General features: G+C 44.7%; 50 protein-coding genes (2 of these 50 cut by a window edge). 6 read left to right on the top strand and 44 right to left on the bottom strand.

Annotation, left to right across the window (positions count from 1 at the left end; all coding sequences use genetic code 11):
- The 9 genes from GPK88_RS05430 to GPK88_RS05390 form a co-directional block, all read right to left on the bottom strand.
- Nucleotides 1–1248: the beginning of a glycosyltransferase gene (locus tag GPK88_RS05430; RefSeq protein ID WP_173761781.1), read on the bottom strand. The gene continues 4392 nt to the left of window position 1, outside the view; only the first 1248 of its 5640 coding nucleotides appear in the window; its start codon is at nt 1246–1248; its stop codon lies beyond the left edge, outside the window.
- A gap of 14 nt (nt 1249–1262) precedes the next feature.
- Complete coding sequence (locus tag GPK88_RS05425) at nt 1263–2591, bottom strand: ABC transporter ATP-binding protein (protein WP_021976722.1); 1329 nt, start codon at nt 2589–2591, stop codon at nt 1263–1265.
- Nucleotides 2592–2696: 105 nt separating this feature from the next.
- Nucleotides 2697–3503, bottom strand: a complete 807-nt coding sequence (locus GPK88_RS05420; protein WP_021976723.1) for an ABC transporter permease — start codon at nt 3501–3503, stop codon at nt 2697–2699.
- Nucleotides 3504–3514: 11 nt separating this feature from the next.
- Nucleotides 3515–4072, bottom strand: a complete 558-nt coding sequence (gene rfbC / locus GPK88_RS05415; protein WP_148445023.1) for a dTDP-4-dehydrorhamnose 3,5-epimerase — start codon at nt 4070–4072, stop codon at nt 3515–3517.
- Nucleotides 4073–4088: 16 nt separating this feature from the next.
- Nucleotides 4089–5399: a D-alanyl-D-alanine carboxypeptidase family protein gene (locus GPK88_RS05410; protein WP_148445024.1), complete on the bottom strand. Its 1311-nt coding sequence runs from the start codon at nt 5397–5399 to the stop codon at nt 4089–4091.
- Nucleotides 5400–5417: 18 nt separating this feature from the next.
- Nucleotides 5418–6548 (bottom strand): dTDP-4-amino-4,6-dideoxygalactose transaminase, encoded by a 1131-nt coding sequence (rffA, locus tag GPK88_RS05405; RefSeq protein WP_148445025.1) that lies wholly within the window; start codon nt 6546–6548, stop codon nt 5418–5420.
- Nucleotides 6549–6626: 78 nt separating this feature from the next.
- Nucleotides 6627–7919, bottom strand: coding sequence for an ATP-grasp domain-containing protein (locus tag GPK88_RS05400; protein WP_173771119.1), 1293 nt, complete (start codon nt 7917–7919; stop codon nt 6627–6629).
- Nucleotides 7916–8887, bottom strand: coding sequence for a hypothetical protein (locus GPK88_RS05395; protein WP_173771117.1), 972 nt, complete (start codon nt 8885–8887; stop codon nt 7916–7918). The genes GPK88_RS05400 and GPK88_RS05395 overlap by 4 nt, the downstream gene beginning before the upstream one ends.
- The gene (locus tag GPK88_RS05390) at nt 8887–9819 is read right to left on the bottom strand and encodes a glycosyltransferase family 2 protein (RefSeq protein WP_148445027.1); all 933 of its coding nucleotides are present in this window, start codon (nt 9817–9819) and stop codon (nt 8887–8889) included. The genes GPK88_RS05395 and GPK88_RS05390 overlap by 1 nt, the downstream gene beginning before the upstream one ends.
- Nucleotides 9820–9990: 171 nt before the next feature.
- On the opposite strand from GPK88_RS05390, the gene GPK88_RS05385 reads away from it, so the two are divergent.
- Together GPK88_RS05385 and GPK88_RS05380 are read left to right on the top strand one after the other, a co-directional pair.
- On the top strand, nt 9991–10341 hold the full coding sequence (locus tag GPK88_RS05385; RefSeq protein ID WP_148445028.1) for an EamA-like transporter family protein: 351 nt from the start codon (nt 9991–9993) through the stop codon (nt 10339–10341).
- Nucleotides 10334–10672, top strand: a complete 339-nt coding sequence (locus GPK88_RS05380; protein WP_173771115.1) for an EamA family transporter — start codon at nt 10334–10336, stop codon at nt 10670–10672. Before GPK88_RS05385 ends, GPK88_RS05380 begins: the two co-directional genes overlap by 8 nt.
- Nucleotides 10673–10737: 65 nt before the next feature.
- Here GPK88_RS05380 and GPK88_RS05375 read toward each other — a convergent pair whose 3' ends face one another.
- The 16 genes from GPK88_RS05375 to gpr all read right to left on the bottom strand — a co-directional run bounded on the left by GPK88_RS05375 (nt 10738) and on the right by gpr (nt 32230).
- Nucleotides 10738–12231 (bottom strand): GH25 family lysozyme, encoded by a 1494-nt coding sequence (locus GPK88_RS05375; RefSeq protein ID WP_252197686.1) that lies wholly within the window; start codon nt 12229–12231, stop codon nt 10738–10740.
- A gap of 207 nt (nt 12232–12438) precedes the next feature.
- Nucleotides 12439–15216 carry a L,D-transpeptidase family protein gene (locus GPK88_RS19325; RefSeq protein WP_173771110.1) on the bottom strand — a complete coding sequence of 926 codons (2778 nt, stop codon included), beginning with the start codon at nt 15214–15216 and terminating at the stop codon, nt 12439–12441.
- A gap of 50 nt (nt 15217–15266) precedes the next feature.
- The gene (locus tag GPK88_RS05365) at nt 15267–15530 is read right to left on the bottom strand and encodes an HPr family phosphocarrier protein (protein WP_148445032.1); all 264 of its coding nucleotides are present in this window, start codon (nt 15528–15530) and stop codon (nt 15267–15269) included.
- A 35-nt stretch (nt 15531–15565) separates the two neighbouring features.
- Nucleotides 15566–16870, bottom strand: a complete 1305-nt coding sequence (locus GPK88_RS05360; RefSeq protein WP_148445033.1) for a CdaR family protein — start codon at nt 16868–16870, stop codon at nt 15566–15568.
- The gene (cdaA, locus tag GPK88_RS05355; protein WP_148445034.1) at nt 16851–17735 is read right to left on the bottom strand and encodes a diadenylate cyclase CdaA; all 885 of its coding nucleotides are present in this window, start codon (nt 17733–17735) and stop codon (nt 16851–16853) included. Before cdaA ends, GPK88_RS05360 begins: the two co-directional genes overlap by 20 nt.
- A gap of 36 nt (nt 17736–17771) precedes the next feature.
- The gene (locus GPK88_RS05350; protein WP_173771106.1) at nt 17772–18878 is read right to left on the bottom strand and encodes a hypothetical protein; all 1107 of its coding nucleotides are present in this window, start codon (nt 18876–18878) and stop codon (nt 17772–17774) included.
- Nucleotides 18875–19309: a 6TM ABC transporter family protein gene (locus GPK88_RS05345; protein ID WP_173771104.1), complete on the bottom strand. Its 435-nt coding sequence runs from the start codon at nt 19307–19309 to the stop codon at nt 18875–18877. Before GPK88_RS05345 ends, GPK88_RS05350 begins: the two co-directional genes overlap by 4 nt.
- Before the next feature lie 90 nt (nt 19310–19399).
- Nucleotides 19400–20107, bottom strand: a complete 708-nt coding sequence (locus GPK88_RS05340; protein ID WP_244092610.1) for a ComF family protein — start codon at nt 20105–20107, stop codon at nt 19400–19402.
- A gap of 33 nt (nt 20108–20140) precedes the next feature.
- Nucleotides 20141–22381 (bottom strand): SF1B family DNA helicase RecD2, encoded by a 2241-nt coding sequence (recD2, locus tag GPK88_RS05335; RefSeq protein ID WP_173771103.1) that lies wholly within the window; start codon nt 22379–22381, stop codon nt 20141–20143.
- Nucleotides 22382–22431: 50 nt separating this feature from the next.
- Nucleotides 22432–23415 (bottom strand): rod shape-determining protein, encoded by a 984-nt coding sequence (locus GPK88_RS05330; protein WP_148445038.1) that lies wholly within the window; start codon nt 23413–23415, stop codon nt 22432–22434.
- Nucleotides 23416–23589: 174 nt separating this feature from the next.
- Entirely contained in the window at nt 23590–26439 is a 2850-nt protein-coding gene (uvrA, locus tag GPK88_RS05325) for an excinuclease ABC subunit UvrA (RefSeq protein WP_173771102.1), read from the bottom strand.
- A 157-nt stretch (nt 26440–26596) separates the two neighbouring features.
- Nucleotides 26597–27733 (bottom strand): radical SAM family heme chaperone HemW, encoded by a 1137-nt coding sequence (gene hemW, locus GPK88_RS05320; protein ID WP_148445040.1) that lies wholly within the window; start codon nt 27731–27733, stop codon nt 26597–26599.
- Complete coding sequence (locus GPK88_RS05315; protein ID WP_148445041.1) at nt 27723–28079, bottom strand: hypothetical protein; 357 nt, start codon at nt 28077–28079, stop codon at nt 27723–27725. Before GPK88_RS05315 ends, hemW begins: the two co-directional genes overlap by 11 nt.
- A gap of 11 nt (nt 28080–28090) precedes the next feature.
- Nucleotides 28091–29899 carry a translation elongation factor 4 gene (gene lepA, locus GPK88_RS05310; protein WP_173761770.1) on the bottom strand — a complete coding sequence of 603 codons (1809 nt, stop codon included), beginning with the start codon at nt 29897–29899 and terminating at the stop codon, nt 28091–28093.
- An 82-nt stretch (nt 29900–29981) separates the two neighbouring features.
- Complete coding sequence (locus GPK88_RS05305) at nt 29982–31277, bottom strand: stage II sporulation protein P (RefSeq protein ID WP_303009270.1); 1296 nt, start codon at nt 31275–31277, stop codon at nt 29982–29984.
- Between the two features lie 23 nt (nt 31278–31300).
- On the bottom strand, nt 31301–32230 hold the full coding sequence (gene gpr, locus GPK88_RS05300; protein ID WP_148445043.1) for a GPR endopeptidase: 930 nt from the start codon (nt 32228–32230) through the stop codon (nt 31301–31303).
- Nucleotides 32231–32529: 299 nt separating this feature from the next.
- Here gpr and rpsT point away from each other — a divergent pair, with 299 nt between their 5' ends.
- Nucleotides 32530–32793 (top strand): 30S ribosomal protein S20, encoded by a 264-nt coding sequence (gene rpsT / locus GPK88_RS05295; RefSeq protein WP_022426951.1) that lies wholly within the window; start codon nt 32530–32532, stop codon nt 32791–32793.
- Nucleotides 32794–32907: 114 nt separating this feature from the next.
- On the top strand, nt 32908–33474 hold the full coding sequence (locus tag GPK88_RS05290) for a M48 family metallopeptidase (protein ID WP_148445044.1): 567 nt from the start codon (nt 32908–32910) through the stop codon (nt 33472–33474).
- Nucleotides 33475–33512: 38 nt separating this feature from the next.
- Here the strand turns inward: GPK88_RS05290 and holA are convergent, their stop codons facing one another.
- Nucleotides 33513–34508, bottom strand: coding sequence for a DNA polymerase III subunit delta (gene holA, locus GPK88_RS05285; protein WP_148445045.1), 996 nt, complete (start codon nt 34506–34508; stop codon nt 33513–33515).
- A gap of 201 nt (nt 34509–34709) precedes the next feature.
- Here holA and GPK88_RS05280 point away from each other — a divergent pair, with 201 nt between their 5' ends.
- Nucleotides 34710–35120: a DUF6465 family protein gene (locus GPK88_RS05280; RefSeq protein ID WP_148445046.1), complete on the top strand. Its 411-nt coding sequence runs from the start codon at nt 34710–34712 to the stop codon at nt 35118–35120.
- A gap of 129 nt (nt 35121–35249) precedes the next feature.
- Here the strand turns inward: GPK88_RS05280 and glpK are convergent, their stop codons facing one another.
- The 14 genes from glpK to GPK88_RS05210 form a co-directional block, all read right to left on the bottom strand.
- Entirely contained in the window at nt 35250–36749 is a 1500-nt protein-coding gene (glpK, locus tag GPK88_RS05275) for a glycerol kinase GlpK (protein WP_148445047.1), read from the bottom strand.
- Nucleotides 36750–36800: 51 nt separating this feature from the next.
- Nucleotides 36801–37376, bottom strand: a complete 576-nt coding sequence (locus tag GPK88_RS05270) for a glycerol-3-phosphate responsive antiterminator (RefSeq protein WP_148445048.1) — start codon at nt 37374–37376, stop codon at nt 36801–36803.
- Nucleotides 37377–37548: 172 nt separating this feature from the next.
- Entirely contained in the window at nt 37549–38667 is a 1119-nt protein-coding gene (locus GPK88_RS05265; RefSeq protein WP_021976754.1) for an Ldh family oxidoreductase, read from the bottom strand.
- A 142-nt stretch (nt 38668–38809) separates the two neighbouring features.
- The gene (locus GPK88_RS05260) at nt 38810–39541 is read right to left on the bottom strand and encodes a glycerophosphodiester phosphodiesterase (protein WP_148445049.1); all 732 of its coding nucleotides are present in this window, start codon (nt 39539–39541) and stop codon (nt 38810–38812) included.
- A 298-nt stretch (nt 39542–39839) separates the two neighbouring features.
- Nucleotides 39840–40211, bottom strand: coding sequence for a DUF1667 domain-containing protein (locus tag GPK88_RS05255; protein ID WP_021976756.1), 372 nt, complete (start codon nt 40209–40211; stop codon nt 39840–39842).
- A gap of 5 nt (nt 40212–40216) precedes the next feature.
- A complete protein-coding gene (locus tag GPK88_RS05250) occupies nt 40217–41503 on the bottom strand; it encodes an NAD(P)/FAD-dependent oxidoreductase (protein ID WP_119248200.1) in 1287 nt (428 codons plus the stop codon).
- Between the two features lie 7 nt (nt 41504–41510).
- Nucleotides 41511–42968, bottom strand: a complete 1458-nt coding sequence (locus GPK88_RS05245) for an NAD(P)/FAD-dependent oxidoreductase (RefSeq protein ID WP_174087577.1) — start codon at nt 42966–42968, stop codon at nt 41511–41513.
- A gap of 465 nt (nt 42969–43433) precedes the next feature.
- Nucleotides 43434–44150 (bottom strand): MgtC/SapB family protein, encoded by a 717-nt coding sequence (locus tag GPK88_RS05240; protein ID WP_022426944.1) that lies wholly within the window; start codon nt 44148–44150, stop codon nt 43434–43436.
- Between the two features lie 289 nt (nt 44151–44439).
- Nucleotides 44440–45762: an ABC transporter substrate-binding protein gene (locus GPK88_RS05235; RefSeq protein ID WP_118062035.1), complete on the bottom strand. Its 1323-nt coding sequence runs from the start codon at nt 45760–45762 to the stop codon at nt 44440–44442.
- 89 nt (nt 45763–45851) lie between these two features.
- Entirely contained in the window at nt 45852–46670 is an 819-nt protein-coding gene (locus GPK88_RS05230; RefSeq protein WP_021976760.1) for a carbohydrate ABC transporter permease, read from the bottom strand.
- Nucleotides 46670–47536, bottom strand: a complete 867-nt coding sequence (locus GPK88_RS05225; protein ID WP_244832698.1) for a carbohydrate ABC transporter permease — start codon at nt 47534–47536, stop codon at nt 46670–46672. Before GPK88_RS05225 ends, GPK88_RS05230 begins: the two co-directional genes overlap by 1 nt.
- Before the next feature lie 671 nt (nt 47537–48207).
- A complete protein-coding gene (locus GPK88_RS05220) occupies nt 48208–48672 on the bottom strand; it encodes a DUF1700 domain-containing protein (protein WP_148445054.1) in 465 nt (154 codons plus the stop codon).
- A 283-nt stretch (nt 48673–48955) separates the two neighbouring features.
- Entirely contained in the window at nt 48956–50191 is a 1236-nt protein-coding gene (locus GPK88_RS05215) for a galactokinase (protein ID WP_432364241.1), read from the bottom strand.
- 125 nt (nt 50192–50316) lie between these two features.
- Nucleotides 50317–52278, bottom strand: a complete 1962-nt coding sequence (locus GPK88_RS05210; protein WP_174095530.1) for an alpha-L-rhamnosidase-related protein — start codon at nt 52276–52278, stop codon at nt 50317–50319.
- A 164-nt stretch (nt 52279–52442) separates the two neighbouring features.
- On the opposite strand from GPK88_RS05210, the gene GPK88_RS05205 reads away from it, so the two are divergent.
- A complete protein-coding gene (locus GPK88_RS05205; RefSeq protein WP_173762705.1) occupies nt 52443–53333 on the top strand; it encodes a helix-turn-helix domain-containing protein in 891 nt (296 codons plus the stop codon).
- A 49-nt stretch (nt 53334–53382) separates the two neighbouring features.
- On the opposite strand, the gene xylB is transcribed toward GPK88_RS05205, so the two are convergent.
- From xylB to GPK88_RS05185, 4 genes are all read right to left on the bottom strand, one after another.
- Complete coding sequence (xylB, locus tag GPK88_RS05200) at nt 53383–54840, bottom strand: xylulokinase (protein ID WP_215707579.1); 1458 nt, start codon at nt 54838–54840, stop codon at nt 53383–53385.
- Nucleotides 54841–54956: 116 nt separating this feature from the next.
- Nucleotides 54957–56441 (bottom strand): L-fucose/L-arabinose isomerase family protein, encoded by a 1485-nt coding sequence (locus GPK88_RS05195; protein WP_148445058.1) that lies wholly within the window; start codon nt 56439–56441, stop codon nt 54957–54959.
- Nucleotides 56442–56533: 92 nt separating this feature from the next.
- A complete protein-coding gene (locus GPK88_RS05190; RefSeq protein WP_215707578.1) occupies nt 56534–57151 on the bottom strand; it encodes a DUF4867 family protein in 618 nt (205 codons plus the stop codon).
- A 133-nt stretch (nt 57152–57284) separates the two neighbouring features.
- Nucleotides 57285–57671: the end of an AraC family transcriptional regulator gene (locus GPK88_RS05185; RefSeq protein ID WP_173762702.1), read on the bottom strand. The gene runs 480 nt beyond the window's last position; only the last 387 of its 867 coding nucleotides appear in the window; the start codon falls outside the window, past its right edge — the gene reads right to left on this strand; its stop codon occupies nt 57285–57287.

Here is a 57671-nt window from a genome sequence, read left to right as displayed (position 1 = left end):
CATGATCCTGCGGGACTGGAAAAAATCCCGATGGAAATTCTTAAGAAGTCCTTTGAGCTCCCCGGTTTTTCCTTCATGAGCAAGTTCAGCGATTTCCTGATGAAGAGTTTTTCCGGTAAGAAGCGGATAGCTGACTTTTCCGTTTTCTGCCTTGCATGGAAGATTTTTATATTTATCAGAGCCTGTTTTTTCCGCTCCAAGCTTTTCCAGGGTCTTCAGGAACCACTCTGCCTCAGGCACCATGGCCTCTTTTTCTGCACGGACCTCTCCGTTCTCACGAACGATCTTTGTCAGAAGCCGAAACTTTTCCTTTCGTTCCTGATTCAGTTTTACATAGAGAATTTCTTCCTTCTCCTGTCTTTCTGTTCTTCCGGCCTCCACAAGGAAAGAATTCACAAAACTGCTCAGGATCTTCTCTTTTTCAAAAGCTTTTACCCCTGCATGTTCTGAGAAAAGATCCGCTGTCTTATCTGTGTACACCGGATAGTTTCTTCCATAGGAATTGGTATAAAGGCTCTCATCTGTAAAAATTTCTGTAGGAAATTTGTAATCCGGGTACGGGTAATAAAAGTGCAGAAAAGGAAAGCCGCTGTTTTCCAGCAGCTCTCCCAGTTCATTCTTGGAAAAGGTGCGCACAGACTGATTTCCCGGATATCCGTTGATTCCGAAAAAGTGAAGATCTGTGTGATCCTCCGGTGCTCCGGCAAAGTACTTCAGTCCCAGTCGGTTCTCGATGGCGATCAGAAGTCTTCCCTCCGGTTTCAGGTATGCACCCATACGCTGAAGAAATGTCTCGTAAGGAGTTTTTCCTTCCGTAAAACTCATGGCATACTCCAGAACACCGTTTACTACCACATAGTCGAATTTCTCCGGAAAAGTCATGTCGTTGAGATTTCCAACCATGATCGTGAGATTTTCTTTATCATTGTTTCTTGCATAATTTATGTCTGCACGACGCTTGGAAAGCTCCACTGAAGTCACATGCCCGGCCTTGCGGCAAAGCATTCCGGTAATAGCTCCGCATCCGGCTCCGATCTCAAGAACGGAATCCGTCTCTTTCAGAGGGTACCAGCTTAAAATATTCTCCCGCAGTCCGGAAAAATGATAGACAATGGGAAAACTCACTTCATCCTCCGGCAGGTCCTCAAACGATTTCCCTTCCTGTGCCATTTTCAGAAGTGTTTCCTCGATATCCCCATCGGAATAATGATCCTTCGCCGTATAATAATCTAAATTCAACTCCGCCATAGTAGTTCCTCCACTTATTTCACAGATACTTTGGAAAACATGTCAAAATATCCCACTGCTTTTTTATCTGTGATCACCGTCAGATTGCACACATCATAAAGCCGGTGAAATACGGTAAAATCGCCGTCTTTATATCCTGTGCAGCCCAGACAAAGCATATATTCTCCTGCCTCCAGCGGCATTATCTGTTTAAAAGTAATCTCCCGCACATCACCGGCTTTCTGCGGTTTCACAGGAGTGTGTTCATACATGGTGTTTGTTCCTGTGATTTCCGTACCTTTCAGATCTTTCAGTGTGAATGCAAAAATCGGGTCATTGACATCTGCCTGAAAGCGTACCTTCATCTGAACAGAAAATTCTTTACCTTTTTCGATCACATTTGTAATCATTCCGGTATCATCCCGGATCGCAAAATCCACGATCTCTCCAAGCTTACTGCCATACTCAAGAACCTTCGGATTCAGATTCAGGCTGTCTTTCATAGCCCTGCCGCCTCCGGCATGCTCTTTTTTCGACACATTTTCTCCAGCTGTGCCATCTGTCAGCTGACCATCCTGCCCTGCTTCTGCATTCTCTGCACCTTCCTCCAGATCTGCATCATCATACTGATTCACCAGCACACGACGGTAGAGATTGACCATCTCCTTGGCGCCACCTTCCGCAAGCTTTTCTCCTTTGTTGAGAAGAACAACCCGATCGCAGTATTTTCCGATACTGCTCAGGTCGTGGCTTACGAACAAAATGGTCTTACCCATTTCCTTGAACTCCTCGAATTTCCGGTAACATTTTGCCTGGAAAAATACATCACCTACGGAAAGCGCCTCATCAACGATCAGGATCTCCGGATCGATATTGATGGCCACCGCAAAAGCCAGACGCACGAACATACCACTGGAGTATGTTTTTACCGGCTGATGGATAAACTCTCCAATATCTGCAAAATCCAGGATAGACTGCAGCTTGGCATCAATCTCCTCTCTGGAAAAACCGATCATACTTCCGTTGAGATATACATTCTCAAGTCCGGAATATTCTCCGTTAAATCCTGCTCCAAGCTCCAGAAGAGCGGAAATCCTTCCATTTACGGAAACTTCTCCACCTGTAGGAGAAAGTACGCCTGTGATGATCTTCAGGATCGTAGATTTACCAGATCCATTGGTTCCGATGATTCCTACTGTTTCCCCTTTATGCACCTGAAAAGATACGTGGTTCAGAGCATAGTGCTCTTTATATTTCTTTTTTCTGGATAATCCCAGAGACTCTTTAAGACGGTCCATGGGATTATCGTAAAGTTTATACATTTTACTGACATCATTTACTGAAATCGCAATATCTTCTGCCATTTTTAACCTCACTTTTGTGTAAATCGTTCACTCTCACAATCTGTCGCCGTTTTGCTGTTTTTCTGCGTACTGAGCAAGTTTCCGCAGGAGACTTCCCTGATTCGATCAAAGAACGTCTGCAAAATGCGGTTTCAGACGTTTGAATATTACAGATCCCAGTCCGAAAAGCAGGATCGTAACCACCCAGAAATAGATCGTCCATGAAGCATGGTTCCAGATTCCGACATGACCAAGCATGGAATCACGATAACCCGTAACTACATAGTACATCGGATTCAGCTTGAACAGCTTGATCAGCCATGGATGTGAAGACAGCATATTGATATCCCACATGATCGGTGTAAGCCATACGCCAACCTGGAGAAAAATGCTGATGATCTGGGTCAGGTCACGGAAAAAAATGACGATTGCACTTGTGGCATACACAAGCCCCAGTACCAAAAGGAAGGTACAGATGGAATAATAAATGATCTGCAGTGTATATAAACTTGGTGTATATCCATAACATGCGCACAAAATAAGTGCGAACACTACAAAAAACACATGCACAAAAAGTGCGGAAATGATCTTCACGATGGGAAGAATACTGATCTTAAATACAACCTTTTTTACAAGGTAATTATACTCAATCAGTGCATTGGTTCCACCGTTTAACGCATCCTGGAAGAAAAACCACGGCACGATACCGGATACCAGATAGAGTACAAAAGGATAATCCGATACAGTTCCGGCTTTCAGTCCCACGGAAAATACAAACCAGTAGACCAGGATCGTCACGATAGGCTGGATGAATGCCCAGACAATGCCAAGATAGGATCCTGCATATTTTGTTTTGAAATCATTTTTTGCAAGGCTTAAAACCAGCTTTCGATTCTGGTACAGCTCTGCCGGCAAAGCTAATATTTTCTTCATTCTGTAATTCCTTATCGATTCTTATATTCCTGGAAGCTTCCCCACTTCTGATCCTTGTCGGAGAAAATAAGCTCCATGCCTTCCGGGATCGGCCACTCTACATTGATGTCCTTGTCATTCCAGATCAGTCCGCCCTCATCGTTTGGATGATAGAAATCAGAGCATTTGTAGGTGAACTCCGCATTCTCAGAAAGTACCAGGAATCCATGAGCAAATCCCTTCGGGATAAAGAACTGTTTCTTGTTCTCAGCAGAAAGAACAACGCCGTACCATTTTCCGAAAGTCTTGGAACCCTCACGAAGGTCAACTGCAACGTCAAACACTTCTCCGTTTACCACACGTACCAGTTTGTCCTGCGGATAGTTGATCTGGAAATGAAGTCCGCGGAGAACACCGTAACGGGAGCTGGACTGGTTATCCTGAACAAACTCCACATCAATTCCGGCTTCCTTGAAATCGTTGTAATTGTAAGTTTCCATGAAATATCCTCTGGAATCCCCAAAAACAGTTGGCTCGATCACTTTCAGTCCTTCAATATCTCCGCACTGTGTTACTTTTATTTTTCCCATTTTTCTTTCTCCTTTTCTATTTATGTTTGTTTTTGTGTTTCTTTTTATGTTTCTTTTCTTTCACTCCGAGAGCCGCAAGAAGGGCTATCAGAATCAGAATCATAGCACCCATAATCATAAGAAGGATTTTACGCATGGCAGGCACGCTTTTTTTTTCCGTCGTATTCTCTGCTTCCGTCTGTCCGCTTTCATCCTCTGTCGAAATATCTGTTCCGGTACTGTCGGCTTCTGTACTGTCTTCTGCCTCAGTAGTCGGCTCCGGTGTTGGTGACGGTGTCGCCTGCGCCACACTGGCACTTCCAATCAGATAATCTCCAAAATAATAACTGGTTTCTGTTTTTCCGTCAATATTCTCCGCCTTCGTGGTCAGGGAAGCAAGTTCTGTTCCCTTTGGAAGAAGTACACTTCCGCCATCCACTTCTGTTTTTGTAAAGTTCTCAAAACCGTAGTTAAACATGGCCGTAGTATCCATACAGGAATTCGCCAGATCTGCGGCACGCATGGTTACCGCAATATACGTGGTATTGTCTTTTTTTGCCGCAGTGACAAGTGTATGTCCGGCCGCAACCGTAGTTCCCGTCTTTCCTCCGATACAGCCATCATAATAAAATCCGCTTTCCGGAGCAAACATCGGATGATGGGTATGCAGAATTCTCTGCTGGGTATTCATATTGGTGGGTTCGATAACATAATCTGCAGTGCCGATTACCGTACGGAAATCCTCATTTTTGAGGCCTTCTCGCATAATCAGTGCCATATCCTTTGCGGAAGAATAATGGTTGTCATCCGGAAGTCCGCTGGAGTTGGCAAAATGCGTATTGGTACATCCGATCTCCTGTGCGCGCTGATTCATCATATCAATAAACGCCTGCTCTGTGCCGCCGATATGTTCCGCAATCTGTGCGGCAACATCATTGGCAGACTGGATAATCAGTGCATACAGACAATCCTTCATGGAAAGAATCTCTCCCACCTGCGTACCGATATTGCTGGAATCCGCATTTACGTTACGCACTCCGGTTTCTGTAAAGGTCACCTGCTCGTCCATGGTGGAATTCTCTACTGCCACCAGCAATGTCATAATCTTGGTAATACTTGCCGGATATCTCTGCTCATCCGCACCTTTGTTGTAAAGAACCACTCCGGTATCTGCATCCATCAGAATACCGGTATCTGAAATAATTTCCGGTCCTGCAGGCCATCCCTGAATCTGGTTGGTACTGATCTCATATTTTGCATTGAGATCTACCGCAGCCATGGCCTGTACCGGCAGCATCAACGCCATCCCTGCTGCCAGAACCACAAACAGTTTTTTTATTTTTTTCATAATTTATCCCTTCTCTTATCAGAAGCCATCAAAAGAAGCAATGGCATCAACGACTTTCTTCGCATCCTCCATATCCAGGTTATAGAACATGGGAAGGCGCATCAGACGTTCACTTTCTTTTGTTGTATAAACATCCTCCCCGGAAAATCTTCCAAATTTTTTTCCCGCAGGTGCGGAATGAAGGGGCACATAATGGAACACGCTGCAGATTTCTTTTTCACGGAGATATTTCAGAAGTCTGGTACGCACCTTGATATCATGAACTTTAATATAATACATATGTGCATTGTGCGTGCATTCTTCCGGAACGTAGGGCTGTTCGATCTTGCCTTCTTCCGCAAGAAATTTCAGATTTTCATTATAGAAGTTATAAATCTGCATTCTCTTGTCACTGATTTTTTTGTGCTGTTCCAGCTGAGCATAAAGATATGCAGCATTCAGTTCACTGGGCAGATACGAAGACCCATAATCCATCCAGCGGTATTTATCCACCTGCCCGCGGAAAAATTTGCTGCGGTCTGTTCCTTTTTCTCTGAGAATCTCAGCTTTTTCCTGATACTGATCCCCATTGAACAGAATTGCGCCACCCTCTCCCATTGTGTAATTCTTCGTTTCATGGAAACTGTAGCAGCCAAAATCTCCGATGGTTCCCAGTGCTTTTCCTTTATAGTAGGCATCCACACCCTGAGCTGCATCTTCCACAACTTTCAGATTATGCCGTCTGGCAATATCCATAATTGTATCCATTTCACAGGCAACTCCCGCATAGTGAACCGGAACAATTGCCCTGGTTTTTTCTGTGATCGCCTGTTCGATCAGTTTTTCATCAATGTTCATAGTATCCGGACGGATATCCACAAACACAATCTTCGCTCCGCGCAGTACAAAAGCATCTGCTGTTGACACAAAAGTGTAAGACGGCATGATTACTTCATCTCCCGGATGGATGTCCGCAAGAAACGCCGCCATTTCCAGTGCATGGGTACAGGAGGTCGTAAGCATCACATGACCCACATGAAAACGTTCTTCCATCCATGCGGAACATTTCTTGGTATAGATTCCGTCACCGCAGAGCATTCCTCGGTTCACCGCATCCTGGATATACTCGAATTCCTTGCCTGTAAACGCAGGTCTGTTAAAATCAATCATGTATTTCCTCTTTATTTTCTATTTTTCTACATTAACTGTACATTCCATTTTCTCACACTCATGTTGCAAATTCAATGCCTATTTTTCTGCCGGTGTATAATCGGGAATCTGGTTCTGATATGCAACTTCTTTTCCGTAAGAATCCAAAATATGCATATCCCGGTAAAATTCCTGTGTCAGACGGTCCATTTCCTGTCTGTTTTCTGTTTTTACATAGTACAGAGCCAGATATGGGTTGGGGCCATGCTCAATCACGGTTTCCCCTTCTTCATAAAAAATCCACGGCTTCTGTACTTCTTTTTTCTGGCCGAGCCGGACAGCCGCAGACTGATCTGCGATTGTCAGCAGCCTTCCCTGAAAATAGATCACAGCGCCACAGCATTGCGGCTTATGAATATCATGTTCTGCCAGTATACGGTCAAGTTTTTCCTGGTCATACAGCGAAGCCAGAAGAAATTCTTCCATATTAAATCCGTATACCATATCAGTAAGTTCATGTTCGTATCCGAAAAAACGGGCCGCAATCTCACAGACCTGAATCCCCTCTCCCAGTTTCCAGAAAAACTGCATGGAAAGTGCGCCTTCTTTCTGGCCTGTTTTTTTCACATATGCCTGAAGAAGTTCCGTTGCAGGTTTTTCCACTTCTGACATCAGTCTGGACGGATAAACGTTTCTTGTACTGACAGGAATTTCCCCTTTTGCGACAGATGTTTTTTCGCGGTCTGCAATGCTGATTACATGCACCTTTCCATTTCTGACCCAGGTCATCATATTAAATTCATAACCATCATTATATTCTTCCACAAGAATCTCCGGCATATCAGAAAATTCCGCTGTTTTTTCTGCTGCTTTTATAAGTTCTTCCAGATTTTCAGATATATAGATTCCACGGGAACCGTATTTATCAAGAGGCTTGCTGACTACCGGGTAGCGAAGCCCCTTAAGCAGCTCCTTAAGCCTTAACTTTCTATCCGGATCTTTCAGCACTGCTGTGGGGATTTTCTGAAATCCGGGGGTTGGCAGTCCCAGTTCCTGAAGAAGTTCCCTTGTCCGGGATTTATCACGGTACCATGGAAGCTGTTCCGGTTTCAGATAGCAGGGAATCCCTGCCCTGTCTGCAATTTTTACCATACATTCCAGAAGCAGGTCAGAAAAAGACGTAATGATCCCGTCAATCTTTTTTTCCCGGCAAAGTTCTGCAATTTTTTCCGTGTCTGTTACCGGAATCTGATACGCTTCGTCCGCAAATTCTCTTGCCGGGCCATCCGGATATCCATCACAGACAATGGTGTAGTATCCTTTTTCCCTGGCTTTACATACAAGCTGTACAAACTCACCCAGAGTTCCCAGTATCAGCAGTCGGTGTTTCATGCTTTTGTTTCCTCCCATTCTCTTATGGAATCTGCAATGTAACGCATTTCTTCCTCTCCGTATCTCTGGTCGCAGGGCAGCGGAAGGACATTGGCGGCCCAGTCATATTCCATGGTATCTTCACCAAAATGATCAATAATATTCCGCCAGTAAGTCGGCACAAAAATCTTCCGGCCGGCCAGCCATTTTCGAAGTGCCAGTCCGTCCTTATGATAATAGGGATAGGCAAAAGGCCCTTCCGGAACCACTTCATTAAAAATACTTTCTGACGGAAGAAGTTCTGCCAGCAAATGATAATTTTCTTCTCTTTTTGCTTTTATATAAGGATAATCCATGGAATGGAGAAGATTTCCGGTCAGTCGTGACATGCGGCGGATTTCCATTTCATGATAGTCTGCCGCATTGTCCAGCATCTTCTGGTAAAAAGTACCGGCATCATATTCATATCGGCCCAGAATGTGCTCAAGCCTTCCCATGGAATGATCCAGCGGTTTCGCTTCCGGATTCAGTCTTGCATCTGTTGACAGATACGCCCCGTCACTGACACCCAGAAATTTCCGGCAGGAATACAAAGTATCCACGCCAGGCAGCGGTCTCTGAAAAAACGCATGGGTATGATCCACAATAATGTTTCCGTAAATCCCCTTATATTCCAGGATTCTGTCATCAGTCAGCTGTCCGTAGTAATTTACAAGGTAGAGATATTCGCCCTCCGGAAGCTTCTTTTCTGGAAAAAGCGGACGTAATTTTTCATCCATATGATAAAATTCAATTTCCGCTTCTGTTTTCTCACAGGCTCCGGTTACAGAATCACAAAGATACGTGGGAAGATAAATTTTTTTGCAGTTTCGGGCTTCCATCAGCCAGAGAAGTGCGGTTCTTCCAAGGTTTACCCCAAAAAGTTCCGGATAATATCCCCGGCCTGTGGATTCCTCCAGCTCCAGGTAACCGCCGATTTCTTTTTTCATCAGTCTGTTTCCTCCTGACGGATCACATAATGTGGCATCTTCTTCGCCTCATTGAGGATATTCATAAGATAAATTCCGATAATTCCAATGGAAAGCAGCGTCAGCCCAAAGAATGCCAGCATTACCAGCATCAGGGATGTCCATCCTTCCACAGAGATTCCGAACATAAAATAGCGGACCAGATAGTAAATCGCCAGGCAAAGGCTTACCAGAAAACTTGCGATTCCGATATTCCGCACCATAAGAAGCGGAAATGCCGTATGTGCTGTGATATCATAGATCAGGTCTTTCACAAGACGGCGAAAAGAATATCCGCTTTTTCCATAGGCACGGGCTGCATGCTGTACCGGCACATTGATAATTCGATTGGAACTTAAAACCAGAAGATTGCCGATCTGCGGAAGATATGTATTGGTCTTCAGCATGGCTTCTACCAGAAAGCGGCGGATCAGACGGTAACTGGTGATCTGAAGATCCGGGTCTTTTCCAAGCATTTTGGAAGTAGCCCAGACAGATAATTTGGTTCCCAGCTTACGAATCAGGTTATGTTTCCGGCCTTCATAACTTGCAATAATCACATCCACATCATCCCGCTCGTTCATGACATTGATCATCTTCGGAAGTTCTTCCGGCTGATGCTGAAGGTCATCATCCATGGTCACAATGAATTCCCCTTTTGCATGAGCAAATCCGCACAGAAGCGCCGGATGCTGGCCGAAATTTCTTGCCATCTGGATGATTTTCACACGGGAATCCTTATCACGAAGTTCTTTCATCACCTCAAAAGAACGGTCCTTTGATCCGTCATCTACCAGAATCAGTTCAAATTCTTCTTTTATTGTTTCCCGGAAAACTTTTTCCAGGCGAGTGTACAGTTCCTGCAGCGTATGTTCTGAATTGTATACAGGAACAACCACTGAATATAGACACATAGTTTTTTCCCTCTCTTTTGTATCAGTTGACACTTATCGTTTAATCTTATCATTTTCAATTCCTGTTGTAAACCGTTACATTGCTCAAACATTTTCTTGCATAAAGCAGACGAATGCGCTATATTGATTATCAGCTATCGCATTCCAAAACTTATTTTATATGGAGGAAACATGACAAAACTCAAAGATTACATTCAGCTTCATCTGAATATCCTGCTGTTTTCTCTTACCAGCGTTTTTTCCAAATTTGCATCGGTTTATTATAATAAAGAAGGGCTTACCAGCCCACTTCTCTATGTATTTCTTTTTCTTATGATCGCAAACTGTGGAATTTACGCCATTGCATGGCAGCAGGTAATCAAAAAATTTTCCCTTTCCACAGCCTACGCAAACAAAAGCGTCTATCTTCTGTGGTCCCAGGTATGGGCTGTGATCATTTTTCACGAAAATCTGTCGATTCAGAACATTATCGGTATCCTGATTGTTCTAATCGGAGTCTGGACGGTGCAGAAATATGAATAGAACTTTTATGCTGATTATGTTGGCAGGAACCTTTTTTTCCGCAATTTCACAGGTTCTTCTGAAACAGAGCGCCAATATCACTTACAAAAATCCTCTCAGGGAATACCTGAACTGGAGAGTCATCCTGGCCTATGGTATCTTTTTCGGAGTCCTTCTCTTAAATACCTGGTGTTATACCAGAGTCGATATGAAGTTCGGGCCTGTGATTGATACGGCCACTTATGTCTTTGTACTGATTTTTTCCTGGAGCATCCTGAAGGAAAAAATCACCCGCGGAAAAATCATCGGAAATCTGATTATTATTGTAGGAATTCTGATTTATACCTTATAATTTTCCATGACAGACAAAAAAATGGCAGTTGCGGATTACACTGCCATTTTTTTTACTGCTGTTTTTTATTTCGTTGTGCATACACCTTTGGAATTGAAGGTATAGTTCTTGCCTTTTATCTTCAGAGTACAGTCTCTATACATAATTCCTGTATCCGGATCAAAATAATATTTCTTTCCATTAAGTGTCAACCAGGATCTGCACATTTTTCCATCCGACATGAAATAATAAGTATGTTTTTCATTATTTCCGCTCCATGTATAAAATACACTCTTAACCATGATGCCATCCCCACCAAAATAATAGACATCATCATTGCTGTTCATATACCTTACATATTTCATCATATAACCATATTTTGTCTGGAAATAATAGTAATTCTTGCCTACTTTTTTCATGCCTTTTAACGCTTTTCCGGTTTTGTCAAAGTAGTATTTCTTACCACTTACGGTTATCCACCTGCTCTTTACCATCACACCGTATTTGTCTACATATCTCACCACATTTTTGGAATCCGTAATTTTTTTACTTTTGTACATTCCATTTGTTTTATCGATATAATAGTTTTTTTCACTTACGGTAACCCAGCCGGTTTTCTTAACACCGTTCAGATAATAGAATTTTTTTCCGTTTTCTGTGTACCATCCGGTTTTTCCGGAGGAAGTATCCGGTTTTGTAGAGGCTTTATAGCTGCTCTGTGCATGCCATCTTGGAGTAATTTTTTTTGTGTAATCCACATATCCGAAATCAACATCTACCGTAGAATAACTTGGAATTCCACTGATCAGTCCCTTGGTTGTCTTCAGATATCCGCCACCATCACCATCCGTTGACTGCCAGATTGTATATTTGTATTTTTTCTTGTCTGGTGCAAGAATCTTGTCGCCATATCTCGCAAGCCAGACATCATAACCGGTCATTTTACTCCAATCAAGCTTATTGTCATACCAGTCTGTGTTGCAGTAGATCATCGGATAATATCCTGCTTTTTTGATCTCATTGCAAAATGCTCTGGCAATACTTGCAATCTGGGATGCAGAAAGGCTTCGCATTTTTTCATACTCAATATCAAACACTACCGGATAAGAAACTTTATATCCGTCCATTTTTTTAATCGCAAGCTGTGCTTCCTTCATCGCCTGCTGTGTGGTAGTTGCAAGGCTATATACATAAGTTCCCACTGGAAGCCCTACTTTTTCTGTCTGTTTCATATTATAATCGTAGGTCTTATCCAGATGATTTAATCCGTAGGAAATCCTTACAAACGCAAAGTCCACATTATCATTTTTTACCTTACTCCAGTTAATGGTGTCCTGCCATTCGGAAACATCGATGCCTCTTGTAATTGCTCCTTCCAGCTTCTGCCCGCTTCCATTATAGCAAACACCGTTGATTTTCTTCCATGCTTTGGAACTGGTTGTGGAATTCTGTGTTGCTTTTCCACTGGGAACTTTCTCAATTCGTTCTTCCTCAGCAACGGTATCACTGCGGTCCACTCCACCGCCACCCATTGCCATCGCTGTAGTCCCCATTGTTCCGATCCCTAACAATGCTGCCATACACCCTGCTGCCAGCCATCTTTTCCAGTTTTTCATCTTCGTTCCTTTCCCATCATCATAATCAGTTGTCAGATGAATTTATTATACCGCCATAAAATGGAAAGTAAAGACTTATTGCCAAGTATTTTCTGATGGCATAAAGAAGGCCGGTGTCAACTCACTGGCTGATCACCGGCCTTCTGTTATTTACTTAATAGATATTCAAAATCACGGCACTTCCGGGTCGGTCGGGTCAAAACTTCCATCTCCGCGGAATGTGGCAAGTGGTCTGCGGCCTAACGGTCCCTTGAAGGATTCGTTGCTGCTGTATTTACCACTGCTGTAAATATGGATTGTAGAACCATTGCAGTTCTCATATACCCATTTTGCATCTGCAACACAGGTACGGATGCATCCATGAGATGCCGGCTGACCAAGTTTCAGATATTCTCCTGCCGGAAGATTGTAAACACTCTTTGTTGCACCAGCTACAGAATGAATGAAAATACCACCCTGTCCGCATCCGTCAACATGTGTTCCGTACTGTCCCCAGGACGGTCCCATTAGCGGCTGCCATCTCAGACTGCGGCTCAGTCTGTATGTACCATCCCAAGTCGGTGTTGCGGCAAGACCTACGGAAACACGGATTGTCTTAACCGGAATCTTCTTACTGGAATCTGTATAAACAGTCATAACACCATTGGTCTTATCTACTTCCAGATAATACGGTCCTTTATAAATAGAAGTAAGGTCGTTACGACGGTATCCATTCTTATCGAAGTAATAGAGTTTACCGTCAATCCAGCGTTTTGTATTGGTCAGATATTTGGAACCTGTATCCGGATCGATATATTTTACCTGATCATAGTAATCGCTGAAAATTACCCATCCTGTTGAAAAACGTCCCTGACTGTCCAGATAACCGTTTACAGAACCACGCTTCATGGATTTATTGGTTACTGCTGTATAATTACTGAAATAATACCAGTATTTTCCGGATTTCTGCCATCCGCTCTTTTTCAGGACACCGTTCTTGTCTGCATAGTACCACTTATTCTGATAACGGATCAGTGTATTCTTGTACATCCATCCACGATGGTTCTTGGAATCTGAAGTAGCAAAGAAGTAATATTTGCTGCCAATTTTGGTTTTACCACCTACCAGCTGTCCTGTGCTGTTAAAGTAATAGCTCTTTCCGGAGCTCTTTGCTGTCAGCATCTGGCTCTTATAATGATTTCCCTTGCTGTCAAAGTAGAACCAGCCGAAGAATTTACCCTTTGTATCAGTCACTTTCTGCCATCCGTGCTTTTCAACAACTCTTCCCGGAGTACTTCCAAAATAATAAATCTTGTTGGAAGCTCCCGGACAGCTGTGCCAGCAGTTTTTCCAGGTAACTCTCTTTCCATCACTTCCGAAGTAATATCTGTATCCATTTTTATATTTGACGAGTTTCTGTTTGATTACACGGCCTTTGCTGTCTGTAATATAATATGCATTATTCTTGTTTGCGGCCTTTGCCATTGTGCTCTTCATAACATAGCCGCTGGAATTCAGCATATACAGATATTTCTTGGACATTACCTTGGATACATAAACACCATGTTTCATGATCTGTCCACGTGTGGATGACTTCGGACTGCAGTAAATGAAACGTTTTTCCTTCTTACTGTTCAGCACATAGGTCCATCCGCCGTAGAAAAGTTTTCCTGGGATCTCTCCACTCTTGGATGCCGGTTTAAAGTAATATTCATAAGTCGTGGAACCGGTTGTCAGTTTAATGATACCAACACGTGGTGCACCATTTTTTGCAAGTGTATAATAGGCACTTCCAATTTTATAGACTTTTCCGTAAATATTACATTCTTCTACCGTCATATAATTGCCGGCTGAGCTGTAATAGCGGAAAGTTGTTCCTGTCCACAGCCAGTATTTTCTCTGCTGCTGTCCAAGATTGGAAGTCCACGGTGTGATTTCCTGGCCTTCACATCCTGTATACAGAGTTGCTTTATCCTTCTCAAGAAGGTACCATTCCACTTTCTTGGTTCCGGTATAACCATCTACGCCTGGCTCACGTGTTACACGTCCTGTCATCAGATATCCTTTTTCATTGAAAAGATAATATCCGACATGGCCATCGGTATTGATTTTCAGAAGACCATCTGCGGATGTAAAATAACTCTTTTCCGTAGTTGCAACGGTTGAATCAGATTCTGCTGCCTCTGTTGTTTCACCATTATCCAGAGCCAGATTTTCAACTGAAGCATTTTCGGTCTCTTCAGCTGTTTCTGTTGAAACTTCCGGCTGTACAGCCTCCTGTGTATTTTCTGTTTCTGTTGTTTCTGCTGAATCTGTTGTATCACTGCTGTCAGCTGCATCCTCGGAAACGGCTGCCGGAGTTTCTTCCGTGCTGCTGTCCGTCTGTTCTTCTGTCTGATTTCCGGATTCTGTTGCCGGCACCACCTCATCAGAAGCTGTCTTTTTGAGAAGTCTGAATCCCATGCTGTCAGATTCCCAGTCACTGCTCTTGGCAATAACCACACCATCTACAAGCTCTGCACCCTCCGAAACGACTGCCGCTGTAGCTCCGTCATCGGTATTCTGTGTTTTTGTATCTTTTACAGACGGATCTTCCAGTTCCTGCACTTCTCCTGCACTGAATTCATCCGCCGGAGTTGTTGTATCTGCTTCCGGTGTTTCTGTGATATCCGGTGTCTCTGTGATATCCGGTGTTTCTGTCACATCCGGAGTCTCTGTAATATCCGGGGTCTCTACTGTGTCCCCTGATATATCTACAGTTCCATCTTCCTCTGCCGTATCTGTCTGTTCCTCTTCTGTCTGAGGCTGTTGTACAGTTTCTGCTTCATCACCAAAACTGTCCGCTGTCACGTCTGTGCCGGTCTCTGCTGCCTGCACCTGTGCGCTGCCCAAAGCTGCAGCTCCGGCTTCCAGTGTACCACCCATGCACAACGTAAGGCTGAGTACGATTGCCACAACTCTTCTCTTCACAATAATCCCTCCTGCTCATGCTGCTGTTAATGATTGATATTGTTACCGTATCATTCGCCCAATCCGCTCTCAATAAGAGCCACAAGCGCATCAAGCGCCGCCTGCTCATCCTCACCATCGCAGATCAAGGTAATCTCATCTCCCCTTTTTACACAGGCTCCCAGTACACTCAGCACACTCTTGGCATTCGCCGTGCCACCGTCATGCTGAAATGTTATGGAAGATTTATATTTTATTGCCTCGCCGCATAAGAGCCCTGCGGGGCGGAGATGAAGCCCTGATGGGTTTCTGACCGTTACCTGATAACTTAACATTACGAATGTCTCCCTTGTATAGTGTTTCTTATCTGTTACTGACTGTTTCCACTGTCCACATTGGAAACTTTGGAGATCTTGATCTCTGCGGTTACATCTTCCAGAAGCTTATATCCATCCGGAAGACTGATCTTAATCGGCACTTCATAGCTTCCTTCTTCCCAGTCGTCCATGGAAAGAACCGCACCCACCGATTTCAGATCAAACTTCGACAGATCTCCGTCTTCTGCCTGAACCTTCAGCTCTATATCCGCGACTTCAAACGCCAGCTGAAGATTATCCGGCAGACCTTTTACTTTAATATCCTCCGTCGGGAAACTGTATATCTTACTGCCTTCCGGCAGGATATTCACGGTAATCCAGAGATCTGCGCTGGAGCCAGATGTCAGCTTCAGTCCATCCGGAAGGAGCTCTGACAGATTAACTTTTTTCTCTACATCATTACTTTTTCCTGAAATATCCACATTCTCGCTGTCGAGATAGATGGTATTTCCCTGAAGTTTCAGATTATTCAGAGCCTCCTCGCTTCCGGCTACGCTGAACGTCTCCGGCACAGTCGTAACACTGTCCACCACATAACCTTCTGCCGGTTCTCCGGTATATCCTGCACTGATGCGAATATCGGAACGCACCTTCCAAAGTTTTGCGGTGACATTCACTTTTCCGTTGTTGTCAAATTTCAGATAACTCATGGAATTGGATGAAAGGGTATCCTGATTCTTATCCGTAATCGTCAGCTCCGCGTTGGTGATCGTTGTATCCTGATCAATTCCATCAACTTTGGAGCTCACGTCTACGCTCACACTATCTATTTTACCAACAAGTGACTCCGGTCCTGTAACCCTGACTTTTTCCGGGTTGGCTGTAAGTGAAGCAATTTCCAGTCCCTGTGCCGGCTTACTGTCTCCACTGCTTACATTGATCGCAAACTCCTTGGTCACCTTTTTTTCGAGATGTACGCTGAGATTCTGTGGTGACACCCGGATATTTTCCGCAAGAATTCCGGAACAGGTGGCTGTAATGGGAATCATCACCGGATCGGTATCTGTAGACTGTGCCTGCTGCAGATCTGCAACTGCCTTAATATCACTTGAGGTAATACGGTTTACAGTCTTACGGGATCCCGTAATATATACACGTACGGTATTTTCGCTGTCATCCTGCATAACCATTTCACCAAGCTGATCTACATAAGCCTCATTGATAATCTGTACGTCGGAAATCACAAAACCTTTTGTAACAATAGGATCATCAACATTTACCACGATCAGCCATACAAGAATGCCCACAATGACGGACATAATTTTCAAAGGGATGTTTTTAGTCAGATTTTTCTTCATGTTTCACTCTCCCTTTCAGCAGATTTCGCAGTTTGCTGTTGTCAACCACTTTCTTATTCTGAGCTGCAACCAGAACTTCACGAAGCTGTTTGCTGTTAAGCCCCCTGGAGAGTTCTCCTCCCTGTGCAACGGAAACCTGTCCGGTTTCCTCTGAAACAATGATTGTAAGGGAATCTGTAGCCTCACTGATTCCCACACCAGCTCTGTGTCTTGTTCCCAGCTGTTTACTCAGTTCCATATTATCAGAAAGAGGCAGATAACAGGTTGCCGCAACCACACGGTTGCCACGGACAATTACGGCACCATCGTGAAGCGGAGTATTATGCTCAAAAATATTGATCAGAAGCTGACTGGTAAGAATACCGTCAATATTAATACCTGTACGCACATATTCATCCAGACGTATTTCTTCCTCAATAACAATCAGTGCACCGGTCTTAACTTCACCCATATCAAAGCATGCCTTAACCAGCTCGTTAATGGTCTTATCGTTAAAACGTTCCTGTACTTCTTTTCCGGTATCAAAGGGAATAATTGTGGAAACAATTTTTTTCTGTCCCAGCTGTTCCAGGGCACGCCGCAGCTCCGGCTGAAAAATTACAATTACACCAATCACCAGCACATTGGCCAGGTTCCGGAAAATCCACAGGATTGTATTCATTTTGAAAATGTAGGCGATCAGAATAAAACCAAGGACTATCAGAATACCCTTAAGAAGCGTATATGCCCGTGTAAATTTAATCCAGGCCATAAACTGATATACAAAGAAAGAAATCAGTCCAATCTCAATAATATCAATCACACCAAGCCCCGGAAGTGAAATTTTCCCAAGATATCCGGCCAGAACTGACAGTGTATTCTGCATAAGTCTCCTCCTTTCTTTCTGATCTTCCTAAAATTTTTAAAGGTCTTTCAGTGATTCTTCCAGCTGTTTTTCGAAATCAATCTCATCAATTTCCTGGGGTTTCTCACTTACTGTATTTTCAAAATTTTCCATTCTTGATACGTTTCTGGGATCTTTACGTTCTGAAAAATCCTCATCCCGGAAAACCACCCTGTCTTCTTTCTTCTTTTCTTCTCGTACAGGCTCTGCGTTAATCTTCTTGATACTCCTCTCAGAAGTTGATACGGAAGCCTTCGGAACAGCCTTTACGTAGTAATAATATTCGTCATCTTCATATTCCAGCCGTTCTGTTCTGCTGTAATCTCCGCCAAATACAAAAAATTCCAGCACAAATCCAACAAGAACCGAAGCCACGGTGGAAAAAATCATCGGTATCATGGATACGGTCACATCAAGGCAAAAATCTCCGGCAAGGATAATCAGAATATATGTCACGCCCCCTACAATGATTGCTATTCTCCATGCATAGTCAAAAGCTCTCGTTCTGAGAAGATTCACCAGCAGAACGACTACAACAAATGCTATTACGGTAATCCACATCGCCCAGTTCTGGACAAGTCCGTCAGAAAGCAGTTTCAGTTTCTCTGCAATCTCCGTTCCCTGATCACTAAGCGCCGCAGACTGTGCATGAACAAAACGGATAAAATAATAAATCACCACTCCACATCCTGCCGGAAGTGCTGAAACAGCGCTGCCAAGCAGACCCGCACTTAACGGAAGAAGGGCCGGAACGCTGAACCCAAAGGAAAGTGGTGTCAGAATCAGCACCAGATTCTGTGATTTGCTGAATCTCAGGAACAAAATCATCATAAAAAGAATCAGCACAAGCATAAATCCCGCAACTTCAACACCTACTGCATAACAGTGTCCGATCATCATCGCAAATCCGATAAACATCATTACAGATGTAGGAAGGATTGAACAAACCAGTGCCAGAATCAGGATTACAAAAATATTATCCAGCTGTTTCATATAGCCCATATTGCTGTTAATCCAGAGAAAATAGACAAACGCCAGGGCAAACTTCAGAACCGGCAATATATATACTTCATATTGTCCATAAAATCTCTTGATATTCTGTTTCATTTCAAGTAAAGCTGTCATTTTCTGTGTCCTCCTGCATTTCTCCGGGCAGGAGTTCTTTTCTCTTCCCGTCCGTAGATTTTTTCCAGTCTGGTAAGATCCTGATAATATTCCTTTACGCTCTTCTTGGCACGGTAATATTTTACAGAATACTGGATGTAGGTCAGTACTGAATACGCAATAAGTACGATCAGGTAACCGACTATGACATAAATTCCTACTGCAACCAGATTAATCTTATTCACATTGTCCATAAGATATTCACTGAAATACGCAGCAATTCCGGCAAGCAGCAGCGCATAACCGATGGTTACCAGAAAGAAATTTTTGATCAGTGCAAGACCAATATAATCACTCCGGTAAAACCTGCTTACCGGAAGATATTTCCTGCCTTCTCCATGCTCATACATGGCAAGACGATTCATGATCTTCACCTTTTCTTCATTTACCATAAATAACTCCTCATAAGCTTTCTTATTTAACTGCAATCAAATTTATTGTAGCATAGTTCCCTACCTATGAAAAGTGTTTTTTCGGCTCTTTCACGCCTTTCCAGCGCATACTGTAAGGAAATAAACATCCTTTGCTCCTGCCTCCTGAAGACACATTGCCATGGCATCCATTGTGCTTCCTGTTGTATAAACATCATCCACCACCAGTACAGAGAAACCGGTAATTTTCCGGGTTACCAGATATGCGTTTCTGAGGTTTTTCTTCCTCTGGGACGCATTAAGTTTTTTCTGGGATTTCGTGTTCCGGATCTTAATTACCAGATTGTCACTCCACGGAATTCCCGTAAAACAGCTGACCCTCTCTGCAAGATATGCCGCCTGGTTGAACCCTCTCATCCGTTTCTTTCTGGAATGCAGAGGTACAGGCACAACCATCTGCGGTTTCCAGCGTTCCAGATATTGTCTTCCATAAATACTTATGGCTTTTGCGTAGAAGTCTCCGTATTCCCGACATCCATAATACTTGAACCGTACCAGTGACTGACGCCAGATTTCTCCATAGGGAAAAATACTTCTTCCTTCTGTAAAATGATGAACTCCGCTTCTGCAATCCTGGCAGTATTCTTCTTCCATCCTTACCGGTCTTCCGCATTTCATGCACAGAGGCTCTTTCATTGGCATGGCTTTTTGGAAACAGTCTGGGCAGACCAAACTGTTCTTTTCTTTCAGTATCTGATGACACAGAGGACACTTTTTCGGATAAAGCATATCCAGTAGAATTTCTGTTGTTTTTTTCAAGAAAGTCCTTTCTCCCCGATGGCGCTCTCCTGCTTAAGCTTCCAATTCGTCCAGTTCCCGGATTCTCTTATCCAGGGAACTGTATCTCTGCTGCTGTTTCTCGTTACGGATCATCTCCGCAAAGGTATTCTCACTTCCAACCACAGTAACACATCTCCGCGCTCTGGTTACTGCTGTATACAGAAGGTTCCTGTTCATCAGCATTCTCGGTCCGGAAAGTATCGGAATAATCACTGCCGGATATTCCGAACCCTGGGACTTATGTATGGTAACCGCATAGGCAAGTTCCAGCTCTTCCAGCTGCTTGAATGAATACTGCGCCTGACGTCCATCCTCAAATTCCACAGTTGCGGTTTCCGCAAACTCATTGATTTCTGTCATGATACCGGTATCTCCGTTAAATACCCCGGCGCCTTTGTCAACCGGTATCTTATATCTTCCAAGAATCTCCCATTCCAGCTGATAGTTGTTCTTCACCTGCATTACCTTGTCACCTTCGCGGAAAAGGCGCTGCCCGATTTCTTTTTCTTTTTTCTTCTCATCCGGCGGATTCAGATATCTCTGAAGAATCTGATTCAGTCTTTCCACTCCCAGAAGGCCCTTCCGCATAGGGGTCAGAACCTGAATTTCGTAAGGTTTGGCATCCACATAGCGTGGAAGTTTTTCCTGAATCAGGGCAATCACTACCCGGATAATAATGTCTGCGTCATACCGTTTCAGGAAAAAGAAATCCCGGCTTTTGTTGTTGATAGTGACCTGTTCACCGCGGTTAATTTTGTGGGCATTTACTACGATATCACTCTCTGACGCCTGCCGGAAAATCTTCTTCAGCTCAACCACCGGAAAACATCCACTGCGAATAATATCCCTCAGCACATTTCCCGGTCCAACGCTTGGCAGCTGATTCTCATCCCCTACCAGAATCAACCTGGTCCCTGCAGTTACCGCAAGAAGAAGTGAATACATCAGAGAAATATCCACCATGGACATTTCGTCAATAATAATAACATCTGCTTCCAGTGGATTCTCAGAATTACGATCAAAATGAACCGCTCTTCCATCCTGTTCTCCTTCCGGAAGTCCATTCAGTTCCAGAAGTCGGTGAATGGTCTGCGCCTCATAGCCGGTGGCTTCTGTCATTCTTTTTGCAGCACGGCCGGTAGGTGCCGCAAGACGCAGCTCTGCCCCTTCTTCTTCAAAATACCGGATAATTGCGTTGATTGTGGTTGTTTTTCCGGTTCCAGGACCTCCCGTAAGAATAAATAATCCATGCTGGGCGGCAGCTGCCATTGCCTGTCTCTGCATCTCATCCAGCTCTGTCCCTGTCTCTTTTTCAATTCTGGAGATCCGTTTTTTCATCATCTGCTCATCCTCTGGGCAGAGAATGTTCAGTTCACATAACATTTTTGCAGAATTTAGTTCCAGATAATAATAATGTGTAGGATAAACCACTGTCCCTTCTTCTGTTTCCTTCAGAATCAGTTTCCGGTCCACAACCATATCCATGAGATGTTTTTCCATGTAGGAAACATCCACACCCAGAAGCCTGGATGCCCTGGAAAAAAGTTCCTCTTTTGGAAGGTAAATATGTCCTTCCCCGGAAGCCTGTAGGAGAGTATACAACATTCCACTTCGGATTCTGTAATCTGAATCTGTATGGATGCCGATTCTGGAAGCAATCTCATCTGCAATTCGAAATCCTACCCCACTGATATCCTCTGCAAGGCGATATGGATTTTCCTGAAGAACTCCATATACAGACTGCCCGTATTTCTGGTAAATCTTCGCTCCCAGATTCAGTGATATTCCATATTTCTGCAGAAAAACCATGGCCCGGCGCATATCTGCCTTTTCTGTCATCTGTTCCGCAATCTCCAGTGCTTTCTTTTCACTGATACCTTTAATCTCTGCCAGACGCTCCGGTTCTTCTTCCACAATCCGCATGGTGTCATTCCCGAAACGCCGCACGATCCTTGCCGCAAGTGCCGCACCAATTCCCTTGATTGCTCCGGACCCCAGATATCGCTCCATTGCCAGCGCATCTTCCGGCATTTTTTCTACATAGGAGGAAATCTGAAACTGCTTGCCATATACCGGATGGGTGATATAATTTCCCATCGCCTCAATGGACGCTCCCTGCGTAATTGCAGGAAATGTTCCCACACAGGTAAGCTCCTTTTCCTCTTCCAGCCCCTTCAGCACCATAACCGTATATCCATTATCATCATTCCGGAAAATCACATGATCTATATATCCTGTAACTGTTTCGCTCATTTTCTTCTCCTTTATAAGCAAAAGGCACTGCTGCTGCAGCGCCTTAACCTTTACATTCTCGACATGATTTCCGCATATTTCCCTGTTCCGGCAGCCACCACAAGCATGGCATCCTGCACAGTCAGCGTGCTTACACCTGTCTTCTGTTCAATCAGTGCATCCATGCCATGAAGCATAGCTCCACCACCTGTAAGAACAATTCCTCTGTCCATAATATCTGCAGCCAGTTCTGGTGGTGTCTTTTCGAGGACACCATGAACTGCCTCCACAATCTGTCCGGTAGCTTCCCGCAGGGCAGTACGGATTTCTTCCGAAGTCAGTGTGGCAACTTTGGGAAGTCCTGTGATAATGTTTCTGCCTTTTACTTCCATAGTCCTAAGATCTGCCTCTTCGCTGGCCGTCCCGATTTTGATTTTAATGTTCTCCGCAGCATCCTCTCCGATAAAAAGGCTGTGCTTCTCTCTTACATAATTCATAATTGCGTGGTTAAAATTATCTCCCGCAACCTTCACAGATGCAGAAACTACCACGCCTCCTACAGATATAACCGCAACATCCGTAGTTCCCGCACCAATATCCACAATCAGATTTCCAAAAGGTTTGGTGATATCCACACCTGCTCCAATTGCGGCAGCAATCGGTTCTTCCACAAGAAAAACCTCCCTGGCTCCGGACTGATATGCAGCTTCTTCCATAGCCTTACGCTCAATTTCCGTAATGCCGCTTGGCACGCTGATGCTGACCCTCGGTTTCCGAAAAGCTCTCCGTCCCATGGCCTGAGAAATAAAATATTTCAGCATCTTTTCCATTACATTATAATCTACAATCACGCCTCTGCGGATCGGCCATATGACTTCCATGTTGGATGACAGATGTCCTGCCATCTGTCTGGCCTCTTCTCCGATAGCTCTGATTTTCTCTGTATCTTTATCATAAATAACCACAGAAGGCTCTCTCAAAACGATTCCCCTGCCTGTGGAAAACACCAGACTGTTTCTGGTTCCCAGATCGATTCCGATATCTTTTGCCGGCATAAATCCTCCCGCCTGCGTCTGCACTGTTCTTCTGCCAACGCATCTTCTGACTTGTTCTGTTCTCTCTTCTATATCTTTCTCCCGCAGATATTGCATAATCTCACAGCATCTGCCGGAAAGTTCCCGCACTTCATTATATACAAAACCATCGGAATTGAAAAGGACTTTTACCGGTTATTTCTGCTCCAGGTATTTTTTCACATATTTACCGGTGTAGGAAACCGGGCTTGCCGCCACTTCTTCCGGTGTTCCTCTGGCAATTACCGTTCCGCCTCTGTCACCGCCCTCCGGGCCGATATCAATAATATAATCAGCCGTCTTGATCACATCCAGATTATGTTCAATAACCACAACCGTATTTCCACCTTCGGACAGGCGGCGCAGAATCTCAATCAGTTTGTGCACATCTGCAAAATGCAGCCCTGTAGTCGGCTCATCCAGAATATAGATTGTTTTTCCTGTACTTCGCTTACTGAGCTCCGTGGCAAGCTTGATACGCTGTGCCTCACCTCCGGAAAGAGTTGTGGACGGCTGTCCCAGACGGATATACGAAAGGCCGACATCGTACAGCGTCTCAATCTTTCTGCGGATCGAAGGAACATTTTCAAAAAATGTCAGCGCCTCTTCCACCGTCATATTCAGCACATCATAAATACTCTTGCCCTTATATTTCACTTCCAGTGTCTCGCGGTTATAACGCTTTCCCTTGCAGACTTCACAAGGCACATACACATCCGGCAGAAAATGCATCTCAATCTTGATGATTCCGTCTCCACTGCAGGCTTCGCACCGTCCACCCTTGACATTAAAGCTGAAACGTCCTTTCTTGTAACCCTTGGCCTTGGCATCTGCAGTTGCCGCAAAAAGATCACGGATCTGGTCAAAAACGCCGGTGTAAGTTGCAGGGTTGGAACGTGGTGTTCTTCCAATCGGAGACTGATCAATATCAATTACCTTATCCAGCTGATCAATTCCCAGGATATCATCATGCTTTCCGGGAATCACCCTGGCACGGTTCAGATCTCTCGCCAGTCTCTTATAGAGGATTTCATTAATCAGGGAACTCTTACCGGACCCGGAAACACCGGTGATACAGGTCATGACTCCCAGTGGAATATCCACATCAATGTGCTTCAGGTTGTTCTCGGACGCTCCTTTGATTGTCAGAAATCCGGTTGGTTCCTTCCGCACTTCCGGTACCGGGATCTTCCGTCTTCCACTTAAATAGGCACCGGTTACAGAATTCTCATTCTTCATCAGATCCTCGGCCGTACCCATGGCAACCAGCTGTCCGCCATGTTCTCCGGCACCCGGGCCAATGTCAATCACACAGTCCGCCGCACGCATGGTATCTTCATCATGTTCCACCACAATCAGACTGTTACCAAGATCCCGAAGCCTCATCAGTGCTCCGAGAAGCTTGTCATTATCTCTCTGATGAAGTCCGATGCTTGGCTCATCCAGAATATAGGCAACTCCCACAAGGCCGGAACCAATCTGTGTTGCAAGACGGATTCTCTGCGCCTCGCCTCCGGAAAGGGTTCCGGTAGCCCTTCCAAGAGAAAGATATTCCAGCCCAACTTCTGCCAGAAATCCTACTCTGGCACGGATTTCCTTCAGGATCTGCTTCCCGATCAGCTCCTGCTGGCTGGAAAGCTTCAGGTCATGGAGAAAGCCCTGTAGTTTCTCCACCGGCATATTGGTCACTTCATAGATATTCTTATCTGCCACAGTCACTGCCAGAGATTCCTTTTTCAGTCGCTGGCCCTTGCAGGCATTACATGGAGTGATACGCATAAAACTCTCATATTCCTGCTTCATGGTCTCAGAACCGGTCTCCCGGTATCTCTGTTCCACGTTCCGGATCAGTCCCGGAAATGCCACATCATAGACTCCTTCCCCACGCTGGCCTTTATAATAAACTTTCACCGAATGGCCACCGGTACCGTTGATGAGAATATCCTGAATTTTCTTCGGGTATTCACAGAACGGTGTATCCAGGGAAAAATCATATTCTCTGGCAAGGGCATCCAGAATCGCCCTGGAAAAACTTCCCTGTGTTGTACAGGACTGCCATCCGAGAACTGCAATTGCTCCCTCATTGATGCTCAGCTTCTTATCCGGAATCATCAGGTCAATATCAAATTCCATCTTATAACCAAGTCCCAGACATTGCGGGCAGGCACCGAAGGGATTATTGAAAGAAAAGCTCCTCGGTTCGATCTCATCAATGCTGATTCCGCAGTCCGGGCAGGAAAAACTCTGGCTGAAGTTCAGAAGTTTCCCGTCCATGGTATCTACTACGAGAAGGCCGTCTGCCAGTTCCAGTACTGTCTCAATGGAATCGGAAAGACGTTTCTCAATTCCTGGTTTCACAATGAGACGGTCCACAACAATCTCAATATTATGCTTAATGTTCTTATCCAGCTTGATCTCTTCTGAAAGTTCATACAGACTTCCATCAATCTGTACTCTTACATATCCGCTTCTTCTGGCCTGATCCAGAAGCTTGGCATGTGTTCCCTTCCGACCACGGACTACCGGTGCAAGAAGCTGAATCTTCTGCCGCTCCGGAAGCATCATAATCTGATCTACCATCTGGTCTACGGTCTGCTTGCGGATCTCTCTTCCACATTTCGGGCAGTGTGGAATTCCCACACGGGCATACAGAAGACGGAAATAATCATAGATCTCCGTTACAGTTCCCACAGTAGAACGGGGATTCCGGTTCGTTGACTTCTGATCAATGGAAATCGCAGGAGGCAGTCCCTCGATGCTCTCCACATCCGGTTTCTCCATCTGTCCAAGGAACTGTCTTGCATAGGAAGAAAGAGATTCCATATAACGCCTCTGTCCTTCCGCATAGATCGTATCAAACGCAAGGGATGACTTACCGGATCCACTGAGCCCGGTAAGTACCACAAACTGGTCTCTGGGAATATCCACGCTGAGATTCTTAAGATTATTCTCATTCGCTCCACGTATTCTGATAAAACGCTTCTTATCGTTCACTTCTGCTGACATGAAAGCCTCCTACTCTGCCCGGCCATATAAAAATCTTCCGGTATTTTCTTCTATAGCAGAATATCTGTCTCTCATTCTGCTGTAAAATTTCTGTTTGTTTTTTACAGTATACAATCAGAACATTCGTTCGTCAAGGTGAAAAAATCGACAAAATCCGCTACAGGAGAAAATCTGCCATCACCCCGTTGCTCACGTGAATTCCCCGTCTGGTCAGAAAGATCCTGCCGTCTTTTTGTTCCAGCAGACCAAGATTCCGGTGCTTTTTCAGAACCTCGCCGTAAATATTCTCCATATTTTCCCCGAAATATTCCTTGAATCCACGCAGTGATACCCCTTCTGTCATACGAAGCCCCAGAAACATAAATTCTGCCATCTCATCTTCCCTGGTGAGGGCTTCCACATTCCGGCGAATTTTTTCCGGAAATGCGCTGTTTCTGAGATATTCTTCCATATTATCTGTGTTGGAAAAACGCACATGATTCAGAAGTGAAGATGCGCCAAGTCCAAATCCCAGATAATCGGTTCTCTGCCAGTATCCCTTATTGTGCCTGCATTCCCGGCCTTTTTTTGCATAATTGGAAATTTCATACTGATGAAATCCGTATTCCCCCAGAATTGCGGCAGTATCCTCATACATGCGATATTCGGTGTCCTCATCCGGAAGTTTCAGCTCCCGTTCCCAGAAAGGCGTTCCCTCCTCCACAATCAGGCTATATGCGGAAATATGCTCCGGTGAAAGTTCTGCCACTGTGCGGAGATTTTTTTCCCAGGCTTCATATGTCTGCTCCGGAATCGCACTCATGAGATCTATATTGATGTTCGTAAATCCTGCTTCTTCTGCCATGAAAAAACTTTCCAGAAATTCTTCCCAGGTATGAATCCGTCCCAGAATCTTCAACTCCCGGTTCTGTGGTGACTGCAGACCCAGGCTCAGCCGGTTAATTCCGTGCTCCAGATACTCCTGAAGTTTTTCCTTATATAAAGTCCCCGGATTCGCTTCGATGGTAATCTCAGCATCCGGGGCCATAAAAAACTTATTTCTGATCTGATCCATTAAACCTGCAATAAACGCAGGTTCCGGTACGGAGGGCGTTCCTCCTCCGATAAAAACTGTGGTAATCTCCCGATCCGGAAAATCCGAAACAGCCGCCACTTCTTTTTCAAGAGCACGAAAATATTCCGCCTGCCGCTCTTTTCCTGCAGGTCCCGAAAGGAAATCACAGTAATCGCATTTTTTCACACAGAAAGGAATATGAACATAGAGTTCCAGGGGCTTTTTTGCCTTATTCTCCATCTGCTGCTCCTTCCCCATTATCGGAAGTATCTGAACCGGAATCACCTGTACTGTCTGCACTTCCGTCAGAAGCTGCCGGTGTTGGCGTCACATCAGTTATGCCAAGCGCCTCCCCGCCATTCTCTGCAAGATATTCATTTACCATCTTAAGACTTCCATTGGTAGTTACCGCAGACGGATCTATCTCCTGGGGCGCCACCGTAACAGTAGGCTCCGGCACTGTACTGATTTTGATCACGCTCTCATCTTCCGCATTTTTCTTCTTTGAGCCACATCCGGTAAGCAGAACTCCTGTCATCGTCAGAAGTCCTGCTGCCAGAAACAGCCGTTTTATATTTTTTTTCAAAAAGTCATCTCCTATTTATCATCCAGCTTCAGAACACTCATAAAGGCCTTCTGCGGAATCTCCACATTACCTACCTGGCGCATACGCTTCTTACCTTCCTTCTGTTTCTCCAGAAGTTTCTTCTTACGGGAAATATCACCACCGTAACACTTGGCAAGAACGTCTTTACGCATAGCTCTTACGGTCTCTCTGGCAATAACCTTGCTTCCGATGGCTGCCTGGATCGGGATCTCAAAGAGCTGTCTCGGGATTTCATCTTTCAGCTTCTCGCACATCTTTCTGCCGCGCTCATATGCAGTGTCCGCATGGACAATAAAGGAAAGTGCATCCACTTCTTCCTTATTTACAAGGATATCCAGCTTCACAAGCTCACTTCTCTCATATCCGTCCAGCTCATAATCCAGAGATGCATAACCTCTGGAACGTGATTTCAGCGCATCAAAGAAATCGTAGATGATCTCGTTGAGGGGCAATCTGTATTTCAGAAGTGCACGGGTTTCTTCCATATATTCCATGCCTTCGTACTGGCCTCGTCTCTCCTGACAGAGATCCATAATCGCACCGATGAACTCGGTGGTTACCATAATCTCAGCCTTCACCATTGGCTCTTCCATGTACTCGATCTCAGAAGGATCCGGAAGATTGGTCGGATTGGTCAGCTCAATGATCTCGCCATTGGTTTTGTAAACTTTATAGATAACACTTGGTGCTGTGGTTACAAGATCCAGGTTATATTCTCTCTCCAGACGCTCCTGAATGATCTCCAGATGAAGAAGTCCCAGGAATCCGCAGCGGAATCCAAATCCAAGGGCAACCGATGTCTCCGGTTCATAATAAAGAGAAGCATCATTGAGCTGAAGTTTCTCCAGTGCATCACGGAGATCGCCATACTTGGCTCCATCTGCCGGATAAAGTCCACAGTAAACCATAGGATTAACTTTCTTATATCCCGGAAGTGCCTCCGCACAGGGATTGTCCGCATCCGTTACCGTATCACCCACACGGGTATCACGGACATTCTTGATACTGGCTGTGATATATCCAACCATACCCGCGGTCAGCTCATCACACGGAATAAACTGACCTGCACCAAAATATCCCACTTCTACAACTTCTGTGGTAAATCCGGTCGCCATCATATGGATTTTCGTGCCTTTTTTTACACGGCCGTCTTTCACTCTGCAAAATACGATAACGCCCTTATAAGGATCATAAACGGAGTCAAAAATCAGGGCTTTCAGCGGTGCGTCCACATCTCCTTCCGGAGCCGGAACCTTATTGACGATCTGCTCCAGAACCTGGTCTACGTTCAGTCCTGTTTTTGCGGAAATCTGTGGTGCATCCTGGGCTTCAATTCCGATTACATCCTCAATTTCATTAATAACACGCTCCGGATCCGCACTTGGAAGGTCGATCTTGTTGATCACCGGAACCACATCCAGGTCATGATCCAGTGCCATGTATACATTGGCAAGCGTCTGCGCCTCAATTCCCTGGGCAGCATCCACAACAAGAATGGCTCCGTCACAGGCCGCAAGGCTTCGAGAAACCTCATAGTTAAAGTCTACATGTCCGGGGGTATCAATCAGGTTAAAAATATACTCATTTCCATCCTTGGCTTTGTATACAATACGAACGGCCTGGGATTTAATAGTAATTCCCCTCTCTCTCTCAAGTTCCATGTTATCCAGAACCTGGGCCTGCATTTCTCTTTCTGTGAGAAGTCCCGTCATCTCAATAATACGGTCAGCAAGTGTTGATTTACCGTGGTCAATATGTGCAATGATACAAAAATTTCGAATTTTACTCTGGTCTATCATTCAGGAAGTCCTCCTTAAATTTCTCTCGTATAAAGCGTTGGGAACGCATATTTATCCATACTGCTCTTTATCATATCATATTTTAGTCTTCTTTGTCACTGCCTTTCAGGACTCTGTTTAAGATATCTGCAAAAGGTTCCATTGCATTTCGGACTTCCTCCACGGTATTGGTCTGTGCTCCGGCTTCCAGAAGCAACGCACGGGGTTTAAGATGCAGATTATAGCGAAGACCTGCTAGATAAATTCCCCGGTAAAGATCCGGATAATATTGTGCTGCCTGGTATTCCAGCTGGAAGGAAAATGCCAGATTTTCTTCTATGTAAGGATTGGGCAGATAGCTTACTGCCCCCTGATTAACGGTATAGCTTAATCCATTATAAAAAAGCAACTGGGCGGTAGATTTCCCGTTGACCTCTGTTACCAGACGGCGGTCATCCGGCACTCCGTCCCTGTGAAGGTCAATCACAACTTCGACGGTGGGATTTTCTTCCAGAACTTTTTCTATGGATATCCTCGCATAATCATAAGCTTTGCTCCGATCCAGGGTTCCACCCATCATATCAAAAGCATCCGTCACATGAATTACCTGATAACCATATTTTTCCTCCAGAAGGTCCGTAAGGTAATTTCCCACTCCCACAATGGTATCCTCCTCCTTTCCTTCCCTGGAATCCACAAATGTTTCCTGGGAATGGGTATGGTAAATCAAAATCTGCGGTACTTTACTGTCCTGTTTTATGGACAGATCTTCCCCCAGAAATCGTGTTCCGCTGATCTGCTGTGCATTGGTCTCCGTATTGGAATCCAGAATAAAAAACTGATTCATCACATAATCAAAATCTGCCAGTTTTGCAGGAGATAAGTCAATCTGCGGATGCGGAACTGCCACTGTTTCCTGTTCTTTCACCGTTTTTTCGACGGAAGCTTTCTTTTCTGCCGCATCAGAGCCCGCCGGAGTGATCTCCATCTGGGTAATTTCCGGTTTCGTAATTTCCGGTTCTTTATTTTCCACACCGGTATCCTTCTTATTTTCTGTACTGTCAGCAGATTTCTCCTCTGACTTCTGCACTTCCTTTTTTTGCTTTTCTTCTTTCTTCTCTGCCTCTTCCACCTCAGCCATCAATAGTGCCTCCTGCTCTTTCCGGTTCTCCGCTTCCACTTCCTCGCCCAGATGCTCCTCATTTTTTTCCTTCAAAAGCATCTCCGTTTCCCGGTCCCTTCCAGTCTCTTCCTGCAGAGCTTTCTTTTCCAGAAAGCAATACAGCGGCAGCTGTCTGTATATCTCACCATGCTTAAAAAAATCTCCCGTAAGCGCAGCCACAACGCACAGAAAGATCAGACTCAAAAACACGCAGAATGCCCTCTGGATATTCGTCACCCACGATCACCTCTTATGGTATTTTATGACCTGTCCTCTTCGATTAGACTATCGGAAAATGCCAGATTAAGCCCCTCGGAAATCGTAAAGCTTAAATACCGCACAGTTTCATCCACATCTTTCGGTGTTACAAACATGGTATAAAGTTTGGGTGAAATCATTTCTTCCAGAAACTCTTTCTGCTCTTCTTCCTCCAGTGCATCCAGCAGGCTTGCCATGGAATCATGGACAATGGTTGCGGCATCTACCACTGTAGGCACACCGATTCCGATCACCCGCACGGAAAGATTCTCTTCATTGAGCCCTTCCCTGTGGTTTCCCACACCGGACCCCGGATTGATCCCGGTATCTGTAATCTGAATGGTACGGTTCAACCTTGCTGTATTCCTGGCTGCCAGCGCATCAATGGCAATTACCACATCCGGCTTTGTCTCAGAAACAATACCCTGAATAATTTCCAGGGTTTCCATTCCGGTCTGAGCCATTACCCCAGGCGCAATCCCACTGATCTGATGCATTTTCATATGTGTGTTTGCCTTCAGCCCGTATTCCCGGATTACATGCCTTGTCATATGAAGACCGGAAACCGCACGGGGGCCAAGGGAATCCGCAGTGATCTCCTGATTTCCAAGTCCTACCACCAGGATCGACTGCTGCCGTCCAAGATCAATCAGCTCCCTTAAATGATGCGCCACTTCTTCCGAGATTTCCCTGTGATAATCTTCATCCGGAACGGAAAGGTCCGGCGCCTCAATGGTAATGTAGGTTCCCTGCGGTTTTCCCATGGTCCTGGCCCCGTTTTCTGTTGTGATCCGTACTACGGTAGTCCGCACGTCTTTTTCCTCATCGTATTTTTCCCTGATCTCCACTCCATGTACTTCTACATTTTCCTCCTGAAAGCGTTCCGTTGCCTCCAGCGCCAGGTCAGTTCTGATTCTGCTCCTTCCAGCCATACTCTCATCCTCTTTTTCTGTAAAATTGCCAGCCATTTTCCTCTGTCATCCACATGAAAACAGCTTTTCCGATGTTTTCCCTTTCATTATTCCCCATTTTCCCATAAATATGTACCATTTCCCCTTTCATCCACAGCATCTGGTAGTTTTTGCATATTTTTTTGGAATTTTTCCGAAAAACATCTTGACATTACACTCCATGTATAATAATATATATAAGCATGTTTCATAGGAGCGCCCGTGTCTGTTCCTGTGAATGTAATTTATATTATATTTTTTAGGAATCGGAGGTGTACGAATTGGCTAACATTAAATCCGCAAAGAAGAGAATCTTAGTTAACAGCACTAAGGCTGCAAGAAACAAAGCAATCCGTTCTGCAGTTAAGACTTCCATCAAGAAAGTTGAGACAGCAGTTGAGAATAAGGATAAGGCAGCTGCAGAGGTTGCTCTTAAGGACGCAATCTCCACAATCAGCAAAGCTACATCCAAGGGCGTTTACCACAAAAATAACTGCGCCAGAAAAATTTCCCGTCTTTCCAAAGCTGTCAACAGCATTGCGTAATAGACCACGGAATATTTTAGTTATAAGCTTATAAGTAAAAGGAAAGACAGTCGAACCGTCAGCGACTGTCTTTTTTTATATTCTGCTCTCACTTTTACAAGAAAGGAGTTTTCTATGGGCACTCATCCATTCCCTTATCGTCTCATTCGCAGTAACCGGAAAACACTGGCAATCCAGGTCAGCGCTTCCGGCCAGGTGACTGTCCGTGCTCCACGCACAATGTCAGATACCACCATCGAAAATTTCCTCACGCAAAAAGAAAGCTGGATTCTGAAGCACCTCTCCCACGCTGCATCCGAACCGGTTCCGTCTCCTGGAGAAAACCGCCCGCTCTCCGATTTCCGCCGCAGTTATTATATGGAATCTGCCCGAAAAATATTCAAAAGAAAAACCGCAGCCTACGCCAAAAAAATGAGCGTAACTTACGGCCGTATCACTATCCGGGAACAGAAAACACGCTGGGGAAGCTGCACCAGTGAGGGAAACTTAAACTTCAACTGGCGGCTGATTTTCGCACCGGAAAAGGTTCTCGATTATGTTGTTGTCCACGAACTTGCCCACCGGAAGGAAATGAACCATTCTCCTGCCTTCTACGCAGTGGTGGCGTCTGTGATGCCGGAATATAAAATTTACGAAAAATGGCTCCGGGATAACGGAAAGACTCTGTGGCAGAATCCCTGAATTTCCAGGCTTTTAGGCAGATATTTCACGATTCTTTCCTATGCGCTCCTCTTCCGCGCCGAACTGTATTTCACAATCAGAAGTTCCACGCTGAGCACATCCCCTAACGTACCTGTCTTCACAGCTTCTTCCGCATCCACAAAGTCTCGCACCGCATTTTCAAGTTCTTCTACTGTGTAAGCCCTGGCGCAGGATTCCAGATTTCGCACAACAAAGGATGGCACGCCAAGTTTGGATGCAATCTCTGTCTGGGAAAGTCCCTCCTCTGATAATTTCTTCGTAAGACAGATCTGCCGGAACTGCTTTGCAAGGAGAAACAGAATTCTCATCGGTGGCTCCCGCAGCGTCAGAAGATCGTAATACAGATCCAGTGCACGTTTCTGATTTTTCTCTGTCACGGCGCGGACCATATCAAAAATTTTGTTGGTTGTCTGTGTGGTACAGACAGCACGGATATCTTCTCCAGTCACAACCTCTCTGCCTTCTGTATAGGAAATCAGTTTTTCCAGCTCCATCCTTAAATTTCCCATATCTGTCCCCGTCATGGACAGAAGCAGCTCCACATCCCGCTGGGTAATCTTACGCCCGTTTTTCCCGAGAATTCCTGCCGCCCACCGCATCAGCGTTTTTTCATCCTGCTGTTTAAATTCTCCGATACTTCCACAGGCTTTCACTGCCTTATACATACGGCTTCGTTTATCTACCTCGGATTCACAGAATACCAGATACAGATAATCCGGAAGATTTTTCATATAATCTGCCAGTTCCTCACATTTATTCTTAAAAAATCCGGTATCCTCCAGAAGAACCACCCTGCGCTCCGCAAAAAAGGGCATCGTATCAAAAAGGCTCAGAAGTTCTCTCACATCGATTCCTTTTCCCTCATATCTGGCAAAATTCATCGTATCATCATCCGGATTCAACGCTTTCACCAGATTTCTCTTATACTGCTGTTTCAGATACGCTTCTTCTCCGTAGAGCAGATATGCCTGCTTAAATTTTCCTGATTTGATGTCTTCCTGAATATTTTTCAATATCTGTACTCCTGTCTGAATCGTATTCCCGCAATCACCCGGGGACTTTTTCTCTGTATCTCAGTTTATACGACAACCGCCGGAAATGCAACATACTCCGGTAAAAATTTGACTTTCCGGCAAATTCATGATACTGTAGACGGGTACATATTCCGGCAGAGCCGTTCTGCCAGCGAAATATGTGGAAGGGAGTGTTCCATTATGGAGAAAAAAAGAACTAGTAAAGCAACAAGTAACCTGAAGAGCGCAACCACAAAAGCCAAGGCTACTGTGAAATCAACTGTAGAAAAAATCGAGAAAACACCTGCAGCTGAGAAAACTGTAAAAGCAGTAAAAAAAGCAACAGAGACTGTAGCAGCCAAGGCACCAGAAGTAGTAGAAGAAGTTAAAAACACTGTAAAAAATCATAAGATCAGCGGCATCACACTTGAAATTTTTGAGACATCCATCACAGTTGCAGACCTTGAAGCAGCTGTTAAGAAAGATGCAGAGGCGAAAGGCCTTAAGGGCAAAGAGCTCCACATCTATGTAAATGCAGAAGAAAGAGCAGCTTACTACACTGCTGACGGAGAAGGTTCCGACGATTACAAGATCGATCTGACCACTCTGTAAGTTCGGACGGATCAGTTCCGCAACCGAAATACTACGCCGGTCTGCCCATGGCAGTTCCGGAAGCGCAAAAAAGCCATGCACAGGACATTTTCATTTTCGTCCCGCTGCATGACTTTTCTTTTTTATCTTTTACTGGATTTTTTTAATCCAGTCTCTGGAACAGCCTACTGCCGCTCTCCATCCTTTTACCATCGCACTGCGCTTCTCATCATCAATCTCTGTACGGAAAATACGCTCCACGCTGCGGCTTTCCAGTACTGCTTCCTTGCTTTCCCAGAATCCTACAGCGAGACCTGCAAGATATGCGGCACCAAGAGCAGTTGTCTCAATACATTCCGGACGTTCTACAGCCACATTACTGATATTGGACTGAATCTGCAGAAGAAGGTTGTTGGCACTTGCTCCGCCGTCTACACGGAGAACTGCAAGATCACTTCCGGCATCTGCTTTCATAACCTCCAGCACGTCATTGACCTGATATGCAAGAGATTCCAGAGTCGCACGTATAATATGATATTTATTCACACCACGGGTCAGTCCTACAATTGTACCACGTGCATACTGATCCCAGTAAGGAGCTCCAAGTCCCGTAAATGCAGGCACTACATAACATCCGTTTGCATCCGGCACTTTTCCCGCAAAATATTCCGTATCTGAAGCGGAATCCACCAGATGAAGTTCATCACGGAGCCACTGGATTGCTGCACCGGCAACGAATACGGATCCTTCCAGAACGTAGGTAACTTTTCCATTGAGGCCCCATCCGATAGTGGTGACAAGTCCGTTGTTTGAAAATACCGGTTTATCTCCTGCATTCATCAGAAGGAAACCACCGGTTCCATATGTATTCTTGGTTTCCCCTTTCTCAAAGCAGGCCTGTCCGAACAATGCTGCCTGCTGGTCACCGGCTGCACCGGCCACCGGAATCCTTCCACCAAAGAAGGATGGATCGGTTTCCCCATAGATTTCGCTGGACTCTTTTACCTGTGGAAGCATACACTTCGGAATATTAAGCTCCTCCAGAATTTCATCATCCCACTCCAATGTGTTGATATTGAACATCATGGTTCTGGATGCATTGGAATAATCGGTTACATGGACAGCACCCTTGGTCAGTTTCCAGATCAGCCAGGTTTCCACCGTACCGAACAGAAGCTCACCTTTCTCAGCTCTTTCACGGGCACCTTCCACATTATCCAGAATCCATTTTACCTTGGTTGCGGAAAAATACGCATCAATAACAAGACCTGTTTTCTGACGAATTTTCTCTTCCAGTCCCCTCGCTTTCAGGCTGTCGCAGTATTCTGAAGTTCTTCTGCACTGCCATACGATGGCATGATAAACCGGCTGTCCCGTATTCTTATCCCAGACAATAGTGGTCTCTCTCTGATTGGTGATACCGATCGCTGCAATATCCTCTGCCGTTGCCTCAATCTGGTTCATAGCCTCTCTGGCAACAGAAAGCTGTGTGGACCAGATCTCACCTGCATCATGCTCTACCCATCCCGGTTTCGGAAAATGCTGGATAAACTCCTTCTGCGCCACACTGCGGATCCTTCCGTTTTCATCGAAAAGAATACAACGGTTGCTGGTTGTTCCGGAATCCAGCGCCATAACATATTTTGCCATATAAAAATCCTCCAATACATTACTTAACCACATAGCTGTATCTATGCAGTTTTAAAGCTCCCATACCTCCTGATTCGTAGTGGAAACCGCCGCAGCCCCCGCCCCCAGCGCTCCCATTACGTCCTCTTTATCAGAGATCAGTCCCCCTGCAATCACTGGTACTCTGCTTGTTTTACATATTTTCTTGAGAATCTTCGGCATCAGACCAGGCAGCACTTCCACCACATCCGGCAGCTGCTCATGCTGATTTCCCAGATTTTCAATATTTTTAATCGCCATGGAATCAATGAGAAAAAAGCGCAGGACAGTATACATCCCGAGCTTTTTTGCCCTGCTGATCATTGATGCTTTTGTGGAAATAATTCCATCTGCATGAATATCTTTGCAAATATAATCGACAGAAACCTCTTTTGAACTCAGGCCTGTCACAAGATCAATATGTACCATAGCAATCTTTCCTGCCTGATGAATCCGTTCCACGATTTCCCCGATAGAACGAATATCGCCATACAGAATAAAAATCACCGTAAGTTCTTCTCTGCTCAGGCAGTTGGAGAGTCCCTGCTCGTCTTTCACCGCCGCTATGATCGGGTTTGCCTCGATCGCATCCAGAAATTCTCTGTTCATCTGCTTTTCCTCCGCAATATTCGCACAATATAGTCATATCTTCTCATATTATCCGAAGACATTAACTCTATTGTAACAGTTTCTTACTGCAAAGGCCAGACAGATTTGTAAGATATGTCGATATTTTCACCAAAATCAGGCAAGTCTTAACGACTTGCCTGACTCAGCAATATTATTTTTCAAATGGGAATTTGAACTGTGTAAGTCCGAATTCATCACGAAGTCCGATAAACTCTTTCTGAACTGCCTCTGTTACCGGAACTCCCTTGTCTTTACGATACATCCATACATCGTACTCTTTCTCGCCTGCTGTATAGATACGTTCCTGTCCAGGAGCTTTCTCAGATCCTCTCAGGTCTCTTAAGATATCGCCACATGTTTTCTTGAATGCTTCAGCACCCATGAATGCTTCTGTATCGATTGCGATGAAGAAATGTCCAAGATGATATGGACGGATGCTTCCATCCTCATTCTTTCCTTCCAGTGCTCTTAAGAAGATACCGGACTGAAGTGCTGCGGAAAGGATCTCAACAACTGTGGAGTATCCATATCCTTTATATCCTCCGTTTGTCTCGCCAAATCCGCCGAGAGGAGCAAGTGCAGCCTGTTTGCTGCGGATCTTCTTGAGGATCTCAACGCTGTCTGTAAGCTCCTCACCTTCTCTGGAAATAACAAGACCTTTAGGAGTATCGTGTCCGATACGTGCGTAGTATTCGATCTTGCCGTTCTGGATAACAGATGTTGCACAGTCCAGCATGAACGGGAATGGCTCATCTGTAGGCATGCTGAATGTCAGCGGGTTTGTTCCGAGCATATTCTCAACACCAAATGTAGGTGCAACGGACGGTCTTGCGTTTGTACCACTGATACCGATCATGTTCTCTTTTGTTGCGAGACCTGTCCAGTATCCTGCGATTCCATAGTGAGAAGAATTACGAACTGCAACCATACCCATGCCATACTTATGTGCTTTCTCAATACACATATCCATAGCTTTCTTGCTGGCTACCATTCCCATACCATCGTTGGCATCAATAACTGCAGTTGTTGGTGTCTCTTTGATAATATCGATCTTGGTTACCGGGTTTAAGATTCCGGCTTTGATACGATCAATGTAGATCGGTTTGAAACGGTTGCAACCATGGCTTTCAATTCCACGTCTGTCACTCTCAAGAAGTACATCAGAGCAAAGTCTTGCGTCTGCTTCCGGAACTCCTACTTTTTCAAATACAGCTGTCATAAAATCATCTGCGAGCTGCCAGGGAATAAAAGGTCTTGTTTCTTTCTCCATTGTAAAAATCCTCCATATACATTATTATAGTTTTTTTTATTTTACTTATATAGATCTGCAGCAGGACCCCCTCCTGCCGGAGATTTTAAATTTAGCCTGCCTCCTGTATGCACCTCACAGAAAGCGTCTTTACATCGCAGTGTCAATCCGCGTCTGCCACTGCTCTTCCTCTGTCCGGATAATTGGTGATGATGGAGTTTACTCCCCATTTCTTCATCCTTCTCATATCCTCTTCCTCGTTTACAGTCCAGACATTCACCCCGATCCCGTTCTGGGAACAGCTGCGTACATGTTCTTCCTTCAGGTATTCCAGATTCGGATGATAATACTGCACATCACAGGTTCTTGCATAAACGCCTGCATTGTCCACATATTTATCTACCAGAAAACCACCTGCAATGGTTTCATCGCTCTGTCTGCACAGTACGATGGAAGCATTATTAAAGGAAGAAAGAATTATCCGATCCTCCAGTCCGTATTCACAGATCATGTCGATCACTTTCTCTTCCATACCACCATAATAATAAACACTGTTCTTCAGTTCAATGTTAGTGATCAGATCTTCTTCCTCAGCCATCCATTCCAAATACTCTCTCAGAGTCGGGATCTGAAGTCTGCCGAATTTTCCGGCAAATTTATCCGGATAGCTGCAATCCAGTTTACACAGCTCATCATATGTAAGATCATAGATATATCCGCTTCCATCCGTGGTACGGTCAACCTTCTCATCGTGCATGATCACCGGAACCAGATCCTTGGTCAGCTGTACATCAAGCTCAATTCCCTCGCATCCAGCCTCCACGGCTTTCTGAAACGCCAGCATTGTATTCTCCGGATATTCTCCGCTGAAACCACGATGTCCAAATACTTTCATTCTAATCATCCTCCATTCAATGCGTTACATCGTTGTGAGCATTTTTGCTAATTTATATTTCAGATTATATCATAGCTTTTATTTATTTTCAACATTTTTCGTCTGTATTTTTTATATTTTTTGTTATTTTTTAATTAATTATTCTTTTTCTCGTTATTATTTTTTGTGCATTTTGTATATTTTATTTCATGGCAAACAAAGCGATAAAAAAGCCTTTTCAGGTTTATTTTATTCGCTTTGTCTGCCGGAGGGCTGACATATTATAAGCATACAGTTTGCCATATATATCCTTTGCAGATCACTGTATGATCTGCTTCACATTTCCTGTAGCCACGATATCCACGCCTGTGCCTGCTACATTCTCCAGGATCACGTCCCCGATCTGAACCGGCGCTTCCACACATACATCCCGCAGCGCTTCCACACAGTCAAAAATCTTTCCTTTCGGAATATCCTGTGCTGTCTTTACTGACACCACCGGCATGCTTCCATTCTTCACACGAACGGTCGTTGTCACGATCCTGGTCGGATCTGTCACTTCCTTCACTGCATATTCCGCACCTTTTTTACAGGTATTTCCTGTGACGGAAATGATTTCTTTTCCATCCATTTCCACCAGAAGGGCGCATCCCATAGGACATCCGATACAAGTAAGATTCCTTTTTTCCATTTTCATCACTCCTCCACCTGGATCACAAGTTCATGTTTATCCTGTTTCTGTTTTCCTTCCAGAATGGAAAGAAGCTGCTCTTTTTTCAATTTGATCTGTTCCATCTCTCCGGGTGCTGCCACCTGTTTTTTTCTGGAAAAGATCCGTTCTCCATCCAGATATGCACGGATGTAACAATTTTTATATACATTTCCCACACGGAAGCGGACCAGCTGCTCCTCCGCCATGTGACCGATACGGATCTCAGACGGCACTGTATAGCGGACTCCGTTTTGGGGCGAAAGCGTGATCTTTATCTCTTCCGGTATTTTGTCCTCTCCATTGTTGTTTACATAGAGAGCCGCATTTCTTCCTGCATTGCCGGCTTCCTCCGAAACAAAATCCACCAGATCATGAACATGAAGAACATTTCCGCAGGCAAAAATACCTTCTACATTTGTCTCCAGACTTTCGTTTACCACCGGTCCGGAAGTCACATTGCTCAGCTTCACACCTGCCTGTCCGGAAAGCTCATTCTCCGGGATCAGACCAACAGAAAGAAGAAGCGTATCGCATTCAAAAAATTCCTCTGTACCGGGAATCGGGCGTCTGTTTTCATCTACCTCTGCAAGAGTGATTCCTTCCACGCGCTCTTTTCCTTTTATGTCAACCACTGTATGACTAAGCTTCAACGGGATTCCAAAGTCATCCAGGCACTGCACGATATTTCGCTTCAGGCCTCCGGAATATGGCATCAGCTCTGCCACTGCCTTAACCTCTGCGCCTTCCAGCGTCATACGTCTGGCCATGATCAGTCCGATATCACCGGATCCCAGGATCACTACTTTTTTTCCCGGCATAAATCCTTCCATGTTTACAAGGCGCTGTGCTGTTCCTGCTGAATAAATGCCTGCCGGTCGATATCCCGGAATGTTCAGTGCACCTCGCGGTCTCTCTCTGCAGCCCATGGCAAGGATCACAGCTTTTGCCTGGATCTGATACATTCCCTCCTGGCGGCTCATGGCAGTGATCACCTTATCCTGGCTGATATCCATGACCATGGTGTTCAGCCGGTACTCGATCTGCCGCTCTTTTACCATCCGGATAAAACGTGCCGCATATTCCGGTCCTGTCAGCTCCTCCTGAAATGTATGAAGGCCAAATCCATTATGGATACACTGATTCAGGATCCCGCCCAGTTCCTTATCACGTTCCAGGATCAGGATACTCTCTGCTCCCTCTTTCTTTGCAGCCAGGGCTGCTGCCAGTCCTGCAGGGCCTCCGCCTATGATCACGATATCTCTCTTCACCATAATCTTATCATTCATGGTTCTCGCCCTCCTCTGCAATTTTTTTGTTGATTCCTTCGATCAGTCTGGAATCTCCGCCTGTTTTTGTGATCTCCTCCATGGAAATGCCAAGCTCTCGGCTGAGGATCTCCATTGTTCTGGGAGAGCAAAAACCTGACTGACATCTTCCCATTCCTGCTCTTGTACGACGTTTTACTCCATCCAGGGATTTCGCTCCAAGAGGTCTTCGGATCGCATCCAGGATCTCTCCCTCAGAGATCATCTCACATCTGCAGATGATATTTCCATATTCCGGAGATCTTTTGATCAGCTCATTTCTTTCTTCCAGAGAAAGCTCTGACGGATCCAGGATCCCTTTTCTCACCGGATCAAAATCCGGATTTACTTCCGGATGTAATTTTTCTTTTACGATATCAGCAACCATACAGCCAATGGCCGGTGAGCTGGTAAGTCCCGGTGATGCGATCCCTGCACAATCGATAAATCCGGGTGCATCCTCCACCTCTTCGATCACAAAATCCATACCGTCCTCGATAGCACGGAGTCCTGCAAAGCTTGTGATCACCTTCCGCAGTGGAATATCCTTTACTGTTTTCCGGGATTTGGCACTTACTTCCTCCATTCCCTCTGATGTAGTCGCTGTTTCCTCCCGATCCTCCAGATCCGTAGCTGTAGGCCCGATCAGAAGATTACCGTGAACAGTCTGTGTTACCAGAACTCCTTTTCCGTTCTTATTTGGAAGCGCAAAGATCGTATGATTCACATGTGTTCCTGCACTTTTATCAAGAAGCATATACTCACCCTTACGAGGAGTGATATGCAGTTTTTTCTCACTTACCATATTATGAAAAACATCCGCATAGACACCGGCAGCATTGACGATACAGCCTGTCTCAAAATCACCCTTTGAGGTTTCCACAACAAAACCATTTTCCTGTTTTCGGATGTTCTTTACTTCTGTGTCAAATTTAAATTCCACGCCATTGTTATATGCGTTCTCTGCCATTGCAATGTTCAGCTCAAAGGGACAGACAATTCCGGCTGTCGGTGCATACAGTGCTGCCAGCACCTGATCAGACAGATTCGGCTCCATGGCAAGTGCCTCTTCTCTGTCAAGGATCCTCAGTCCCTCTACTCCGTTTTTCAGTCCTCTTTCACGCAGCTTATGCAGCATGGCAATTCCATTCTCAGTTGTACAGACAGTCAGCGAACCAGTCTGTTTAAAAGGAAAATCCAGTTCCTTCGAAAGCTGTCCCATCATATTGCTGCCCTTCACATTCAGTTCCGCCATAAGGCTTCCCGGTTCTGCATCATAACCGGAATGAGCGATTCCGCTGTTTGCCTTGGAAGTTCCACAGCATACATCCTCTTCTCGCTCCAGAACGCAGATTTTCAGGCGATATCTTGAAAGCTCTCTCGCCGCTGCCGCTCCGGAAACTCCTGCTCCGATAATGATCACATCATACATAGATCTGTTTCTCCTTTCCTGTTTGCGGATCTTCTGAACTGCCCCCGGCTTTCTCTGCGCCGGAAACAGCAGAATATCCGTTGCAACACAAGCATTGCCGTCCGCAGGTATATATTCTGCGAGGAGTACTGCTTACGAACAGCAATCTTTCAAGTGAATATGCCATTATTTTTATGCCGTAACCCTTTGTAACCCTTGTAATCCTTTTGAAACATTAACATTTGCGCATAAAAATAGCCGGCATAAAAACACACTTATCCATGTGTCTTCATGCCGGTCTCTGTTCTCAATGGCATTCTCTGTATTCAGCAAGCTGAATCAGATTCCTTCTTCACTTTGTATTCATTGTATCAGACTATTCTTCATATTTCAAGTGCATTTTTCGTAAAATACATCGTTTTTTCTTTAACATGCTCTTAACTTTCTCAAAAACATGATAAGTTTCATTGTATTCCCGATTCCCGATCATATTTCCTCCACAGAAATAACTCCTTCCTGCTGTCTTACCTCACGAAATACAGTATGGCGTGCTTTCCATTTGGCAGCCTCCATTGTTGCCTGGATCACCACACTCTGTGTTTTGGATCTCTTTTTGATGATAACTACGTTGGAGATCATGATGTCCTCTTCCCGGAGCTTCTTTATGACCATACTCATCTTGTCTTCATTTTCAAACTCCATATATACGTCATAGGTATTGGAATGCTCTTCCACATAAACCTCTATATATTTCGCATATTTGAACACCAGAATAAGCCCCAGCGTGGTAAAGATCGCACCGCTGTAAAAGCCGATCCCCACAGCAAGTCCGATACACGCGGAAGTCCAAAGACTGGCTGCTGTCGTAAGACCGGATACATGTCTCTGTCCTGTCACGATGATGGTTCCTACTCCGAGAAAACCGATTCCGCTGACAACCTGTGCGCCAAGTCGTGCAGTATCTCCGATTCCTGCCCCATTAGAATATACATGGATAAAATCGCCCGTCATCATAACCAGAGTTGCCCCCATACAGACGATCATATGTGTTTTTACACCTGCCACACGCTTCTTCATTCCACGGTCAATACCGATCAGACATCCAAGAAACATCGCAAGAATCAGCCGAAACAGCGTCGATCCCATATTTAAAGTGTGCAAATAATCCGATATTGCATTACATGCTCCGAGAATTCCGCCCATAAATTTGCTCCTTTCCTGTTGTAACATTATTTTCTGCCGGTGATAACGCCAATCGCGCATCACTTCATTTTGCCCTGCACGAACGCCGCAGGCCACACTCACTCCATTCGAAAGCTGTCTAGTCAGCCGGACTTACTCCGTCCGTCTCACTACACAGTTTTTTCATATGATCCTATACCCCGGATATACATTATCTGTAGTCTCACAGCATGTAAAACAGCAGGGATACCGGCGCCCGGCGGCGGTATCCCTATCTGTTGCTCTATCTACTGATCAGAGGGCATTCTGATTATTTAATAGACTCGTTATAGTTCTCGATCGCTTTGTTTACAGAAGCTGCAAGCTGATCAACAGCGTCCTGAGTTGTAAGCTTGCCATCATATACCTGAGGCATGATCTCGTTGAATGTAAGACGGGCTTCTGTCTGTACACCGGAGAGAACACCTGCTGTATTTGCGTTTACAGGAGAATCTTTCAGCTGATTGATAGCTGTCTCGAAGTTCGGGTTCTCTTTGAGGTAAGCTTTCATATCATCTGTCTCATAAGCTTTCTCGTTGATCGCAAAGTATCCTGTACCCATGGACCATTTAGCCTGTACGTCAGGAGTTGTGATGTACTCGATGAATTTCCAAGCTGCATCTTCATTTGCTTCGTTTCCTGTATCTGTAAGCCACAGAGAACCACCACCGATGATAACGCCGCCTTCATCATTCTTCTCGATTCTCGGAAGATATCCTGTACCAACTTCGAACGGAGAAGAATCAACTGCATTTTTCAGGATAGCGGTAGACTCGATGATCATGCCAACCTGTCCGGAGAAGAATGCTGTCTGGGTATCTGCTGTTGTTGTTCCGTAATCTTCAAAATATCCGGAATCATACAGTTTTTTCCACATGTCAAATACTTTCAGGCCACCACCGTTGGAGTCAAAATCAACAGCTGTAACTGCCTCTGTACGTCCATTGTCATTATTTCCATATGTTAAGCCAAGTCCTGCAAGCTGCTGCTCAAAGAACCATCCGTAAATAGCCTGTGAATAACCAACCGGAGCTGCTCCGCTCTCTACGATCTTCTTGGAATCCTCAAGAACCTCATCGTAAGTTGTTGGCGGTGTCTCAGGATCAAGACCTGCTGCTTCAAATACATCTTTGTTATAATACAGCATAGGTGTGGATACGTTGAATGGCATTGCATACTGTTTGCCATCTACAGTATAGTAGCTGCTGATAACGTCCATAACGGAACTCTTGTCATAACCTGTAGACTCGAATTTATCTTCTACAGGGATGACAGAACCACTGTCATACATGAATTTTGTTCCAACATCATACATCTGGCAGACATCCGGAAGACCAGAATCACTCTGCATAGCTGCTTTCAGTTTTGTGATGGTGTCATCATAAGTTCCCTGATACTCAGCTTTAATTTCAATCTCATCCTGAGATGCGTTGAAATCATCTACGATCTGCTGAAGCACTTCACCGTTTGTACCACCCATTGCATGCCAGAATGTGATGGTAGTTTTGTCAGCTGCACTTACTGAGCACGGAGCTGCGAGAGATGCTGCCATGATTCCTCCTAAAAGAATCGCCATCCATTTTTTGTTTTTCATATAGAAACCCTCCTTTTATATTGGTCCGGCCTGCCCCAATACAGTCCGGATAAATTAACGTTTTTACTACTTGCTCTTATGTAATTGGATCAACCCTTAACGGCACCAGCTGTCAGACCACTAATCATCTGTTTCTGACCAATGATGAATACAAGGATTGAAGGAATCAGGATAACCATGGCACCAGCCATAACCGGTCGGAAGTCTGTTGCCTCAGCACCCTGGAGCATACCAAGACCGATCTGAACTGTTCTCATATTTACACTGTCTGTTACAAGCAGTGGCCACAGATAGTAGTTCCAGCTCTGAAGGAATACATAGATGATCAGAGCACCAAGTGATGGTTTGATAAGCGGAACACCGATGGTATATAAGAACTTGAAGTTTGTACATCCGTCAATTTCAGCTGCCTCATGAATCTCTTTCGGCAGTGTCAGGAATGCCTGACGCATGTTGAATACCGCAAAAGCTGCTGCTGCGTTCGGAAGAATCAGCGCTGCGTATGTATTACGGATACCCCAGTCAGCGATTGTCAGGTAGTTTGCGATAATGATCGCCTGGCTTGGGATCATCATGGTTGCCAGCATGATATAGAACAGGACTTTTTTGCCCTTGAATTCCATCATTGCAAAAGCATAAGCTGCAAGAGCACCTGTGACAACCTGAGCAAATGTGATAACACCGGATACGATCAGTGAGTTCTTAATGAAAGTAAAGAACGGTGCCAGCTGGAATGCTCTTGTGTAGTTCTCAAGGGTCAGATGAGACGGCCAGAACTTTCCGCCGTAGATCTCTTTCAGATCCATCATACTAACATTGAAGCAGTAGATAACAGGAACGATAATAATAATTGCAAAAATAATATTCAGCGCATACATCGCCACTTTTACATATGGTTTTTCTTTCATCAGTAGGTCACCTTCTTTTCCAGTCTAAACTGCAGTGCAGTCAGGATAATCAAAATAACAAACAGAACTACGGATTCTGCACAGGCTACACCGAAACGGCTGTTGATAAATGCCTCCTGGTAAATCTCATACACGATAACGTTGGTACTCTCTGCCGGCCCGCCCTGGGTCATCATCTTGAACTCTGCGTACGCCTGTACGGAGTTGATAACGTTGATAATAAGAAGGAAGAACAGTGTCGGAGAGATTGACGGGATTGTTACATGGCGGTGTTTCTGGAAGAAATTCGCTCCATCCAGCGCAACGCTCTCATAAAGTTCAGCCGGTACACTCTGGATCGCTGCAGTAAGGTAAATGAAATTCATACCGATCGCCATCCATACACTAACGATCGTAACTGCGATCAGTGCATATTTCTTATCTGTCAGCCATCCGATATGAGTTCCGAGAGCCTTGTTCAGGATACCCAGAGAGCTGTGGAAAATAAACATGAACACTACAGATGCCGCTGCTGCGGAAATAGCCATCGGAAGTGCATATACAGTACGGAAAAATCCCTTTGCCCTGATCTTCTCTGTACTGATGATCGCCAGTATAAAACCGAGCACAATAGAAAGGATAACTCGCATAACAGAGAACTTCAGTGTTGTCACCAAGCTGTTAAGGAACGTTCCGTCTGTGAAAATATTCGTATAGTTGTCAAGTCCTACATACTGTGCCACCTGACCAAGAGGTGTGGTTCTGGCAAAGCTCAGCTGGATCGTCTTAACGAACGGCCAGAATACAAACAGTATAAAAAGGATCATTACAGGAACCAGATAGAGATAAGGCTCCACTGTCCTGAAAAAAGATTTTTTACTTTTCATTGTATATCACCTGCTTTTCATAAATTTACGTACTACCGATCAGCTGCATCATCACGATATCTCTGTCCCCCTGACAGTGCTGATCATGTTGCTCATTACACATTCTGCTGAAAAACATTTCCGTTATATATTCCAGCAATTACCCCAATACATTAAGCAAAACTCTCATTTACGTTCTGCTGTCAAAATGCCCTCTCACTACCCTCCTTTGTATTTGCGTGTTTGTTATCTTTACCAACTTTTTGCCAAATGATAACACATTTCTTTCATATAATCAACAGTTATTTCCCTATTTTTCAATATTTCTTTATTTATTTTGAACAATTATTATTTGATAGTAATTATTTTTTTTATCTATTTTATACAATTTATCGTACTTCAATAAGGCAATCCATTCTGATCACCTTTTCTAAAAAACAGATAAAAAAATCGGCAGAAAATAACACATCCTTCGATGTATATCTTCTGCCGTTCTCTCTTCTCAATGGCATCATCTGTTTTTATACAAAACAGACACAATCTCAACTTGTTAACCCAGATTATACAGTAAAATCCACTATAAATCAAGGCTAAACACATATTTTTTATGCAAATCTTATAAATACTTTTTTCACAAGCAAGTCATTTCATTACACAGAAATTGTCTTTATTTCACAGTCATTGTAGAACAATTATACTTTTTTCTTCCTGTACCAGGATATTAAATACAAAACTATACCAAAAATTATCAAAAATGGAGCAACTGCCACCAAAACAGTTGTTAAAAGTATCACAATTAACGCTGCAATGGCGATCACGATTGCCTTTCCATACCATGTGCTCAGATCCAGTTTAAAGCTTCTTGCCTTTCCGGCACTGCTCTCCGTCCCATTATCCGCATAATCATCTGCACCGTAGCTCTCTTCAGAATAACCGGACTCATCATAAACAGCTGCACTGTCATCTGTATCGATCAAAGTCTTGGCGATCAGCCTGGGATCCCCCAGTTCTGCCAGGACATCTGATTCACTTCGGCCGTTCCGGACCTGAGACTGAATGTAATCCTCATAATACCGCACATGAGCCGCAGCTCTCCCATGGGTCATCTGTCCGGACAGCTGCCCCCGTAAAACCTCAAGAAACTCTCTTCTGCTCATAAATATGTCAAACCTTTCTTATGAAATATAATGAAAAAAACAAAACTCAAAACAACTCCAGAAACCTCACCTTGAAAACTTCTGCAAATTCTTTTTTATTACTCTCTTAAAATTTTTCTCATTATACCATAACCCATAAATTTAAATCAGAAACAAATCATAAAATTTTGATTAAAAAATAAAAAATCATAGTACAGCGCAAAGGGCGGTTCATTTCCGGATGCCGCCACAGCCGCATTCGGAAACGAATCGCCCTCCATGACGTTCGTTATGCCGTCAAAAATCACTCAACATGAACAGCCCCTGTACTCCTGATATTCATCGGATAGACATTTTCCCTTCCAACATACTGAGCCATATAGTCCACATACGCATCTGCATTCTCGATCGGAAGCACGCACATGATAACGCCTGCAAAACCACCACCATGAACTCTGCAGATACCAGCACCGATCTTATTCAGAAACAGCTTGGTAAGCGCCAGACTCAACGTGATCTTCTGCTCCTTGCAATTCTGCAGAGAATAACAGTTCTGCAGCCACTCCCAAGAAGAATTACCGGACTCCTCAAGAAGACGCAGGAATCCCTCACCGTCTTTATTCTCAACAGCCTTCACAGCATCCGCAACACGTCTGTTTTCTTCATAGAAATGCATTGCACGAAGAACCGCACGGTCATTTGGGATATCCTTAACATGAGCAAGAAGGTTCTCCATATTGGACTCACAGAGAAGCTCCACGCCCATAGCTTTTGCAGCCTCACGCATCTCCATAGGAATGGAAGAATATTCTTCACTGAGATCAGCATGGCCCTTGCCAGTGTTTACAATCACAAGTCTGCATCCCATCTCTTCAAAGGAAAATGCAATCTTTTCACAGCTGATATTCTCTTTATCAGAGAAATCCAGAAGGATCGGGCCGCCGGCAGCACATGCCATCTGGTCCATCAGGCCGGAAGCTTTTTTCCAGTATACATTCTCTGCGTACTGTCCTGCTCTTGCATACTCGCCGTACTCCAGTTTTCCTTCATTAAAGAAGTAATTGGTGATCGCACATACAAGCATCTCAAAAGAAGCAGAAGAACTTACACCGGCTGCCGCAATAACCTTGGTAGAAACATATGCATCAAAACCGCCAGTTGCATAGCCTTTTTTCTTCATATATTCCATGATACCTGCCACAAGAGCATCGGTACCCTTGGTATAGGTCTCTGTACTCAGCTTGTCGAGATCTACAACCACTTCCTGTCTGTAGCCCTCACTGATCATATGAATCACATTGGTGCCGTTTGGGTAAGCTGCACCGATGGTATCCAGGTCGATACTTGCGGCGATAATCTGTCCACCATTGTGGTCAACATGATTGCCGATAATTTCGGTACGTCCCGGAGCGGTAAAGAATTCTGCCTTGTCATGATGATATTTCTTCTCAAAATTTACTGCAAGATTGGTATAACGTGCACTGCTCTCCTCTGTCTCACCGTAGATTTTTTTCAGCACATCTGCTGCCGGAATTTTAATTGTTCCCATTTTCATTTCCTCCTGTTTTTGCAAAATTTCCGTACATTTTCTGGATGCTTGATCCTTTAATTTTATTATAACAGCCCTTTTTTTTCTGTCCATAAAGATTTTGCGTAAAAACAGTATTATTTTGTGGTCGTCACAGTTTTTCCTGGCTCCAGGAGATATTCTTTTCCACAGTAGATCAGCGTTCCGCCGGAAACAGAACTTTCTACGGACAGAATTTTTTCATCCCATTTTACATGAACCGTTCCGCCTTTTACCGGGAATGTACAGTCCACAGACTCAAAAGTATCTGTCTCTGGTTTCACAGTAAAACTCTTATATGCAGTATCTGTAAGCTGAATTCCCGCAAAATATCTTCCAAGAAGATAAATCGGGCTTGCAGCCCACGCATGGCAGAAACTCTTTCCAAAGGGATCTCCGTACATTTCGTACTGTTCTTCCGGTTTTTTCTCCGGATCAAATTCCTCCCAGAATGTTACTGCGCCCTGGGAGAGCATGCCACCCCAGTAACTTTCCATCATTTTTTTCACATCCTCAAACCGGCCCATTGCACACATGGCCTCAAGCTCATAAAATTTGAAGTATGGCGTTGTGATCTGTGGAATTTTGTCATTTTCAATCACATTTTTCATAAGAAGTTCTTTTCTCGCATCATCCGCAAATCCAAAGAGAATGGCAAAAATATTGGCATGACGTGTCACATTGTTTTTGCCGGATGAAAAGCTGTCGATATAGGCACCTTTCTCCTCATTCCAGTAGAATTTCTCAATCTTAGAAGCAAGAGCCTGATATTTTTTCTCCCATGCAGAACCATCTCCCAGAACCAGCTCATCTGCCTGGGCCATCGTCTGATAACACATGGCAAGAAGCATCTGCTCTGCACAGATCGCTCCTTCTTTATCCATATCTGCCCAGTCTACAAAGATCCAGTCGCCTTCGCGCCCTACGATAAATCCGTTCTCATCCAGCTGTCCGCCCAGAAACTCCATCATTGCAGTCATTCTCGGATAAATCGCTTTTACAAATTCCTCATCGCCGGTCATGCGGTAATGGTTCAGGATTCCGATCACCCAGTACATGGAATAATCCACAATGGTATTGATATGCTGGCGGATCGGGCTGTTTCCGATCAGAGCCCAGAGCGTTCTGCGGTTGATATCCTCATCAAACATCAGATACTGATTCACAAAATAACTCTGATATGCATCCCCGGACCAGATCCAGCGGTCACGTTTCACACCATCAATAAAGAAGATTCCGCTGCAGAGTTGGAAAGTCCATACTGCCACGTCCCAGATCTTATTCACCAGCTCATCGGAAGAAGAAAAGGACGCCCGAACCGGAATATCCACATACTGGTGAACTGCCTTTATGCTGATCTCATCTTTATGTACGCCCGGTATGAACACATAGCGAAACGCCCTGCGGATAATCTCATCTTCCGGCGTATGCAGCGTCTGGCTGTAATAACAGTTCACCGTATCTCTGGCTTCTGTCTCAGACTCGCCATAGCACAGTGTCATTTCACGGAATCCTTTTGGAAATTCTGCCTTCAGAATAGCTGTAAGCTCTGTCTCAAATACAAACAGGACTCCGGATTCATCCTCACGGATCTCAGATGGAAAATATTCTTTTTCATCGTATACCCATATGGACGGATCCTGTTCCCTTGCTGTGTAGATCTCATTGTATCCCACCGGTACCGGATCGCTGACAAAATCATCTGCAAGCCATCCCCGATTGGAAGTGATGGTTTCTCCCTCAATCCGCACAGATGGTACACCGGACGGCATCCCTGCGTAAATCTCAAATTTCTGTTTTCCAGGTCCGCACACAACTGGTTCCCCGAAACGTTTTTTTACATCATTGATGCGGTAATAACCAAGGCAGTTGGCATACACCGTAACCGTCTCTTCTTTTTCCAGATTATATTCTCTTGTAAAACGTACATGTTTTCTGCAGTCATCCAGATGGTAATAAGCCGGCCAGATAAAGCCTCTCTCTTCTCTGCTGAAGTTCTGCATCATTCCATGATAAATTTCAAAATCTCCAGGATACCAGATCCAATGTGATCGATTCATATATTTCTCCTTTATTATGATTCTCATATATTGTTTTTTGTTCTTACCGTGGATCATCTTATCCCATTTATCATCGACTGTCCATGCACAAATCATCACACTGCATGGATTTATGAATCACTTTCTGGTAAAATAAATTTCAAAAGGAAGAAAGGAGATATTTCATGCAGATTATTACCAACAACGCAGGCAAAGAACTGAAAAAGCACGGAGACAACGCCTTTCCTTTTCTGGTAAGTTATGAACGTCTTTCCGGCTATGAAACCGGCTCCTTTCTGTGGCACTGGCATCCCGAAATCGAACTTACCTATGTAAAAAAAGGCGAAATGCTTTACAAGGTCAATCAGAACACCTTTCACCTGAAAGAAGGCCAGGCGCTTTTTGGCAATGCCAATGCCCTTCATGCAGGTTATATGTACCAGAATCAGGACTGCCAGTACATTCCCGTAACCTTTGACCCGAAGCTGATCTACGGGTTTTCCGGAAGTGCCCTCTTCCAGAAATACACGGAACCCATACTCCGCAGTTTTTCTCTCTCTGCCGTACCCCTGGATTTTTCCTGTGACTGGCACCAGGACGCTGTGGAAGATATCCGGCAGATGATCCGTCTGGACAGCCAGCATCCTCCTATGTATGAATTTGAAATCATCGCCCGCCTGCAGCATTTCTGGAAAGTTTTGTGCTCCAATACGCTTGCTCAGGCAGCTGCCCCTTCTGTACAGGATGAAGAAAATTACCGCAGAATTCGCCGGATTATGTCCTATATTGCAGATCATTATTCCGAAAAAATCCTCCTGGATGACATTGCGAACCTGATTCACTTAAGTCCCAGCGAATGCAGCCGTCTTTTCAAAAAGTGCATGAATATTACACTGTTCGGCTACATTCAGGAATACCGGATCGAGAGAAGTCTGGATTATCTGGAAAATTCTTCCTGTTCCATTACAGAAGCAGGATTACTATCCGGTTTTTCGGACTCTAATTATTACACAAAAGTTTTCACAAAAATAAAAGGCTGTACGCCCAGACAATACAGAAAAAAACAGGAGCTGTGATTTTTTCTCACATGCCCCTGTTTTTAATATCACTCTTATTTCATAAAATTCAGAACAGCTCTTTCATCGTCGGATACAGCTTACGGAATTTCTGATACTTCTCTTCATATTTTGCAACCAGCTCCGGATCCGGTTCTACGGTATCTACGACTTTAACCATTTTTTTGCAGATGGTCTCCACATCCGGATATGCACCGCATCCTACGGCTGCCAGCATGGCACCACCCATGGACGGGCCTTCTTCGTTCTCCGGTACATCCACTTTCAGGTTCATTACATTGGCAATGATCTTTTTCCAGAGAGGGCTCTTGGCACCGCCGCCGCAGATCTTGGTGCGCTCAATACTGATTCCAAGGCTTCTTGCAACCTCCAGGGAATCACGCAGACCAAAAGCAACACCCTCCAGAACTGCCTGTGTCATATCTGCTCTTGTGGTATCCATAGACATTCCGAAGAATACACCTCTTGCATCCGGATTGTTGTGCGGAGATCTTTCTCCCATCAGATACGGAAGGAAGAATACCTGATTTTCACCAAGTTTCTGGATCGGCGCCTGCTCTGCCACGAAATCTTTTGTCTGAAGGATCTCTTCTGACCACCATTTGTTGCAGGAAGCCGCACTCAACATACAGCCCATAAGGTGATAGCTTCCGTCTGCATGGTCAAAAGAATGAAGGGCATTGTTCTCATCTACGCCGAACTCTTTGCTGGAGATAAAGATGGTTCCGGATGTTCCAAGGGAAATATTGCACTGTCCGTCACCAACGGTTCCGGTTCCCACAGCTGCTGCCGCATTGTCACCTGCACCAGCCACAACTTTCACATCCTCTGAGAAACCAAGCTCTTTTGCCACCTCCGGTTTCAGAGTTCCGACCACCTGCCAGCTCTCATACAGCTTCGGAAGCTGCTCTTCTGTAATATGGCAGATTTCAAGCATTTCTTTTGACCAGCAGCGGTTCTTCACATCCAGAAGAAGCATACCGGAAGCATCGGATACATCCGTGCAGAAAGATCCGCTTAAGCGATAAGCAAGATAACCTTTCGGGAGCATGATCTTTACAACTTTTTTGAAATTCTCAGGCTCATTTTTCTGCATCCAGAGGATCTTCGGTGCCGTGAATCCTGCAAATGCGATGTTTGCAGTATACTGAGAAAGTTTGTCTTTTCCGATAACTGTGTTGAGATATTCCGTCTCCTCACCGGTACGTCCGTCATTCCAGAGGATCGCTGGACGGATCACGTTATCATCTTTGTCCAGGGTTACAAGGCCGTGCATCTGGCCGCCAAAACCGATTCCAGCTACTTCCTTGCGGTCGATTCCCTCTGTGAGTTCTTTGATGCCTTCCATGCTTTTAGTAAACCAGTCTTCCGGGTTCTGCTCAGACCAGCCCGGATGGGGGAAGAACAGCGGATATTCTTTGGATACGATGTTGCAGATCTTTCCGGATTCTTCCATAAGAAGAAGTTTTACAGCGGAAGTTCCAAGATCAACGCCAATATAATACATAATAATTTTCCTCCTGTAAATGTCTGTAAACGGGAAAACCGCGGCTCTCAGTTCGCAGCGTCTGCACGCCTGAGAGCTCGCGGTTTCCAAATCATATTTATTTACCTGTTACCGAATCATCCCCACGGATTCTCAGTCGGATATCTTACGCCTGCTGGCTGGTTGTAGCCGATCTCCTCAACCGGTACACCGATATATTTAAATACCTCGAAGAGAGCTTTTCCGTGATGTCCGAACGCTACTGCACCATGATGCGGGAATCCTCCCTCGATCAGCACGTGACGGTAAAAACGTCCCATTTCCGGAATTGCGAATACACCAATAGCTCCGAAGGAACGTGTTGCAACCGGAAGAACTTCACCGTGTGCGATGTATGCACGAAGTTTGTTGTCCGCGGTACTCTGCAGACGGTAGAATGTGATATCTCCTGGTTTGATATCTCCCTCAAGAGTTCCGTTTGTAACTTCGATTGGAAGGGATCTTGCCATGATCATCTGGTATTTCATCTCACAGAAGGACAGCTTGCTGGATGCTGTGTTTCCACAGTGGAATCCCATGAAAGTATCTTTCAGTGTGTAGTTGAATTTGCCCTCGATGGACTCTTTGTACATATCCTTCGGTACGGAGTTGTTGATATCCAGCAGTGTAACGATATCATCACTTACTACCTGTCCGATAAACTCACTTAATGTACCGTAGATATCAACTTCGCAGGATACCGGAATTCCCTGTGCAGTAAGACGGCTATTTACATAACATGGAACAAATCCGAACTGTGTCTGGAATGCAGGCCAGCATTTTCCTGTCAGTGTTACATATTTACGATATCCTTTGTGATCTCTTACCCAGTCTTTCAAAGTCAGTTCATACTGTGCAAGTTTCGGAAGGATCTCCGGTTTCTTGTTTCCTGCACCAAGCTCTTCTTCCATCTCTTTTACGATCTCAGGGATTCTCTCATCCCCTGCATGATTATTGAACGCCTCAAAAAGATCCAGTTCAGAGTTCTCTTCAATCTCAACTCCAAGATTGTAAAGCTGTTTGATCGGTGCGTTGCATGCAAGGAAGTTTGTAGGACGTGGTCCGAAGCTGATGATCTTCAGGTTGCTTAATCCCTCGATAGCTCTTGCGATCGGAAGGAAATCGTGGATCATATCTGCACAGTCCTCTGCATCACCTACCGGATACTCCGGAATATATGCTTTTACGTTACGAAGCTGCAGGTTGTAGCTTGCGTTCAGCATACCGCAGTAAGCATCTCCACGTCCCTGGCAAAGATTATCCTGTGTTTCCTCTGCTGCTGCGATGAACATCTTCGGTCCTTCGAAATGTTTTGCAAGAAGTGTCTCGGAAATCTCCGGTCCGAAGTTTCCAAGATATACGCAAAGTGCATTACATCCTGCTTTTTTGATATCTTCAAGAGCCTGGACCATATGGATCTCGCTCTCTACGATACAGACCGGACACTCATAGATATCTTTTGCATCGTATTTCTTTGTGTAAGCTTCTACAAGCGCTTTTCTTCTGTTTACGGAAAGGCTTTCCGGGAAACAATCTCTGCTGACTGCAACGATTCCGACTTTAACTTCTGGCATGTTGTTCATAATCTTATTCTCCTTTTCTGAAAAAATATCTTCTGCGCCCCAAACGGGCAGACCGTTATCTGCTTCTATCTGATCTCATCTCTGAATGTTTCTCAGTCAAGTGTGATGTTCTCACCTTTCAGGCCGTTGAATGCGCCCTCGATCTTTGCATCCTCATGAGCGATGAGCCATTTATTTTTAGCCGTCATCAGTCCATCCTCGCCATCTTTTGGCATCGGGAAGTCGATCTCCGTGTTAGTTTCTCTTGGAAGAACAACCACACACTGGAATCCACTCTTATTCACATGACATGGTGCATAGTGAAGCGTTGTTGCATAAACCTCAATTCCTGTTCCTGCCGGTACAAGGAATGCTTCGATATTCGCTGTGTCGTATGTAAAATCGGCTTCAATATCCTGCTGATGTCCAATGAGCAGAACCAGATCTGTCACAGCCACATTGATCTCGGAATTGCGATGATACTCCACAGCATTGAGCTTCTTATTGTGGCCATTGCAGTATCCGATCTCAATAGGTAATCCACCGAACGCTCTGTTTTTCAGATCTTTTTCCACATCAAGAGCTTCCAGTTCCTCAACAGACGGAACATATACCACATCTTCCGGAACCGGCGTATGCTTCATTTCTTTCAGAAGCGGCCCGAAATTGTATCCTTCTAGGACTTTTCCGTATTTTCGGAAAGCCGGATCTGTTACTTTCTGAATTTTCACGTTTTGAACCTCCTTACAGAATTTCTGTTTCACAGCTTCTTTACTTCTTCGTTTTGAACTGAAAAAAGCATACCATATCGCGGTATGCTTTTCGCCGTTTTTCTTGTCTCATTCATAGCACTTTTTTGACATTTTATTTTATCTGCCGTTCTACTTTCCCAGGCAGGATCCCATATCGTTTCACAAATTCCTTGGAAAAAGCCCTGCTGCTTGCAAACCCGTTATCAAGGGCAATGGAACTGATGGTATGGTCTGTATTCAGAAGTTCCTTGTAGGCGTATGCCATGCGGATATCCTGTAAATATGTCTTAAAATTGACCTTTGCGTACTTCCGGAACATTCTGGAGAGATAGGCGTCCGAATATCCAAACATGGCTGCAAGGCCGGAAAGCTTCAGATCCTCCCTGTAATGTTCCCTCATATAAGTGGTGATTTTTGACAAAGCATCCAATCTCCGGCTGTTTTTCAGTTCGCTCTCCTCCACTTCCGTCTCACGGTATGTGGAAACCATAAGATAAAG

The organism is Blautia sp. MCC269 (assembly GCF_018785655.1).
GTDB lineage: Bacteria > Bacillota > Clostridia > Lachnospirales > Lachnospiraceae > Blautia_A.
Note: the sequence above shows the minus strand (reverse complement) of the source record. Positions and strands in the feature narration are given on the sequence as shown.

Bases quoted from the DNA above. Each gene is read 5' to 3' on its own strand.
- GPK88_RS05425 (WP_021976722.1), bottom strand. From the start codon at position 2,591: ATGGCAGAAGATATTGCGATTTCAGTAAATGATGTCAGTAAAATGTAT.
- GPK88_RS05420 (WP_021976723.1), bottom strand. From the start codon at position 3,503: ATGAAGAAAATATTAGCTTTGCCGGCAGAGCTGTACCAGAATCGAAAG.
- rfbC (WP_148445023.1), bottom strand. From the start codon at position 4,072: ATGGGAAAAATAAAAGTAACACAGTGCGGAGATATTGAAGGACTGAAA.
- GPK88_RS05410 (WP_148445024.1), bottom strand. From the start codon at position 5,399: ATGAAAAAAATAAAAAAACTGTTTGTGGTTCTGGCAGCAGGGATGGCG.
- rffA (WP_148445025.1), bottom strand. From the start codon at position 6,548: ATGATTGATTTTAACAGACCTGCGTTTACAGGCAAGGAATTCGAGTAT.
- GPK88_RS05400 (WP_173771119.1), bottom strand. From the start codon at position 7,919: ATGAAACACCGACTGCTGATACTGGGAACTCTGGGTGAGTTTGTACAG.
- GPK88_RS05395 (WP_173771117.1), bottom strand. From the start codon at position 8,887: ATGAAAAAAGAAATCGGCGGTTACCTGGAGCTGGAGGAATCCACAGGC.
- GPK88_RS05390 (WP_148445027.1), bottom strand. From the start codon at position 9,819: ATGTGTCTATATTCAGTGGTTGTTCCTGTATACAATTCAGAACATACG.
- GPK88_RS05385 (WP_148445028.1), top strand. From the start codon at position 9,991: ATGACAAAACTCAAAGATTACATTCAGCTTCATCTGAATATCCTGCTG.
- GPK88_RS05380 (WP_173771115.1), top strand. From the start codon at position 10,334: ATGAATAGAACTTTTATGCTGATTATGTTGGCAGGAACCTTTTTTTCC.
- GPK88_RS05375 (WP_252197686.1), bottom strand. From the start codon at position 12,231: ATGGCAGCATTGTTAGGGATCGGAACAATGGGGACTACAGCGATGGCA.
- GPK88_RS05365 (WP_148445032.1), bottom strand. From the start codon at position 15,530: ATGTTAAGTTATCAGGTAACGGTCAGAAACCCATCAGGGCTTCATCTC.
- GPK88_RS05360 (WP_148445033.1), bottom strand. From the start codon at position 16,870: ATGAAGAAAAATCTGACTAAAAACATCCCTTTGAAAATTATGTCCGTC.
- cdaA (WP_148445034.1), bottom strand. From the start codon at position 17,735: ATGCAGAATACACTGTCAGTTCTGGCCGGATATCTTGGGAAAATTTCA.
- GPK88_RS05350 (WP_173771106.1), bottom strand. From the start codon at position 18,878: ATGACAGCTTTACTTGAAATGAAACAGAATATCAAGAGATTTTATGGA.
- GPK88_RS05345 (WP_173771104.1), bottom strand. From the start codon at position 19,309: ATGGTAAATGAAGAAAAGGTGAAGATCATGAATCGTCTTGCCATGTAT.
- recD2 (WP_173771103.1), bottom strand. From the start codon at position 22,381: ATGAGCGAAACAGTTACAGGATATATAGATCATGTGATTTTCCGGAAT.
- GPK88_RS05330 (WP_148445038.1), bottom strand. From the start codon at position 23,415: ATGCCGGCAAAAGATATCGGAATCGATCTGGGAACCAGAAACAGTCTG.
- uvrA (WP_173771102.1), bottom strand. From the start codon at position 26,439: ATGTCAGCAGAAGTGAACGATAAGAAGCGTTTTATCAGAATACGTGGA.
- hemW (WP_148445040.1), bottom strand. From the start codon at position 27,733: ATGGAGAATAAGGCAAAAAAGCCCCTGGAACTCTATGTTCATATTCCT.
- lepA (WP_173761770.1), bottom strand. From the start codon at position 29,899: ATGATAGACCAGAGTAAAATTCGAAATTTTTGTATCATTGCACATATT.
- gpr (WP_148445043.1), bottom strand. From the start codon at position 32,230: ATGGCTGGAAGGAGCAGAATCAGAACTGACCTGGCGCTGGAGGCAACG.
- GPK88_RS05290 (WP_148445044.1), top strand. From the start codon at position 32,908: ATGGGCACTCATCCATTCCCTTATCGTCTCATTCGCAGTAACCGGAAA.
- GPK88_RS05280 (WP_148445046.1), top strand. From the start codon at position 34,710: ATGGAGAAAAAAAGAACTAGTAAAGCAACAAGTAACCTGAAGAGCGCA.
- glpK (WP_148445047.1), bottom strand. From the start codon at position 36,749: ATGGCAAAATATGTTATGGCGCTGGATTCCGGAACAACCAGCAACCGT.
- GPK88_RS05270 (WP_148445048.1), bottom strand. From the start codon at position 37,376: ATGAACAGAGAATTTCTGGATGCGATCGAGGCAAACCCGATCATAGCG.
- GPK88_RS05265 (WP_021976754.1), bottom strand. From the start codon at position 38,667: ATGGAGAAAGAAACAAGACCTTTTATTCCCTGGCAGCTCGCAGATGAT.
- GPK88_RS05260 (WP_148445049.1), bottom strand. From the start codon at position 39,541: ATGAAAGTATTTGGACATCGTGGTTTCAGCGGAGAATATCCGGAGAAT.
- GPK88_RS05255 (WP_021976756.1), bottom strand. From the start codon at position 40,211: ATGGAAAAAAGGAATCTTACTTGTATCGGATGTCCTATGGGATGCGCC.
- GPK88_RS05250 (WP_119248200.1), bottom strand. From the start codon at position 41,503: ATGGTGAAGAGAGATATCGTGATCATAGGCGGAGGCCCTGCAGGACTG.
- GPK88_RS05245 (WP_174087577.1), bottom strand. From the start codon at position 42,968: ATGTATGATGTGATCATTATCGGAGCAGGAGTTTCCGGAGCGGCAGCG.
- GPK88_RS05240 (WP_022426944.1), bottom strand. From the start codon at position 44,150: ATGGGCGGAATTCTCGGAGCATGTAATGCAATATCGGATTATTTGCAC.
- GPK88_RS05235 (WP_118062035.1), bottom strand. From the start codon at position 45,762: ATGAAAAACAAAAAATGGATGGCGATTCTTTTAGGAGGAATCATGGCA.
- GPK88_RS05230 (WP_021976760.1), bottom strand. From the start codon at position 46,670: ATGAAAGAAAAACCATATGTAAAAGTGGCGATGTATGCGCTGAATATT.
- GPK88_RS05225 (WP_244832698.1), bottom strand. From the start codon at position 47,536: ATGAAAAGTAAAAAATCTTTTTTCAGGACAGTGGAGCCTTATCTCTAT.
- GPK88_RS05220 (WP_148445054.1), bottom strand. From the start codon at position 48,672: ATGAGCAGAAGAGAGTTTCTTGAGGTTTTACGGGGGCAGCTGTCCGGA.
- GPK88_RS05210 (WP_174095530.1), bottom strand. From the start codon at position 52,278: ATGAATCGATCACATTGGATCTGGTATCCTGGAGATTTTGAAATTTAT.
- GPK88_RS05205 (WP_173762705.1), top strand. From the start codon at position 52,443: ATGCAGATTATTACCAACAACGCAGGCAAAGAACTGAAAAAGCACGGA.
- xylB (WP_215707579.1), bottom strand. From the start codon at position 54,840: ATGTATTATATTGGCGTTGATCTTGGAACTTCCGCTGTAAAACTTCTT.
- GPK88_RS05195 (WP_148445058.1), bottom strand. From the start codon at position 56,441: ATGAACAACATGCCAGAAGTTAAAGTCGGAATCGTTGCAGTCAGCAGA.